The sequence below is a fragment of the Streptomyces sp. NPDC013157 genome (genome assembly GCF_042899865.1).
Taxonomy (GTDB): Bacteria; Actinomycetota; Actinomycetes; order Streptomycetales; family Streptomycetaceae; genus Streptomyces.
Map to the genome: position 1 here is coordinate 1 of NZ_JBIBAK010000019.1, position 57116 is coordinate 57116.

Below are 57116 nucleotides of genomic sequence, written 5' to 3' on the forward strand. Positions count from 1 at the left end.
TGAGACTTCGAACACCTCCCCCAACGGCACGGGAGCCTCGTGCGTTGCGGGCATCGACTCCGTCACCCGTTCAGTGGCCCCGCTGAAAGACCTCACTGACACGGGCGAGCGACGTCCGGCGGACAAGAAAAAACTGCAGATTGAATAGAAGATCCACCACCCGGCTGTGAGCCGATTCACTCACGATTTACTGGACGGGCCCGGGTGAAACCCTTAGCGTCCGTAAATATATTGCTTTTCATTATGCGGAGACAGTGGCACCGCGCCTAATCTCTCATGAGAAAGCCAGGCGAACGCCGGGAAGGTGGATCAGTGAGCATGGACGCAGTGTGGGTCCGGGGTGTGACCGGCATCCAGATGCACCACGTGACCGACCTTCAGGACGCCGGCAGGTTTCTTGGCAACGCGGCGATGGCACTGCGGGCCGCGCACGTGAGAACCGGCGCCGACCGGTACTCCGGGATCGCCGCCGAGCTCAAGGCTCTGGTGGAGCGAGTGCGTGAGCTGGAGGACGAGGCACGGTCGAGCATGCACGAGCTGCACGCCACCGACCCCGAACGGTTCGTCCGCTGCCGGGACGGCCACGAGCCGTGGCCCGGCGAGATCCCGGCAGGATTCATCCCGCGCCACACCTGCAAGGACGAGTGCCTTTACCACGACCGCCAGGTCCTCGACGCCATCATGCAGTGCACCTGCGGGCGACCGCCGTGCCGTGCCTGCGAGATCGGCGGGAAGCTCTGACGAGCCCCGGCGCTTCCCTGGTGCTTCCCTGACCGAACCGGATCGGGACACGCACCGGGGCCCTAGCCTCCGCGTTTCGCTTGCGGTGGCGTCCGGATTTTGAGCGGAAACGCGAAAGTGCCTTCTGAGCTGGGATGATGAGGCTTGTCTAGGGCTTCTGTCACCACAGCAGGAAGGCACTTTCTGCGTGCACACCACCGGGTCGCGTCCCAAGCTCGTTGTGTCAGCCGACGGTCGCGGGGGGTGGTCAGTCATGCCGGGTCCCGGCTGCTGGCCGATCTCGCCGATGCCACTGGCCTGACCACGGCCTTCACGAGCGCGCTGCGCCATCTGCGACCGCGCGGCACCGGTCGCGCTCCCGGCCGGATCGCCGTAGTCGCTACCAGTCGTGACTGAGCGGCTTCGGACGGCCCAGAGACGGCCCAGCCGAGGGCGCTGCGCGCCCCGACCGAGCTGCCACGGTCATCGTTGCGGTCCACTTACGCGGAGTAGACCGTCCATGGCGATAAGTGTCGCCGCGACGAAGGCGTCGAGGCGATCATTCAGGCGGAAGCGGAACTGGGACCCAAATCGACGGGCGTCTCCCCGCCAGGCCTGTGAGACCCCGGCCGTCCGTTACCAACACATCCCACAGAGGTTTTTCCCCTTTGTTCCGATGGGCACATAGTCAGTGAGACCCCACGGAGGTACCGAGATGAGCGCCGGAGAACGGGCCAGGGCAAAGGCCGAACAGATCGTCGGAAAGACCGTGCGGAAGGCGGCCCACGCGGCGCACAAAGAAACCCTCGCAGCAAAAGGCGCCGCTCTCGAAACACGGGGCAAGATGCGGGGCGCGAAAGAGCAGGCCAGGGGCTCCTTCAAGCGCTGAGCGCGCTACCCGTCCCCGGAACGACCGAAGGCCCAGGGAGAGGAAAACAACCTCTCACCTGGTCCTTCGCCGTTCAGAGCGGGCGGCGGGAATCGAACTCGCGTAGCTAGTTCGGAAGATCGCGTAACCGGATCTGGGCTGACCTGGTGAGACGCTGACCTCGGCGTTCCCGGGTCGTTAGCCGACGTTCCCCGTTGGTCCCCGCCTAGTGCTGCTCGATCGGGCACGTAAGGGGCACGTGGGCCTCTCCCGCCCTTCTAGGGTGAGTCCGACCCGGCGGGGGCCTAGTTGGCGGTCACGCGGCCGTGTGGGACTGCCTCGCTGATGCTGCGCTGACTGCGGAGCCGGAAACGAGGACCGCCGACAGTGCGGTCAAGTTGGTCAGAACGTCTTGGACCTGCGTGGCGGGAAGACAGATGACCACGATGATGACGAGAACAGTGGCCCAGTCGCGAGGGCGGGTGATTGACAGTGGGTTGGTTGGGGTCACACTCATAGCAGTACCTCCTAGGTGCTCGCCTACCGATTGCTGCTCTCGCCGGGAAGCCTGTGCAGCAGTCGGTGGGCTTTTGCGTTAGTCCACTGTGGTGTGGGTCTCCCCGGTGTGACAACGGTCGATAAGCGTGACCTAACCCAAAGCCGGTGCACGGGGGGCGCACGGAACGTGTGGTTCCGGCTGCTGCTTCCCGTGCGGGCGGCGGAGTCTCAATGATCGAGTCAAGCCGACGGGGCGCCGTTCATCGGTTGAGAACGGCGCCCCGTACGGCGCTTGCCTCAGGTTGCCCCTCCCTCCGAACTACGGGCGGGGAGGTCGCTGAGGTCTCCTGGGCCGGTCAGCCGGTTGCGTAGAGCCGGTGGCGGTCGGCCGTGGTCACAGTGGTTGCTGTACTTCGCTGCGGTACAGCCGATGATTCAGCTGACTGGATCTTCAGTTTCGCTGCGTGGATCTTCGCTGGGTTCCGACTGCGGGTTCCAACCAGCACTGTTGATCCTTCTCGTGACCCACTACCGCAGGCGGCGCGACGACCACGGAGACTGGCATCCCGCCGTACAGCGCAACCTTTTCAACCGCATGATCGGCCAGCTCTACCACTGCCTCCAGAACCACACACTGTTCGATGAGAGTACGGCCTTCCCCACCGAACTCCCGGTCGCCGCTTGACCTGCCAATCGCCTGAGGTGTCTATGCGGTCGGAGCACTAGACGAGTGGATAAGGAGATCCTGGTCGTGTTCCTGCCCAAGTGCCCCGACACCCCACCCCGCCGCCCGCACACACCCACGCCCCGACCACCCCGGCCCCCGCCCGGCCCGCGCTCCCGGCTGTCTCCGTCAGTACCGGCGCTGTCGTCGCCGTGCTCACGGGCGGTGTGGTCCTCACCGCGCTGCTGACCGCCGTCGCCGTCTCGGCCGTCTCGGTGGCGATCGCCGCAGTGGTCCTGCGCTCCCTGCTGCGCGAACACAACCGGCGCTGATCCCTCTGCCCCGACCCCTGGGGCGGCCACGACACCGCCAAGCATCCGGCCGCCCCGGGGCCCGTCACTCCTGACCGAGCCAGCCAGAAGGAGCCAGCCATCTTCACCCGCACCACCCCGCCCCCGCTCCGCGAACTCACCAACCTCGCCGCAGGCGGCACCCTGCCCGGTATCCTCCGCCGGCTCTCCGGCCTCGGCGGCTGCACCAACCCCATCCGCCTCGACGGCCACCGCACCGAATACGACCTCGGCACCACGACGGGCGAGATCGGCCCCATCCTCCAGCACCTCGACAAAGGCCCCGGACCATGATCGGTCCGGGGCCTTTTGCCTGGTGCCCCCGGCAGGATTCGAACCTGCGACACCCGCTTTAGGAGTTTCCTCCGGACGGGTCTGTGACCTGCGGAAACACCGACTGCATGCTTCCTGGGCCGGGAAAACGCCCCTCTGCAGCTCGCACGTGTTCACGGTGTTTCCCGGCCTCATACGTGCCGAATACGTTTCTGGCCGGCTGGCTGCCGCGACATGGCGAATCCGGAAAATCGGCGCCCGTTCCACGAGGAGTAGCGTGTAGAGGGCGAGGCGAGTCCCGTGATCGCACCGATTCCCGAAGACGGATGATCCTCAGGACCGGCTCCGTGCACGGCCTGTTCCCCGGCGTCTGCCCAGTGCGGTTCACAAGGCCGTGCGGCCGGGGTGTGCGCTGCTCCGGCTGGAGACCACGGAGTCGCGCGAAGGCGTCCTGGACGGTGCGTGGTGGCCGCGGTCGCGGGACATCGGTGCCGAGCTGCCCGCGCTGCTGAGCGCCCTCACCGGTCATCTCGGCCCCGTCACGCGCGTCGGGCTGGACACCACGGCCTGGGAAGGGCTCCCGACACGGATCGTCGTCAGACGACCGGGTGGTACATGTCGACTCCTTTCCGCTGGGCGACGACACCGTGCTGATCACCCGAGGCGACCAGGACATCTTCTCGCTGCTGGTGGTTCCGCCGGACACAGCACCCGAGGCCGCCCACGCCGCGATGGCCCAGGCCGTCCGGGCCGACAACGTCACCCAGGCGGATCAGATACTCATCGACACCGTGAGCGCGCAGGCGCCGCCGGAGTGAGGTCAGCCGCGCCACTCCACCAGGAGCAGCGTCGCGTCATCCGTGGTCTGTCCGCCCCGCGCGCGCTTGAGCGTGTGGGACAGGGAGCGTGCCACCGCCCGGATGCCGCGGCCGGTTCTCTCCAGCTGGTTCACCCAGCCGATCATCTGCTCCTCCCCGAACTCCTCCTCCCCGGCATCGTGCTCCTCGATCAGTCCGTCGGTGAAGCACAGGAGACGGTCCCCCGGCTCCAGCTTCATCTCGCTCGTCAGCGGCTCCGGACCCCCGAGGCCGACAGGGAGGGTCGTCGGACCGGTCAGCCGCAGTGTGACGCGGTGATCACGGACGAGCATCGGTGACGGGTGCCCGGCGTTGACCCACTGGAGATGTCCCGTCGTGGTGTCCAGCTGCAGCATCTGCGCGGTGACGAAGTGCTCGGGGCCGAACTGGTCCGCCACGGCGCGGTCCATGAAGGCGTAGATCTCCGGCAGTCCGGTGCTGGCGCGGCGGGCGTGGCGGTAGGCGCCGATGGCCACGGTCGCCATCGTGGCCGCGTCCAGTCCGTGCCCCATCGCGTCGATCATGGCCACGTGGAGGACGTCTCCGTTGAGGGCGTAGTCGAAGCTGTCGCCCGCCACGTCATAGGCGGGTTCCAGGATCCCGGCCACGGCGACCCGAGGCATGATCATCGCCAGCGGTGGCAGCAGAGCCCACTGGATCTCGGCGGCGACGCTTATCGGTTCCCTGCGTCGGACACCGAAGAAGAGGTCGGAGTAGCCGTGCTTGGTCACGAGCAGGTCGGCCACTAGGCCGGCGATCCGGTGGAGTATGCGGCGCTCGTCGTCGTCGATGCTGTCCAGCGTCACCGCCATGACCCCGACCTGGTCGCCACCGTCCAGGAGCGGCAGGAAGATTCGCACGCCGTCGTCCTCGGGCACCTCGACGGAGTGAGCGTCGAGAAAACAGCGGCCCGCCTCGGACTCGTCGATCACCTGCGGTTCTCCGTTTGTGAGGCCGTCGCCGGGCAGGGGCACGAGCAGCAGTTGGCCGTAGTCCTGTAGCAGCACCTGCGGTCGGCGACCCCCTAGCCGCTGCACCACGTCGGTGACCAAGGGCCCGATGAGATGGGGCGGCAGTTCATGCGCCCGATCGAGGATCTCTCCCAGCAGAGCTTCCCCGAAGCTCTCGGAGCGGTCCGCAGGCTGTCCGGCCGTCATCCCCTCACCCGCCATGATCCGAGTCGATCGGAGCGGCGGGCTGGGACGGCGCAGGGTCTGCCAGTGTCATCGCTCCGTCGAGGGGTCGTGGGCGCCCCCGGGCGTCGGCCCCGTCACCCGGGCCCGTCCGGATCGGGCCTCTCACCTGAGTCCGGACCCTCCTTCTGACTCCCATGTGTCCTGTCCGTCGAGGCCGCTCTCGGCGAGTGCCAGTAGGTGCGGAGCCAGCAGTGTGTTCCCGGGGTCCGCGGCAGCGGTCAGCAGCCGGGTGGCCGCTCCGGCCGGCTCGTCCGGGGGGATCACCAGCAGTTCCCAGCGCCCCACGGTGCCGCAGTCCACGGTGACGGCATGCGCCTCGGCGGCGAGGTCGGTCAAAACCACCTCGATCACGTGGCCGGGCGCCATCACCTCCTGCGGGGCATCGGGCCAGGCGGCGGTCTCCACGGTCACGCGGGTCACCGTGCCGATGCTCGGATCCAAGGAGCCGACCAGCGCGGGCAGTTCCAGTTCCAGTGCGTCGCAGCGCGGCCACCATGCGCCGTCCAGCGGGCCATGGCTGACGTCCGGCGTGAGGCGCAGCCGGGGCAAGGGCATCCGGTAGGAGTGTCCGGCGCCTGGCGCCGTACCTTCGGCGGGCTTCGTGATGGCGTTCATCATGCGAATCCCATTCCGGGCGGCTTGCGGCTGCCCACGTCTGCCACTCGCCGGGAACGGCGCCGCCGTGATCGTGCGCCCGAGAGTTCTCGGTACCTGTCAGGCTACTCCCGGCCGTGGCAAGCGGCGTGGTGTGCAGCCCTCGCGTGGAGAGGCAGAGAGCCGTCTCGTCGGGACACGTCCGTACGGCGGGCGACGGGTGGCATGACCGCCCCGGCCGGTACGACCGTCGGCTCGTCGCTCCTCTGCCGGATCACCGGCGTGCCGAGGGCTGCCCCTCGACAGACAGGGTCAACACGCAGGGGTTGACGGGGCCGGGCAGCCCGACGACCTCACCCAGGTTCTGCCAGCCCCAGAACGAGAAGGCGGCTTGTCCTGCCTGGTCGGCAGGGTGCAGCAGGGTGACCCCGAGGGAGGAGTGCAGGTCTGTGAGCAGACGCTGTTGCAGGCGGCGGGCGATATCGCGGTGCTGAGCGTGCGGACAGGCCACGACCTGGGTGAGGACGACGAACCGTACGCGGGAGGTGAGCCGCTGGATCATCTCCTGGAGTGTTCCGTCGAACCCCCGGCGGGCCGAGCCGTCGGTACCCACCGGAAAACCGAAGGCGCAACCGACCAGCACCGTCGTCTCGGCGACCAGCAGGGCGAAGCCGGGGCGGTGGGCGGTGACCGCCAAGCGGCGCAGGAAGTCTCCGCGGTCGTGATACGCCTCGCCGGCGGTGCCCGCGACGGACTCCGCAGACAGGTCCGCGATGTCCCCGCGCATGTCCTCTGCCTGCCAGCGGGTCAGCCGGCGAAGCCGGATCCCGTCCCTGAGGACCGGCTGATCCGGCCGACGAGCGGGGTCCCCGGGCGCCCGCGGCGCGGTACTCATGAGGCCGCCGGATGCGGCGGCCGGCACGGGACTCACGGGGGCCGTAAGGAGCAGCGAAGTCGATCCGGTGGTATCGAGGAGCCGGGTGATCTGCGCACACGGATGGTGCAGCCGCAGGCGAGCGTGGACCCGGCTGGCGCGCCGTGATGCCGACAGGAGGACGTCCAAGCCCCTGGCGTCGCAGGAGCCGACCGTGGTCAGGTCGATGTCGATCTCGGTGACACCGTCCAGCAGACACTGCTCCACCGCGGCCCGCAGCAGCGGCGTCGTGGCCGGCCCGATGTCGCCGGCGAGCGTGACGAGCGTCCGCTCTCCTCGGTTCCGCCGATGGATGTCCAGCCGGGAAAAGGCCATCACGCCTCCCCTCGGCGGGGTTGGGGACCTGCCTGGGCGCTCAGCGCGACCCCTGCCCTGATGAGCTCGCGCCGAGTTGCTTCGACCGCGGCGGACATGATCCCGACCCGTCTCCGCGCCGGCGACTGGGGCGGCCCGGATCCACTCGTCTCTCGCCGAGGACGACCCGGCGTGACAGCCGGAGTGCGTGATGCCCTCGGTACTTCAACCGTACGTCGGCCGCAACCGAAGCGGCTGAGCCGGAGGACGCGCGGCACGGTGGGAGCCGCGTCACCCCACGGGCCGTTCTCCGACGTCAGAACGGTGGAAGAGGCACCTCACGGGCCGAGGGCCGACGAGGTAGCGACGGGGACACCACGTCACCCCTGCCCCTGTCGCGGGTTCATACCTGATGCACCGTTCCAGGCACCGCTGCACGCCCATTGGTCCACGGCGAACGGTGCTACCGGATGCGCGCCGCCCCGGACACCACACTGGCCGCCGCGCCGTTCCCCTGAACACGGAGCACAGCGCTGCCGCCCGCCATCGAAGCCGGACGGCAGAGCGGGCGGACGAATTGAATGCCAGCTCACTTCCGAACCCGCACGCGACGCGACCTCCGCTCACCGTGTCGCCGAACCCGTCCGAGCGAACTCGCGGGACTGGTACCGAAGATGCCATTGATGGAGTGGTGTATCGACGGCCACTCGGGGATCTCGTTCCGAGGCTGTGCCGTGAGTTCGGTGGGCAGGATGGACTTGTCGGTTCCCGACTCGATCGGGTGGAGGCGGGCGATGGCCGGCAGGTCGTGCTGGGCGGCGTCCAAGTGGGATGCCGCCTTCGGGAACTTGGCTTCCAGCGCGTCCAGGACGTGCCGCATCTGTGCTTGCACGGCGTCGGCGTCGGGCTGTTCGAAGACGGTCCGCGGCAGGCTGGCCAGCCACGGCTGGGCCGACCTGGGGACAGGGCGGCCCGGTAGTCGCCGCCGAGGAGGCGGATCGCCGCTCGTCGGCGGCGCAGCGCAAGGACCTGCTCGCTCTCGGAGCCGAGGGCGAGGGCCGCGGGTTCGATGACTTCGCCGAGCACCTCGGCGGCCTGCGTGAACCGCTCCTCCTCCGGCAGGCCGTCGGAGTGGGCGTACGCCTCTTCGATGTCCTCGCGCAGCCGGGCGGGGACGGGAACCTGCTGGGCCCCGGGGAGGACGGATGTCGGCGTCGAACCGCCGGCGGCGGGGGCCTGGGCGCGAAAGGGTGACGGAACACGTCTGTCGGGTCGGGCGCGCCGGCCGGCCCGGCATCGGCCGTGCCGGGCTCCTGGCCTGGCGGCGGGAGGAACGGCAGCAGCCGCGCGTACACCTCCTGTGTGTCGACGGGCCGCGCCTCGGGCGCCGTGCGCAGCAGGTGCAGGACCAGCTCCTGCAGCGCCTCGGGGACGTCCGGCCCCAGCCCCGTCCTGTGTCCGTCGGGAGGACGGGGCGCCGACCGCGTCGGTTGCCGGCCTGTCTGTTCGATGCGACGTTCGGACGTGGTTCCGTCCACGACGGGTCGACGGCGGCTTCCCGGATGCATGCTGGAGGGACCGGAGGGAGTCTTCCTCCCGAGGGGAGCCGGAGTGGACAAGGACACGGACGCTACAGAGGGCGCCGGGGACGGGGCGGCGCCCCAGTTCCGGTTGGACGAGCAGCTGCAGGACATGCAGGCCCAGATCACGCGAGTGCGTTCCGCCCGGGAGCGGGTGCACGGACTGCTGGAGGCGGTCCTGGCCGTCGGGACCGATCTGGACCTGGGTACGGTGCTGCGGCAGATCGTGCGGTCCGCAGTCACCCTGGTCGATGCCGAGTACGGGGCGCTGGGCGTACTGGGCGAGGAAGGCGGTCTCGAAGAGTTCGTCACGGACGGGATCGATGAGAAGGCCCTCGCCGCCATCGGGCGCCCCCCGGAGGGCCGGGGCATCCTCGGACTGCTGATCCGTGAACCGCGCCCGCTGCGGCTGGCCGACCTCAACGAGCACCCGGAGGCCGTCGGTTTTCCGGCCGGGCATCCGCCGATGCGGACTTTCCTGGGCGTTCCCCTCCGGGTGCGCGAAGCGGTGTTCGGCAACCTGTACCTGACCGACAAACGCGGTGGGGCCGAGTTCGACGCCGATGACGAGGCGGTGCTGGTGACGCTGGCCGCAGCGGCCGGGGTGGCGATCGACAACGCCCGGCTGTACGAAACGGTGCACCGCCGTGAACGCTGGCTGGCGGCCAGCGGCGAACTGACCCGCAGCCTGCTGTCCGGCACCGCCCCGGCCGAGGTCCTGGACATCTTCACCGCCACCGTCCGGGAGATGGCCGACGCCCATCTGGTCGCCCTCGCCGTGCCCGTCCCCCGCACCGGCGACCTGGTCGTGGAAGCCGCCGCGGCCCCGGACGCCGACCGCGTACGCGGGCTGGTCCTGTCGGCCACCACGTTGGCCGCGAAGGTCTACAGCTCCGGTGAGACGATCACGATCAGCGACTGGAATTCCGACCCTCGGACCGAACACGACACCGCCCTCATGCCGCTGGGGCCGGTCTTCCTGGTCCCGCTCGGCACCCCCGAACACGTGCGGGGCGTCCTGCAGGTCGCCGGTCTCCCCGGTCGTTCCGCCTTCGCCGACGCGACCGTCGCCATGATCGCCGGATTCGCCAACCACGCCGCACTGGCCCTGGAGATCGCCGAGCACCGCCGCGCCGCCGAACAGCTGCTGCTCCTCGGTGACCGTGACCGCATCGCCCGTGACCTGCACGACCTGGCCATCCAGCGCCTGTTCGCCGGAGGACTGGCTCTGCAATCGGTCCTCGCCCAGGTCTCCGACCGCCCGGAGGCCGCAGAGGCCGTCCAACGGGTCGTGGACGACCTCGACGGCACCATCGGGATCATCCGATCGACGATCTACGCCTTGGGGCAGCGTGACAGCACCGGGCACACCCCCCTGCGGGCGCGGCTGGTCGCCGAGATCGGCGAGGCCGCCCCGCCCCTGGGGTTCACTCCCGCCCTGGGCATGACCGGCCTGTTGGACACCCGGGTCGCCGACGACATCGCCGACCAGTTGCTCGCCGTGCTCCGCGCAGCCCTCGCCGACGCCGCCCGGCACATCCACGTCACCGCCATGGACGTCACGGTCGAGGCCACCGCCACGCACCTGAGGCTGCGGGTCTGCGACAACGGCCGCGGCGTCGACCCGGCTCGCGCCCGGCGCAGCGGACTGGCCGCCCTCCGCATCCGCGCCACGGAACTCGGTGGCACCCTCACCGTCGACCGGCACCGGCCCACCGGCACCACCCTCGACTGGACCGTCCCCCTGCCCGCGGACAAGGGCTGACCTCTCGCCTGTGCGGGGGCCGCCACGGTGGGGACCGTTCGGCCCATGCGGTGTGCGTCCACGCCGGGCGATGCTGGACACACGGCCGGTCCCGATGCCCCTACGGCATCGGGCACCCGGTGCCGGTGAATCGCGCTCCTCGCGACGGGACACGAGCACATCAGGAGGTGCTCGCCCCCTGGCGTCACGTGCTCCGCCGACCCGTTTCCCAGGACCTCGCGCGAACGCCGCGGTCCTCGTCCCGAGGAGCCTTGCATGCAAGTCCTGATCGTTCTCATCGTCGTGGTCGGCCTTCTGGCCCTCGTGGCGCTCGCCATGGCCGTGAAGGTTGTCAAGCAGTACGAGAAAGGGGTGCTGTTCCGCTTCGGCCGACTCGTCGGAACACGCTCCCCCGGGCTGCGGTTCATCATCCCGTTCGTCGACGTCCTGCACCGGGTGTCGCTGCGGGTCGTCACGATGCCGATCCAGTCCCAGGGCATCATCACCAAGGACAACGTCAGCGTCGACGTCTCCGCCGTGGCCTACTTCCGCGTGGTCGACGCCGTCAAGTCGGTCATCGCGATCGAGAACGTGAACTCCGCGATCGACCAGATCGCCCAGACCACGCTGCGCAAGGTCGTCGGCCAGCACACCCTGGACGAGACCCTGTCCGAGACCGACCGCATCAACCTGGACATCCGCCAGATCCTCGACATCACCACCGCCGAATGGGGCGTGGAGGTCACCCTGGTCGAACTCAAGGACATCCAGTTGCCCGAGTCCATGAAGCGCGCGATGGCCCGGCAGGCCGAGGCCGAGCGGGAGAAGCGATCCAAGATCATCAACGCCGAGGGAGAATCCCTGGCCGCCGCCGCCCTGGGCGACGCCTCCGACACGATGATGGCCCACCCGCTCGCCCTGCAACTGCGCAACCTGCAGAGCCTGGTCGAGATCGGCGTGGACAAGAACACCACCGTCGTCTTCCCGGCGCCGCTGATGAGCACCATCGGAGAACTCGGCTCCTTCCTCGCCCGTGAAGCGACCGCGGCCGTCGCCGCGGTGCCGCCGTCCCCCGCCACGGTGCCGCCGTCCCCCGCACCCGTACCGGCCCTCGGGACTCCCGCCACGGTGCCGCCGTCCCCCACCGCCGTACCGGCCCTCGGCCTGACCGACTCCGCTCGCGTGCCGGCACCGAGTGGGGCGACCGAGACCAGGTGAGGGCCCCTGTGGCCGCGAGCCTGCGGTGACCCACGGCGCATGTCCGCCTGCCGGGTCACCGCAGGGTGATCCCCTTCCCTGTCCGCGCCCCGCCGTACGCCGCGGGGCCGACCGTCCGCATCACGGCGGGCCGCCGGCCGGCGTGGGGCGGGGCGCGGCAGTGCTGAAGCGGCCGGCACGGCGCCGCAGGTGACGACGGGCGGCGTAGTGCCGGGGAACCGGAGGTGCCACCGCCACGGCCCCGTAGAACAGCCGCTTGCCGATTTCGATGAGGACCAGGTAGGCGAGGACCATGCCGACCAGCGCGGCGAAGAACCCCCCGGGAAGCGGCTGGAAGCCCAGGGCGTGGGCGAGCGGGGTGGCCGGCAGCACCGTGCCGACCAGGACGACGCCGAGCGCGGCGAGAGTCAGCGGCAGGCTGGGGTGGCTGCGGAAGAACGGGACGCGCCGGGTACGGATCGCGAAGATCACCAGGGTCTGGGTGGCCAGCGACTCGACGAACCAGCCGGAGCGGAACTGGGCCGGCCCGGAGTGGAAGACCCAGAGCATGACGCCGAAGGTGAGGAAGTCGAACACCGAGCTGAGCGGCCCGAAGCAGATCATGAACCGGCGGATGAAGGCGATGTCCCAGTGCGAGGGCTTGCGCAGCTGTTCCTCGTCCACGTTGTCGGTGGGGATGGCGAGCTGACCGCTGTCGTAGAGAAGGTTGTTGAGCAGGATCTGTGAGGGGAGCATCGGCAGGAAGGACAGGAACAGCGAGGCGCCCGCGGCGGAGGCCATGTTGCCGAAGTTGCTGGACGTGCCCATCAGTACGTACTTGATGGTGTTGGCGAAGATCCTGCGGCCCTCGGCCACACCGTCCGCGAGGACGTCGAGGTCCTTCTCCAGCAGGATGACGTCGGCCGCGTCCTTGGCGACGTCGGTGGCCGAGTCGACGGAGATGCCCACGTCGGCGGCGTGCAGGGCCAGTGCGTCGTTGACTCCGTCGCCCAGGAACGCCACGCCGCCGCGGCTGAGCCGTTGTGCGTGCACGATGCGGGCCTTGGCCTCGGGACTCACCCGCGCGAAGACGGTGGTCCTGGTGATCGCCTCGGCCAGCTGTGCGTCGTCCAGGGCGTCGACCTCGCTGCCGGTCATCGCGCCCGCGTCGGTGAGCCCCAGGTCGTGGCAGACCTTGGCGGCGACCGCGGCGTTGTCGCCGGTGACGACCTTCACCGCGATTCCGAGGCCGGAGAGTCTGCGCAGCGCCGTGGCCGCGTCCGGCTTGGGCGGGTCGAGGAACACCAGCAGCCCGGCCAGGCTCAGTTCCCGCTCGCCGTCGGGTTCGACGGTCTGCGTTCCGGGGGCGACGGGCCGGGTGGCGACGGCGACCACCCGGTTCCCCGCGGCGAACTCCGCCGCCAGCGCCGCACGGGCTTCGGGCGGAACCTCGACACAGCGGTCCAGGACGGCCTCCGGAGCACCCTTGGTGACCAGGGTCGGACGCCCGTCCCCGTCCCGCACGAGGACCGAGACCATGCGCCGTTCGTGATCGAAGGGCAGTACCGCGACCTGTGTGTACCCGTCCAGGGCGGCCCGCTCGCCCGCGGCGGCCGGAGACCGCCACAGGGCCTGGTCCAACGGGTTCCCGCCGATGTCCTGCGCGTCCCGCGCCGCGTTCTCGGTACTGAGCAGTCCCCACCGCACCACCGCCTCGAAGCCGTGGCCGTCGGCGGGGACGGCGCGCATGTACTCGATGCGGCCCATGGTGAGCGTGCCGGTCTTGTCGGTGAACAGGACATCGACATCGCCCAGGTCCTCGATGCAGACCAGCCGCTTCACCAGCACCTTGCGCCGGCTCATCCGGCGCGACCCGGCGGCCAGGCTGGTCGAGACGACCGCGGGCAGCAGCTGCGGGGTGATACCGACCGCGATGGCGAGCGAGAACAGCAGCGCGTCGATGACCGGCTTGTGCAGGACCACGTTGATCACGAAGATCGAGGTGGTCAGCGCGCCCGCGACGTAGACCAGCAGCAGCGAGAAGCGCCGCAGGCCGACCTGGAACTCGGTGTCGAGCGGGTGGGTGTCGAGCCCGGCGGCGATCTTCCCGAACTCGGTGTGCGCCCCCGTGGCCACCACCACCCCGCGGGCGGAACCGGTCCGGACGACCGTGCCCATGAGAGCGCACCCGGACAACTCGGCCAACGGGGTCCCGGCCGCGACCGCGGCGAGGTTCTTGTCCACCGGCAGCGACTCGCCGGTCAGCACCGACTCGTCGCACGCCAGACCGGTGACCCGCAGCAGCCGCAGGTCCGCCGGAACGATGTCGCCCAGCCGCAGTTCCACCACGTCACCGGGGACCAGTGCCGTGACGTCCACCAGGGTCGCCAGGCCGTCGCGCAGTGCCACGGCCTGGTGGCGGATCTGGGAGTGCAGCGCCTCGGCCGCCTGCTCGGCCCGGTACTCGTTGACGAAGCCCAGTCCGACGGACGCGGTCACGATCAGCCCGATGATCACCGCGTCGTTTCGCTCGCCCACCAGGAAGGACGCGACAGCGGCCGCCATCAGCAGTCCGAGCAGAGGAGAGCGCAGCTGATGCCACAGCACAGGGAACACCCGGGCGTGGTGTGTGGCGACCGCGTTGGGGCCGAACCGCGCCTGCCGTCGTACGACCTCCTCGCCGCCGAGGCCCTCGGCGGCGACGACACCGAGTTCACGCAGGACATCGTCCCCCGACAAGGCCGCCGCCGACATCACCCCGGGCGCGAGCACGGACTCCTGCGCCGGAGCGGAGACGCTCACCCCGCCCCGCCTCCCGGGCAGGGCGCACCCTCCCGCACACCCTGGTACCGGCTGTTCTCACGATCCCGGCACTGCTGCCCGGCCATTACGCATCGCCGCCCTGGGCCGTCACACCCGGTGAGAACGCGGGGCCCGAGGACCCGGCGCGCTCCAGGGTTCCAGCATCGCACGCCCAGCGCGGCCCGACGCCCGGCACGTGGTACATCCGCCGGGTATCACCGAGGAACCCGACCTCGTCCCGGCGCTCGCGGTCTTCCCAGCCGTGGCTGCGGCCGGAGGCGCCGCCCGACGAGCCGTGCGTCAAGCGGATCACGGCCCAGTGCTCCTGCTGCACAAAGCCAGCTTCATCTGCTGGATCGCCGTGATGACCGTGCACGTCCTCGCCTACCTGTGGCGCCTGCCGCGCCTCATCAGCGCCGACCTGCGCCGCCGTCCGGCACGCCACGGGACTGACGCCCCACGTCGCGGTGCACGCTGGTCCCTGCTGGCGGTCGCGCTCGGCGCGGGCCTGGTCGTCGCACTCGCCGGAGTCCACCTGGTCTCCGCCTGGACCGGACAGTGCCGCCACGTCGGTGAACTGACACGTGGAGGTTGTCTCAACTGGTCGCGACGGACGGTACTTTGCCGAGAGCACGAGGGTGTTGGCGGCGGCCCTCGTCGATACACGGTCCGGTGCCGGCACCTGCGGCCGGGACCGGCTGGACGAGGCGGCCGACGTCCTCGACGCGGACCGTGCTGCCGCTCTGGCCAAGCCGAGGGCGCCGATCTCCTCGCCCAGGGCGCCGAACTGAGGTGTACAGAATGTCTCCTGGCCCCCGGGTCGCCTTGGGTTCTGGTGGTCGTTGCAACACCCCGGTTCAAGGGGTGCGATGGACTTCAAGATCCGCAAGGACCGTATGACAGGGGGGCAGGAAGCTGACCGCTGAGCGGGCCGCGTACCTCCAGCTCGTGGAGCAGGGCTACAGCACCCGGGAAGCGGCCCGGATTGTCGGGATCAACCTCCGCACGGGCAAGCGATGGCGCCGTGGACGCGCCGCCTCGGGCAAGGACAAGGCGGCAGCACCGGTCAACGCGGTCGTGTCGCTGCCTGTTGGGGTGACGCCCTTTGTGCCCTCGCGATACCTGGCCGAGGCAGAGCGCGTCCACATCGCCGGCCGGCTGCGTGAGAAGGCGTCCATCCGGCAGATCGCCGCCGAGCCGGGCCGCAGCAAGGGGGCTTCGAAGAGCGCCAGTTCGCCATTGGTGACGTTGAGGCAACGGCGGACGAGACCACGAGGGCTTGGGCAGTCGCTGAAAGCAGCCGCCGACTCCTGGCTGTGACGAGAGCCGGAGACTGCCGCTGAGGTGGCTTCAGGCTGAGCGTCCAGGCGCGCCTCGGCGCTGCGCCCCTGCACGGTAGGGCCGTGACCCGGTGGGGGATTATCTGCTCAGTCATCGCCTGCCCATGAGGGGTCGTTATGCGTTCCGTCCGCCGTCTCGTGCCGCCCGTCGTTTTCGCCTGTCTGCTGCTGGCCGGATGTAAGTCCACCTCGCTTGGTACGTCGACGCCGTCCGGGAGTGGGAATCCCGGTGCGGGAGCGCCGGGTACGGCCGGCTCGGGGCGGGCAATCGCGGTGGGGGCGGGCCCGCAGAAGCACTACACCGTTCAGCAGCAACCGGCGGCGGGCACATGCCACTACCGCTACGAGCACGGGGAGCCGCTGGAGGACCCGAAGTGCACCCCCGGCGCGATCTCCCCAGCCGTCACGCAGGCGAACCTGAAGTCGACGATATGCCGCAAGGGCGGATATACCTCCAGGGTGCGCCCCTCCGCGTACGTCACCGGCAAGGAGAAGAAGCTCAACGCCGCTTCCTACGACTACACCGGCAGCATGTCGGAGGGCGAGTACGACCACCTCATCAGCCTTCAACTCGGAGGCGATCCCAACGACTACCGCAACTTGTGGGTCGAACCGGCCGACCCCGGCCACAAGGCAAGCCAAGGGATCAACAACAAGAAGGACCCGGTGGAGACCAAACTGCACACCGCGGTCTGCTCCGGCCGAGTCAGCCTCGCCGCCGCACAGCGCGCGATCGTCATCGACTGGACCACCGCCCTCAGCCGCCTCCACCTCCAGTGATCCGGGTACGGCGCTCCTACCGCTACCTGCACGAAGGGCTGACGGTGCTCGCCGACCACGCGCCCGATCCGTCCACCGCGCTCGAGAGGGCGGCGGCAGCCGGTTACACCCATCTCAACCTGGACGGCACGGTGATCCGCACCGACCGCGGGGCCGCCGCCGGCCCCAACGGCGCGGACCTGCGGTGGTCGGGCAAGCACAAGCACCACGGAGGAAACGTGCAGGTCATCGCCGCCCGATGGCCAACACCGCCCTCAGCCGCACCGAACGCGCCCGTCGCCGCTGCGACGTAGACGACCTCGTCGCCCTCGCCACCTGCCGCTCCCGTCGGTGCCCGGTGATGACCGGAGGGGGTGCTAGTTGGCGCGGGTCTGGATTGAGGACCGCATAGGGCACGCGGCGTATGTACGGGCCGTGGCGGATGCCAAGAGTGCGGGGCGTACGCCACCGGGGCGCTACCGCGTGCGCTGGTACGACCCCGACGGCAAGCCGAAGGCGAAGACCTTTGCCCGCAAGGTCGACGCCGAGGCGGAGCGGACGAGGATGGAGTCGCGTCTCAACGACGGCTCCTACCGCGATCCCGCAGCCGAGGGGGTGAAGTTCGCCGAGGTGGCGGAGTCCTGGCTGGCGGCGCAGCTCCACCTCAAGCGCTCAACCCGGGCTCGGTACCGCGGTGTTCTCGACGTCCACGTGATCCCCAAGTGGGGCACCACCCCGCTGGACCGCATCCCCTTCGAGGACATCGCGGAGTGGCTCGCGGATCTGCTGTCCGGTGAGGCGACCGGCGGTAGGAAGCTCAGCCCCCTGTCGGTCCGCAAGGCGTACGTCGTCCTCAGTCGCGTTCTGGGCTACGCGGTCAAGGCTCGTCGTCTGGCGGTCAACCCGGCTGTCGGCGTGCCCCTGCCGAAGGCGATGCCGGCGGATCACGTGTACCTCGACGACATGCAGGTCGACGCCCTGGCCAACGCGTCAGGCGCCTACCGGGTGTTCATCTTGCTGCTGGCCTACACCGGCCTGCGCTGGGGCGAGGCGTCCGCGCTGAGGGTGGGTCGGGTCGACCTGGCCGCCTGCCGGGCTCACATCGTGGAGGCGTACGCCGAGGACAACGGCAAGCTCTACCTCGACACCCCTATGAACCACGAGCGCCGGTCCGTACCGATCCCGCGGTTCCTGGCCGACGAGCTGAAGCCCCACGTCCAGGGGCGGAGGGATGACGACTTGCTCTTCACTGCCCCGCAGGGTGGGCCGCTGCGAGCCCGCAACTTCCGCCAGCGATTCTTCGCGCCGGCGGTCGTGAAGGCCGGGCTGGGGCACCTCAAGGTCACCCCGCACAAGCTGAGGCACACGGCAGCCTCACTCGCCATCGCCAGCGGGGCAGACGTCAACGTCGTACAGACGATGCTGGGCCACAAGTCCGCGACGCTGACCTTGGACACGTACGGGCATCTCTTCCCGGACCGCCTGGATGAGGTCTCGAAGAAGATGCACAAGCGCCGCGCCAAGCAGTTGGCCAAGGCGAAGGCCAAGCTGGAGAAGGCGGCGAGGAAGGCTCGCGAGGCCGCCGAAATGGTGGCGGCTCTGGAGGAAGATTCCGCGTGATGTGTGCCTGATCCGTGCCGGGGAGCCGTAGCAGAAAGGGCCACCCCGCCGCGCTGAGCGGTGGAGTGGCCCCTTGCGTCTCTGCCTTGGATCAGGTCGGTCGCGGCCGGCGGCTTTCCTCCCAGAACCGGTCCATCGCAGCAGCGGCCGCATCCCCAGCCAACCGCTCGATCCTCTCGGGCACCTCACGCTCGTCGAGCACGAAGAGCCTCCCGCCGACGAGGTGCGTGGTCGTCTTCCAGCCGAGACGCCGTCCCGCCTCCCTGGCGGCACGCCGGACGTCCTTGAGTTCGCCCATCTCTGCAAGATCGTCCGCGCCGAGGATCAGCTGTCCGTAGTAGCCCTCGTACTCGGGCTTCAGAGCGCCCAGCATCAGCGACTCAAGCCGCTCAACCAGCTTCTCGTACCGGCGCCGGGCCAGCTCGTCCTTCGCGGGCATCTCGCACAGCTCCCCACCTCTGCCCGCAGCGACATGTGTGCCATATGTGTGCTGCGAGGAAGAAGGCCCTCCCGCCCGTCGGACGGAAGGGCCCCTGACCAGGTGTTTCTCTGTGCCCCCGGCAGGATTCGAACCTGCGACACCCGCTTTAGGAGAGCGGTGCTCTATCCCCTGAGCTACGAAGGCGGGGTGTGACCGTCATCGACGGCGGTCCATGACAGCCTAGCGGATCAGCGAACCGCGGTGGGGTGAGCCGGGTGCTCGCCTCATGTGGGCAGGCGGGATGAGTTGTCCTCTGTTGTTGTGTTCTGCGTGGTGTCGGCGGCGTGGAACGTGACCGATGTGCCCGAGAAGTGGGCGGTGAGGCCGTTCTCCGTGGCGGTGACGGAGCGCAGGTGCAGGCCGTCGGGGATGTTCTGGAGCTGGATCGGCTGGTCGAAGGCCTTGTCAAGGATGGTTTCCGCGGCCCCGGACGGGAGGCCGCCTGTGAGCTTGAAGTTTTTGAAGGCGATGCGGTTGTCAGAGGTTGCGGAGAAGGTGGTCGTCGTGGTGACGCTGTTGCCGAGGGGGAGGGCGATGGTCGCCTTGAGCTGGTCGGGTCGGCTGCCCTGGGAGATCTCCAGGCCGAGGGCGTGGGAGATGTCCGTGTAGGTGAGGTGGGCGGTCGCCCGGGCCGAGCGGGCCTGGGCCTGTCGGTCGTCGTCGGACTTCGTCAATCCCGCGAGGTGCAGGGAGAGTTCGCTGACCGGCAGGAGGCTGGTCGTGTCGTCGGCGGGGATGTCGTGGGCGGTGATGTCCACGTCCCGCAGGGTGCCGGCCGCGATCTGGGTCAGGACCGGGAAGCCGTGCACGTGGACCTCTGGCGGCAGGGGTGTGTGCATGCCCTGCTGGAAGGCCTTGGCCGCGCGTGACTCCACCTGTACGGCCATGAAGCGGTCGATGGCGACCGGGACCAGGACGAGGAGGAGCAGGGCGGCGGCGACGGCGATGACAACCGGGCGTCCTCGGTTCTTGTCGCGGGGGGTGGCGGGCGGCTCGTACGCGGTGCGCATCTTGTAGGGCTCATACGGCTCATACGGCTCATACGGCTCATAGGGCTGGTACGGCTCGTACGGCTGGTACGGCTGGTACGGCTCGTACGGGTGGGGCTGTTGCATCGCGGTTCCTTCAGTGGGGGAGCGGGTCCCGGTTCAGGTCGTTGTGTGCAGGCGGCGGACCGTGCTGGTGGCGCGGGCGTTGGTGACGCCGGCGGCGATCAGGGCGGTGGTGGCGGCGGTGGGGCCGTCGTCGGTCCAGGTGTTCGGGTTGGCGGCCTCCAGGAGGGACAGCAGGTAGGCCTCCAGGGCCCGGCTGAGCGGGCCGGGTGGGACGGTGGTGTGGAAGACGCCCTGTTGCTGGCCCTGGGCGAGGGTCCCGGCGACCGCGGTGCGGGCCGGTGCGAGTACCTCGGCGACGCGGTGGGCGCCCAGGTCCTGGCGGGCGAGGTTCACGAGCGCGCGGTAGCGGTCGGCCGCAGGCCACAGCGTGAGGACGAAGCGGGCCAGGGCGGTCGCCGCGTCGGGGGACGGGGCGCGGGTGGCCTCGCTCGCGAGCCGGACCGCCTCGGCGGCGTCCGCGGCGAGCCCCTCGACGAGTGCGGCCCGGCCCGTGAAGTGGACGTAGACGGTCCGCCGGGCCACCCCCGCGGCCTCGGCGATGTCGGCGAGGGTGCAGTCGGGGTCGCGGCCCAGTTCGCGCCGGGCCGCTTCCAGGATGCGGGCGCGGGTGTGGGTACGGGGGCGAGTTCGGATGCGCGTGGGAGTGGTCACGTCGGTCGGTACCTCGGAGCCGGGCGGGCAGGCGGCAGGCTCTCGATAGTTGCACACCAACGAGCAATAAACTAGCGTGCACATCGATGGGCAATTAAGTGGGCCCTCGCACCCCCACGTCCCCTGGGAGACTCCCGTGCCGTTTCTTGCCAACAGCCCCGTCGAGAAGATGAGCGAGCCGTATCCACGGCGCTGGTGGGCCCTGATCGTGCTGTGTCTGAGCCTGCTGATCGTCGTCATGGCGAACACGTCGCTGATCGTGGCGGCGCCGGACATGACCACGGACCTGGGCCTGAGCAGCAGCGATCTGCAGTGGGTGATCGACGGGTACACCGTCCCCTACGCCGCACTGATGCTCGTGCTCGGCTCGACCGGCGACAAGTACAGCCGCCGCGGCGCCCTGATCCTGGGCCTGCTGGTCTTCGCCGGCGGGTCGGTCATGGGCAGCCAGGTGCACCACACCGACCTGGTCGTCACCGCCCGCGCGATCATGGGCGTGGGGGCGGCTGTCGTCATGCCGGCCACGTTGTCGCTGCTCGTCGCGATCTTCCCGAGGCGTGAGCGGGCCAGGGCCATCACCGCGTGGACCGCGACGTCGGGGCTGGCCATCGCGGTCGGGCCGCTGGTCGCCGGGTGGCTGCTGGAGGACCACGCCTGGGGATCGACGTTCCTGATCAACGTTCCGATCGCCGTCGTCGCCGTCTTCGGCGCGCTCGCGCTCGTGCCGCCGTCCAGGGCGGAGAAGCTCGGCCGGATCGACTACGTCGGCGGGCTGCTGTCGATCGTGTCGGTGGGCAGTCTGGTCTACGCGACCATCGAGGGCCCGCACTTCGGCTGGGGGAAGGGCCCGGTCGCCGCGGCCGTCGTCGCCGGCCTGGGCCTGGTGGCGTTCGTGGGCTGGGAGATGCGGCATCCGCACCCGATGCTGAACGTGCGGAAGTTCGGCCGGCGCCCGTTCTCCGGGTCGATGCTCGCGGTGCTGTTCTTCTTCTTCGGCACGTTCGGCGCGATCTACTACGCCACCCAGTTCCTGCAGTTCGTCCTCGGCTACACCGCGCTGGAGACCGGCGTACGGCTGCTGCCGCTGGCCGGGGCCGTCTTCGCCGGCGCCGCGATCACCGGGCGGCTCACGCCGAAGGTGGGCATGAAGCCGATGGTGGTGGCAGGGATGGTGATCGGCACGGTCGCCGTCTTCCTGCTCACGCGGGTCGACAAGGGCTCCGTCTACACCGACTTCCTGCCGACGATGATGATGCTCGGCTTCGCGATCGGCCTCAGCGTCTCCCCGGCGACCGACACCATCATGGGCTCCTTCCCCGAGTCGGAGCTGGGGGTGGGCGGCGGCGCCAACGACACCGCCCTCGAACTCGGCGGTTCGCTCGGCATCGCGATCCTGGGCTCGCTGCTCGGCACCGCCTACTGGGACAAGCTGACCGGCCTGGTCGGCGGCCACCTCCCGGCCACCGCGCTGGACACCGCCAAGGACTCGGTCGGCGGCGGGATCGCGGTGGCCCGGCAGGTGGCGCAGAACCCGACCGCCGGCGGACCCCAGCAGGCCCAGGCCCTGCTCGACGCCGTGCACGAGGCCTTCGCCCACGGCGTCGCCCGGACCAGTCTGATCGGCGGGATCATCATGGCCGCCGGGACGATGATCGTCCTCGCCGTACTGCCCGGAATCCGGGGCGAGGCCAGGCCCGAGCGGAACGCCGAACCGCAGGAGAAGGAGCGGGCGGGCGTCGCCTGAGCCGCGTACACCCGCGCGTCGCCTGAGCCGCGCACCCCGGGGCGTCGCCTGAGCCGCGCACCCCGGGCTGAGGCGGTTCAGGCCGGCGGGACGTGCGTGAAGCGGGACGCGATGTGCAGGTCGTCCTGGACCTGGGCCGCCGTGGCGTGCAGGGCGGGCAGTACCTCGCTCACGCATTCCGCCAGGGTGCGGCGGGCCGCATGGGTGGCCACGTTCACGGCGGCGACCGGGCGGCCCGCCCGGTCCCGTACCGGTACCGCGATCGAGCGCAGGCCCGACTCCAGCTCCTCGTCCGCCAGGGCGTAGCCGCCCGGCTCGGCGAGGCCGAGCAGGGCCCGGCCGAGCGCCGTACGGCTCGCCGGCAGGCGGGTGCCCACGGTGATGTCCACCGTCAGGACCCGGCGGGCGGCCGCCACCGCGGTGTACTGGATCTCCGCCGGATCGGTCCCCGGGACCAGGACCGCCAGCGCCGTCGGCTCGTCGAGCCGGTCCGCGAGGGCGCGCAGCCGGGGGGCCGCGAGGCGGGAGAGGGTGGTGCGGGACAGCGGGGGGTAGCCCAGGGACAGCACCCGGGGGGTGAGGGCGAACTCGCGGCCGTCCGCGGTCACCAGGCCCAGGTGCTCGTACGTGATCAGGGCCCGCCGGGCCGTCGCCCGGGCCAGGCCCGTCGCCTTCGCCACGTCCGTCAGGGTCAGCGCCGAGCGGCCCTCGCCGAAGGCGGTGAGGACCGTCAGGCCCCGGGCCAGTGATTCCACGAAGTCGCGGCCGAGTTCGTGCTTCGAGGCGGTGGTCCAGACGGCGAGGCCGGAGGGCGGCGGGCCCGGCTCCGCGGGCCGGCCCCCGGCCTCGCGAAGCTCCGCCTCCATCGCCGTGACCGCCGTACGCAGCCGGGGGAGCAGGGTCTCGCGCAGGTCCGCCGCCGTGTGGCGGCTGGTGTGGCTGACGACGCTCGCCACGCACGCGATCCGCCCGGCGCCCGGCTCGCGCACCGGGACGGACACCGCGACCAGGCCCGGTTCGACCAGCTGGTCGTCCAGAGCCCAGCCGCTGTGCCGGGTCTCCTCGGTCCGCGCCTCGAAGTCGTCGGCGGCGGCCGGGTTCCGGGGCGGTACGGCGGGGAAGCCCGCGTCGGTCGGGTCCGCGGCGCGCCTCGCCCGCCAGTCCGCCCACTCCCGCTCCGTCCACTCGGCTGCGAACAGCGCGCCGGGGGCGGTGCGTTCGGCCGGCAGCAGGTCGCCGATGCGGAAGCTGACGGACATCGCGCGGCGCCGGGTCGCCTGGTGGATGAACCGGATGCCGTCCCGGTCGGCGACCGCCAGGGACACCGACTCGTCCAGTTCGTCGGCGACCGCGTCGGCGTGCCCGTCCAGCAGCGCGGGCAGGCGCAGGGCGGCCAGGTAGGCGTTGCCCAGCTCCATCACGCGGGGGGTGAGCACCGCGTCCCGGCCGTCCGGGCGGACGTACCCCATGCGGGAGAGGGTCGCGGTGATCCGGTCCACCGTGGAACGGGCGAGGCCGGTACGCCGTTCCAGCGCGCTCGCGCTCAGCGTCCCGCCCGCCTCGGTCAGCGCCGCCAGCACCGCCACCCCCCGGATCAACGGTGTCACCGCCTCGGCAGGCGGCTGCTCCGCCACGGACGACGAGGACAAGGGGGCGGTCATCGACTCTCCGGTTCCGATACGACGGGTTCCGCGATCTGTGTGATCTCCGCGATCTCTGCGATCTCCGGTACGGCACGACCTTCGCACGGCGATCAGCGCGATCTCAGTGATCCGAGCAGCGCACGCCTACCGTAAACCGTGGCCCGCTACCCCCACTTCCCCCTTACCCCCGAGTCACCCGCACCCGGTAGTTCCCCTCCCCGTCCACCCCCGTCACCAGCACCTCGATCCCGTGCGCGGGATCCTTGAAGCTCTCGCCCGGGCCGAACGGGGCGTCGGAGAGTTCCGCCTGGACGTTGGGGCTGCGGGTGCAGCCGCCGGTGTCGCGGTGGGCGTCGTACACCTTGATCGGTCCGCGGCCGGTGTCGACGTTCGCGTCGACCTTGTAGATGAGGACGCCGGCGCGGCAGACCTCCTCGTCGTTGCCGCCCGTGGTGCGGACCTCGAGGGCGTAGCCGGTGCGGGCGTCGGCGGGGACGAAGACCAGTTTCCGGCCCCCGGGGCGGGAGAGGGGGGTCAGCGTGTACTCGGTGCCGCCGCGGGCCGCCGCGCAGCTGACCTGGTCGGGGTCCAGCCAGCCCAGCTTCCACTTGTGCCAGGCGAGGAGGTCGTTGTCGGCGCCCCAGTCCTCGCTCATGATGTCCCAGTGCCCGACCGCACCCCCGCCCTCCTGGGTGTAGAGGTCGGGCAGGCCGAAGACGTGGCCGTTCTCGTGGGGGAGGACCCGGTAGCCGGTGCGGGCGTACGAGCCGGAGCCGTCGTCCTGGCGGGAGTAGACGAAGGAGGCGTTGGCGACCGGCGTGCCGTCGGCGACCGGGGCGTCGCCGTTGCCGGCGAACGTCACCGACAGCACGGTGTCCAGGGCGGAGGGGCCGGCGTTCGGGGTGACCAGGACGTTGAGGAGGTCGTACGACCGGAAGTCCACGTCCGGGTCGGCGGCGGCCACGATGTCCTGGACCAGCTGCCGGTAGCCGGGGTCGAAGGGCGCGCCGCGCTCTATGCCGTACGCGCTGAACGGCTTCGGCATCCGCAGCCAGTGGTCGATCGGGGCCTCGGGCCGGTAGTCGAGCTTGCCGTAGGAGGCGGTGCGGAACCAGTCCTGGGTCTGCGGGAAGAACTCGTGGTAGCGGTCGAGCGCGCTGCCCTGGCCGGGCGCGTCGGGGAAGTCGACCATCAGGGTGAGGGCGTGCACGGTGCCGGTGGAGCGGGAGTAGCCGCCCGGGGTGGGGACGCCCTCGGTCATCTGGACGTCGCGGCCGCCGCTGATCATGCAGGGGCCGTAGACGGAGGAGCGGGCCAGCGCGATCGGACCGGCGCCGGCCGGTGCGGTGCCCGCCGTGAGGTGCCCGGTGCCCGCCGAGGTGCCGACCGCGAGGATCAGCGCGGCCACGGCGGCGAGGCAGATCGCACGGCGGGGGCGTATGCGGCGGCCCGGCGGTATCCCGCGACCGCGGGTCGGGGCCGAACGGCGGGACGACGGCGTACGACGCCGCGGCGAGGCGCGGCGGTGCGGGCGGTCCGTGAGGTCTGTGAGGTCCGTGAGGTCCGTGAGGCTCGCGGGCTTGCGAAGTCGAGCGGGTATACGAAGGCGAGCGGCTGTACGAAGGCGAGCGGGTATACGGCGGCTGGGCTGCGGCTGCATGCACGGACCTTTCGCGCCACGGCAGCCGCCGGTCTCCGACTGCACCCTTTGGATCACCCTGTGTCGGCGGGGCGGCGGGCGCGCGCTGGAGGGGCCGATCGTGGGATCCGCCGGAGCGGGAGAGTGTGACTCAGGTCACGTGAAATTCGGAGAAGGCGTGGAAATAACCGGGGACCGTCTCCCCGTTTAGACCTGTGTCCGCGCGAAACGGGGAGCGCCTCCCCGGATCGCGGAAGCCAACAGACCAGGAGTACGCCGTGCAGACCGCGACCGCCCTCCCCGCCGTGCGCAAGGCACCCCGGCCCCGCGCCGACGCCCTGCGCAACCGGGAGCGGATCGTCACCGCCGCCCGCGAGATGTTCACCGAGTACGGCCCCGACGTGCCGCTCGACGACATCGCCCGCCGGGCCGGCGTCGGCAACGCCACGGTGTACCGCAACTTCCCCGACCGCGACGCGCTCGTCCGTGAGGTCGTCTGCTCCGTGATGGACCGGACGTCGGAGGCGGCTGAGCTGGCGCTCGCGGAGACCGGGGACGCCTTCGAGGCACTGGAGCGCTTCGTGCACACCGCCGCCGACGAGCGGGTGAGCGCCCTGTGCCCGATGGTCTCCAGCACCTTCGACCAGAACCACTCCGACCTCGAAGCGGCGCGTGAGCGGTGCGAGCAGCTCATCGGGCAGCTCATGGACCGTGCCAAGGCGGCCGGACAGCTCCGTCCGGACGTGGGCGTCGGCGATGTGATGATCGTCGTTGCCCAGCTCAGCCGGCCCCCGTTCGGCACCGACTGCCTGGTCAGTGACCGCTTCGTCCACCGTCATCTGCAGCTGTTCCTGGACGGGCTGCGGGCCCCGGCCCGCTCCGCCCTGCCGGGCACGGCCGTGACCATGGAGGACCTGCGCCAGGCCTGAACGACCGAGAGCGACAGCACAGTCCCGTAGGGGCCGATCAGTTCCGGACCGAGTACCGGTCTGACTTCACACGGCCCCTGTTCCGCACCGAACACGCGGTCCTTGTCCCGCGCTGATCACGCGGCGCTGGATCCGCACCGATCACGCGGTCCTTGTTCTCCGCGCCGACCACACCGCCTGCGCTTCACCGATCCGTTTTTCCGTCACGAACCATCGACTTTCCGTCACGAAGTCACGAAGTGGGTACCCCCATGTCTGAAACAGCCGCCAAGGCTCCCGGCGCACCGGCACAGTCCGGTGATGCCAACCGCTGGAAAGCGCTCGTCTTCATCGCGCTCGCCCAGCTGATGGTCGTCCTCGACGCCACCATCGTGAACATCGCGCTGCCCTCCGCCCAGTCCGACCTGGGCATCTCCGACGGCAACCGGCAGTGGGTCGTCACGGCCTACGCCCTCGCCTTCGGCGGTCTCCTCCTCTTCGGCGGCCGTATCGCCGACCTGTGGGGCCGCAAGCGGGCCTTCGTCATAGGCCTGACCGGCTTCGCCGCGGCCTCCGCGCTCGGCGGCGCCGCGACCAGCGGTGCGATGATGTTCGGCGCCCGTGCCCTCCAGGGCGTCTTCGGCGCCATGCTGGCCCCGGCCGCGCTCTCCCTGCTCGCCGTGATGTTCACGGACGCCAAGGAGCGCGCCAAGGCGTTCGGCATCTACGGTGCGATCGCCGGTGGCGGCGGCGCCGTCGGCTTCATCCTCGGCGGCGTGCTCACCGAGTACCTGGACTGGCGCTGGACGTTCTTCGTGAACATCCCGTTCGCCATCGTCGCCGCGCTCGGCGCGTACTTCGTCATCCGTGAGCCGGAGGGCGGCCGCAACCGCAACCCGCTCGACATCCCCGGCGTCCTCCTGTCCACCCTGGGCCTGGTCTCACTGGTGTACGGCTTCACCCGCGCCGAGTCCGACGGCTGGGGCGACGCCACCACCGTGGGCCTGTTCGTAGCCTCCGCGGTGCTGCTGATCGCGTTCGTCGTCACCGAGACCCGGGTCAAGGCCCCGCTGCTGCCGCTGCGCGTGGTCCTCGACCGCAACCGCGGCGGTATCTACCTCTCCCTCGGCGTCGCGATCATCGCGATGTTCGGCACCTTCCTCTTCCTGACCTACTACCTCCAGGTCATCAAGGGCTTCTCGCCGATCAAGACCGGCTTCGCCTTCCTGCCGATGATCGCGGGCATGATGGTCGGCTCGACCCAGATCGGCACCCGGCTGATGACCCGGGTTCCGGCCCGGGCGCTGATGGGCCCCGGCTTCCTGGTCGCCGCGGCCGGCATGCTGGTCATGACCCAGATCGAGATCGGTTCCTCGTACGCCTCGACGATCCTGCCCGCGATGGTGCTGCTCGGTCTCGGCATGGGCACGGCGTTCATGCCGGCCATGTCCCTGGCCACGCTCGGCGTCGAGCCCCGGGACGCCGGTGTCGCCTCCGCGATGGTCAACACCTCGCAGCAGGTGGGCGGCGCCATCGGTACGGCCCTGCTGAACACGATCGCCGCGTCCGCGACGACGTCGTACATCAAGGACCACATCGCGACCGCGACCTCCAAGTCCCAGCAGCAGCTGGTCCAGATGCAGGGCGCGGTGCACGGCTACGCCAACGCGATCTGGGTCGCCGTCGGCATGCTGGTGCTGGCCTCGGTGATCGTGGTCAGCCTCGTCAACGCCGGCAAGCCGGAAGCCACGCCGGTGGCCTCCGGAGACGGCGCCGAGGACGAGGTGGCGGTCCCGGTGATCGCCCACTGAGCCTCTGAGCGACCGACCGTAGGGGTACCCGCACGCGGACCTGTCCCTGAGCTCCTCAGCGGAGCCAGGGCAGGTCCGCGCCCGCTTCGTTGGGCTGCAGGCCCTCGGCGACGATCTCCATGATCTCGCCGAGGGCCTGCTGCTGTTCCGGCGTCAGCCGCTCGAACAGCGCCTGCCGCACGGCGGCCACGTGGCCGGGCGCGGTGCGCCGCAGCACCTCGGTGCCCTCGGCGGTCAGGACGGCGAACTGGCCCCGCTTGTCGGAGGGACAGTCCTCCCGCCGTACCCAGCCGTTCTTCTCCAGGCGGGCGATGGCGTGCGAGAGCCGGGACCTGGTGATCTTCGCCTGCATCGCCAGCTCGGTCATCCGCAGCCGCCCCCCGGGTGCCTCGGCGAGCCCGACGAGCAGGCCGTAGTAGATGTGCGGCATCCCCGCGTCACGCTGGAGCTGACGGTCCAGATGGTCCTCCAGCAGGGTCGTGGCGTGCAGGTACGAGCGCCAGACGCGCTGTTCGTGGTCGGTGAGCCAGCGGCTCTGCGTGGTGGCGGATCCGGATGCCGTATTCATGTGTCCCACTGTACGAGGCCTCTCCTTGAAACTTAAACAAGTGGGGCGTAAGCTCATCCCTGAAAGCTTGAGAGTTAAAACAGTCGTAGCGTGGAGAGTCGAAGGATGGGGGCCGGGAAGGCAGCCCGGCACCCGGAGGGAGCCGCCGCCATGTCCGCCGCCGCACCGGAGCGCATGCCCGCCCTCTATCTGAGTCACGGCGCGCCGCCGCTCGCCGACGACCCCGTCTGGCCCGGCGAACTCGCCGACTGGAGCGCCGGCCTCCCCCGTCCCAAGGCGATCCTGATGGTCTCCGCCCACTGGGAGGAGGCCCCCCTCGCCCTCGGTGCCGTACAGACCGTCCCCCTCGTCTACGACTTCTGGGGCTTCCCGGAGCACTACTACCAGGTGAGGTACCCGGCCCCCGGCGCGCCCGAGCTGGCCGAGTCCGTGCGCAAGCTGCTGCGCGCCCCCGGCACCCCCGTGCAGGACATCCCGGACCGCGGTCTCGACCACGGCGCCTACGTGCCCCTGGTGGAGATGTTCCCGGCCGCGGACATCCCTGTCCTGCAGATCTCCATGCCCACCCTCGACCCGGTCCGCCTGATGGAGATCGGCCGCCGGCTCGCCCCGCTGCGCGACGAGGGTGTGCTGATCGTCGGCTCCGGCTTCTTCACCCACAACCTGGCCGCGCTGCGCCACGCCGGAGGCGGGGTGCCCACCTGGTCCTCCGAGTTCGACGACTGGGGGCACCGCGCCCTGGAGAACCGCGACTGGGACGCCCTCCTCGACTTCCTCGACAAGGCTCCGGCCGGCCGCTACGCCCACCCGCGCACCGAGCACTTCGCCCCGCTCTTCGTCACCATGGGCGCGGCGGAGGCGGGCGGCGAACTGGACGCGCAGAAGTCGGTGATCGACGGGTTCTGGATGGGAATGGCGAAGCGGTCCGTGCAGTTCGGGTGAACGGGGCGGAAGGGCCCGGTCAGAGGCCCTTCTCGTACCAGGCCACGTCCCAGTAGCGGCCGAACTTGCGGCCCACTTCGCGGTACGTGCCGACGTACCGGAAGCCGAAGCGTTCGTGCAGCCGGGTGGACGCCTCGTTCGGCTGCGCGATGCCCGCGTAGGCGCGGTGCACGTCCTCGCCCGCGAGTGCCTCGAAGAGGGCCTTGTAGAGGAGCGTGCCGACACCGCGGCGCCCCGCGTCCGGGGTGACGTACACCGTGGTCTCCACGGAGGTCGCGTAGGCCGGTTTCGCTCGGTAGGGGCTGGATGTGGCGTACCCGAGAATCTCCTGTGAGTCCGCTGACGTGGCAACCATCAGGCGGTACGGGCCGTCTTCCGGGTGGGAGAGCAGCCACGGACGACGCTCTTCCGGCGTGAAGGCCATCGTGTCGAATGTGATGGACGTCTCACGAACGTAGTGATTGTAGATCTCCGTGAGGGTTACGAGGTCCCCCTCGGCTCCCGGTCTGACCTGCACCTCTTTACGTTCCGACGGCACCGCTCCTCCTCGCGTGGTCGCACAGGGTACTGCATGATCAGAAAAATCGGGGGGCAGCATGGGAATTCTGTCCGGATTCCAGTCGTTGTTTCCATCAGATGCCGGGCACTCGACGACAGTCCGAGGAGTTCCAGAAGTGGAGTTCCGGAGCGCTGCAGTCCGAGCGCCGAGCATTCGCTGAAGGACCGAGAAGAACCGACAGGACCACCCCGCCCGCCCACCATCGCAAGGGAGCACGCATGGCAACCCGTGCCGTCGCCCGTCGTCAGTCCGCCGCCACCGGCGAGACGGCCGACTCGGCAAGCAGTGTTCGCGCCCATGGCGTTCGCGGCCATGGCGGCGAGATCGCCGACCGCGATCTGGTCGGCATGTACCTCGACGAGATCGCGCGCACACCGCTCCTCGACGCCGCCAAGGAAGTCGAGCTGTCCCAGACCATAGAGGCGGGTGTGTTCGCGCAGCAGGTCCTCGACGGCGAGGAGGAGTCCGCGTCCGACGCCACCCGCGAGGAGCTGGAGGCGCTCGTCGCCGCCGGTGAGCGGGCGAAGGACGTCTTCATCCGCTCCAACCTCCGCCTGGTCGTGGCCGTCGCCCGGCGCTACCCGCGCAGCGGCCTGCCCCTCCTCGACCTGATCCAGGAGGGCAACGCCGGCCTGGTGCGTGCCGTCGAGAAGTTCGACTACCGCAAGGGCTTCAAGTTCTCGACGTACGCCACCTGGTGGATCCGCCAGGCGATCACCCGCTCCATCGCCGACCAGTCCCGGACCATCCGGCTCCCCGTCCACCTGGTGGAGGAGCTCGGCCGGATCCGCCGCGTCCAGCGCGAGTTCAACCGGGAGAACGGCCGCGACCCGGAGCCCGCGGAGATCGCCGCCGAGCTCGGCTCCACGCCGGAGCGTGTGGTCGACGTGCTGGACTGGGCCCGTGACCCGGTCTCGCTGAACATGTCGGTGGACGACGAGGGCGAGACCCAGTTCGGCGACCTCCTGGAGGACACGTCGGCGGTCAGCCCCGAGCAGTCCGTCCTGACCCTCCTGCGCAGCGAGGAACTGGACGACCTGATCGGCCGTCTGGACCAGCGCACGGCCTCGATCATCAAGATGCGGTACGGCATCGAGGACGGCCGCGAGCGCACGCTGACCGAGGTCGGCAAGGAGCACGGCCTGACCCGTGAGCGCATCCGCCAGATCGAGAAGCACGCGCTGCTCGAGCTGAAGAAGCTGGCCCGCTCGACCGGGTTCGAGCCGGCGGCGTAAGGGGGTTGCGCGGGGGCAGGGGGTTCGCAGGAGTGGGGCTCGCGTGACCAGTGCGCGCGAGACTCCACTCACGCCGGGACGCGTGCGCCGGGTGGCGCAAGACGGCGCAAACATGGCGCGGTACCGCCGCTTCGGAGCTTCGCCTGTAGGGAACAACCATCCAGGGCCGGGGAGTCGAGGTCCAGGGCGGACCAATTCCCGCGGGGCCGACGACTCCTGACGGGGCGGCAGGCGCCGAGGGGCCACGACAACCCCGACGTCCGTCTCCACCCTGACGCCCGCCTCGTCCACAAGCCACGTCCCGACGCACCATCCCCCCGGCGCCGGGACTCTCCCAGAGCCGGGCTCCGGCGCCCATCCCCCCCGGGTGCCGGAGCCCGGCTCCACCTCTGTTCGGGGCTTCCCGCAGGGGTTCTCCGCAGGGGCTCTCCGCGGGGGCTCGTTGCGGGGGCTCTCCGCCGGGCGGCGGGCCCGCGTTTGCCCTGACTTGGCGCTGCCGGGCATGCTGAAACGGCGGTTCACCCCGTACCTGAACCACGGGGTGAACCACCGGATGGCAGATTCTGTCACATGGGCATAGCCTGCCGAGGTGAGCACCCCCAGCACCGCCGGCAGCACCCCCACGCAGGACCCCGCCCACCTCTCCCTCATGGAACGGCGCAAGGCGGAGACCCGCATGGAGATCGCCCGGGCGGCCGCGGGCCTCTTCGTACGGCGGGGCCTGCGGGCCACGCGCGCCGAGGACATCGCACATGCCGCGGGCATCGCGCCCCGCACGTTCTACCGCTACTTCGCCACGAAGGAGGAGGCGGTGGCCCCGCTCTACGCGGCGGGTGCGCGCCGCTGGGCGGAGGCGGTACGGGCGGCCCCCGCCTCCCTCTCCGTCCCCGAGGCCCTCGAACACGCCGTCCAGCACACCCTGATCCCCGGCGCAGGGGTCTCCGCGGCCTCCTGGGAATGGGTCCGCACCCTGATCCACCTGGCCGACACGAGCCCGGCCCTGCGCAAGGTGTGGGCCGAGGTGTGCCAGTCCTCGGACCAGCTCCTGACGTCGATCCTGGCGGAACGCACGTCCACCTCCCTCGACAACGTTGCCCCGCCCGCTCATCTCCGCTTCGCCGCGGCGGTGGCCGGCGCGGCGGTGAGAGTGGCGGTCGAATCCTGGGCGGCGGGCACGGCCGCCGCCACCGGGCCGGAGGGCCCGGCGGCCCTGGCCATGCAGAACCTGGCGGCGCTGCGGGGGTTCGCGTGGGAGGGGCCGGGCTCGCCCGGCTAGCCGGGGGGCCGGTCGTCGGCCGCGGGCCGGTGGGTGAGGCACCCGGCCGGCGCCGGTAGGCGCCCCCCGCCCCCGCCCCCACCCGCCCGCACCCCCTCACGCACCCCCGGCCCGGCTCAACCGGCCCCCCAACTCCCGCACGCACTGCACCAGTTCCGCAGGCTCCCGCACCACGAACTCGCACCCCACCATCGCCAACCGCACCGCCAGCCACTCCACCGGATCCCCGGTGTCCCCCCGCACCACACACCAGCCGCCGCCCCCTTCCTCCTCCACCGGCGTCCCCAGCCACCCCGGCAGCCGGGCCCCCACCTCCGCCGCCGACCCGGCGAACGCGACGGCGAACCCGTACGTCTCCTGCCGCCGTTGGATGGACCGCCGCAGGTATTCCGCCGCACTCCCCGTCGGCATCTCCCGCGGAGCGAACCGCGCGCCGGTGGCGAACGTCTCGCTCACCCGGTCGACCCGGAAGGTCCGCCAGTCGTCGCGATCGAGGTCGTACGCCACGAGGTACCACCGCCGCCCCGTGGACACCAGCCGGTACGGCTCCGCCTGCCGCCGGGTCTCGCTCCCGTCCGCCGCCCGGTACGCGAACCGCAACCGCTCCCGCCCCGCGACCGCCGACGCCATCACGGTCAGTGTCTCGGGCGCGATACTCGCCCCGTCCCCGCTGGTCAGCAGCGTGGTCGCGGCCTGGAGCGTGGTCACCCGGTGCCGCAGCCGGGCCGGCAGCACCTGCTCCAGCTTCGCCAGCGCCCGCACCGACGCCTCGTCCACCCCCGCCACGGCATGCCCCGCACCGGCCCGCAGCCCGACCGCGATGGCGACGGCCTCCTCGTCGTCGAGCAGCAGCGGCGGCATCGCCTTCCCGGCGACCAGCCGGTACCCCCCGTCGGCCCCCTTGCTGGCCTCGACGGGGTACCCCAGCTCCCGCAGCCGGTCGATGTCGCGCCGCACGGTACGCCGCGACACCCCGAGCCGGTCGGCGAGCTCACCGCCGGGCCATTCGCGGGGCGTCTGGAGCAGAGACAGCAACTGGAGCAGCCGGGCCGGAGTGTCCGTCGTCATGCAGACGAGGATGCCGTACAACTAGGCCAGGATCTGACCTAGTGCGGCCCTACGGTACGAACATGACTTCCACGGCCACAGGCGCCCCGAAGGGGCGCGGGGAACTGCGCGATCAGCCACGACGAACCGGCACGGACACCGCCACACCGACCCCGACGGCGCTCGAATCGTCGGCCTCCCCCGGTGCACCGCACCGCTGGCTGGCCCTGGCCATCGTCATGACCGCCGCTTTCATGGACCTCGTCGACGTCACGATCGTCAACATCGCCATCCCCTCCATCCAGCGGGACGCCGGTGCCTCCTTCAGCCAGATCCAGTGGATAACCGCCGGCTACGCACTCGCCTTCGCCGCCGGCCTGATCACCGGCGGCCGTCTCGGCGACATCCACGGCCGCAAACGGCTGTTCCTGATCGGCGTCGCGGGATTCACCCTCGCCTCGGCCCTCTGCGGCTTCGCCGCGAACCCGGAGATGCTGGTCGCCTCCCGCATCCTGCAGGGCGGCATGGCCGCGATGATGGTCCCGCAGGTCCTCTCGATCGTGCACGCCACCTTCCCGGCCCACGAACGCGGCAAGGTCTTCGGCCTGTTCGGCGCGATCGTCGGCCTGGGCGCGGTCTCCGGCCCGCTGCTCGGCGCGCTCCTCACCGAGTGGAACCTCCTCGGCCTCGAATGGCGCCCGATCTTCCTGATCAACCTCCCGGTCGGCGTCGCCGCCCTCCTCCTCGGCCGCCGTTACATCAGCGAATCCAGGGCCCCGCGCGCGCTGCGGCTGGACCTCGTCGGCGTCGCCCTGGTCACCGTCGGCCTGCTGATGCTGCTCTACCCGCTGACCCGCGGCCGCGAGCTGGGCTGGCCGCTGTGGGGGTACGCGTCGATGGCCGGCGCGCTCGTCGTCTTCGCCGTACTGGTCGCGTACGAACGCCGCAAGGCGGCCCGCGACGGCTCTCCGCTCGTCGAACCGTCCCTCTTCGCGGTGAAGAGCTTCGCCGCCGGCATCGCCGTGCAGACCGTCTTCGGTGTCGCGCTCGGCATCTTCTTCCTGGTCTGGACGCTGTACATGCAGGTCGGCCTCGGCTGGAGCCCGCTGCACGCCGGCCTGACCGGGGTGCCGTTCTCGATCTCCGTGTCGGTCGCGGCCGGCCTGTCCGTGCAGAAACTGGTCCCGCGCTTCGGCCGCAAGGTGCTCCAGGCCGGCGCCCTGCTGATGGGCCTCGGGGTCCTGCTCTACGTCTGGGAGTCGCACCGCTACGGCCTCGCCATCGCCTCCTGGCAGATGGCCCTGCCGCTGGTCGTGATGGGCGCGGGCATGGGCCTGATCGTCGCCCCGCTGACGGACGCGGTGCTCTCGGAGGTGCCGCGCGAGCACGCCGGTTCCGCCTCCGGCCTGATCAACACCGTGCAGCAGATGGGCAACGCGCTCGGCCTCGGCCTGGTCTCGGTGGTCTTCTACGGCGTCATCGACGACCGCGTGACCTCCTCCGGGGTCGGCCCGGCCTTCGCGGACGCCTTCCGGCACGCCCTGCTCTGGGTGGCCGCCGTCATGGCCGTGATCTTCCTGCTGATGTCCGCCCTGCCGAAGCGCCCGGTACAGCACCTGGAGGCCGGCGGCGAGGAGGAGGCACTCCCGGCGGCGGAGCGCGAGCTCGTCCACTGACCACCGTCAGGCACAGGGCCCGGCGCCGGAAGGCGCCGGGCCCTTCCGCATGGGCATACGGCCGCTTCTGGGCCGCCCTGAACAGGCCGAAAGCCCGATCATGTCCGTTTGTGGCCCGAACCTGTTTACTTTCCGGAAATCCCGGCGTAGCCTCCTCGTGAAACCACAAGTTCGGGCATGAGTCGGACGCAGTCGGACACGAGTCAGGCGTGAGTCGGACATGAACCGGACGTCGGTGGGACGTATCTCGGAGCGGAGGCGCAGGGCATGTACGCACCGGAGCGGCAGCAGGAGATCCTCCGGCTCGCCCGTGACGGCGGCCGGGTGGACGTCGTGTCGCTCGCCGAGGAGTTCCAGGTCACGCAGGAGACGATCCGCCGCGACCTGAAGGCCCTCGACCGCGCAGGACTCGTCCGCCGGGTGCACGGCGGTGCCATCCCGGCCGGACGCCTCGACTTCGAGCCGGACCTCGCCGAACGCGAGTCCACCTCGGCCGACGAGAAGGACCGCATCGCCAAGGCCGCCGTACCGGAACTGCCCACCGAGGGCACCCTGATCCTCGACGCCGGTTCCACGGTCGCCCGCCTGGCCGCGGCCATCCCGCTGGAGGCGTCCCTCACCGTCGTCACCCACAGCCTCCCGATCGCGGCCCGCCTCGCCGACCACCCCGGCATCCAGCTCCACCTCGTCGGGGGGCGCGTACGGCACCGTACGCGCGCCGCCGTGGACGCCTGGGCGCTGCGCGCGTACGGCGAGATCCGGGCCGACGTCCTCTTCGTCGCCGCCAACGGCTTCTCCGCCGACCAGGGCCTGACCACCCCCGACCTCGCCGAGGCCGCGGTCAAGCGGGCGGCCGTCGCCGCGGCCCGCCGGGTGGTCCTGCTCGCCGACTCCGCCAAGCACGGCCAGGAGCACTTCGCCCGCTTCGGCGACATGGGCGACGTGGACCTGCTGATCACCGACAGCGGACTGAGTCCCGAGGACGCCGCCGCCATCGAGCGCGGCGGCACGGAAGTAGTACGAGCATGAGCACCACGAGCACCACGATCGGTACGGGCATGATCCTCACCGTCACCCCCAACCCTTCCCTCGACCGGACCTACGAGGTCCCCGCCCTGGAGCGCGGCGAGGTCAACCGCGCCTCCGGCGAGCGCATGGACCCCGGCGGCAAGGGCGTCAACGTCTCCCGCGCGGTCGCCGCCGCCGGCCGCCGCACGGTCGCCGTCCTGCCTCTGGGCGGAGCACCGGGCGCCCTGATCGCCGACCTGCTCGACGCCCAGGGCATCGCGGTCGCGCCGGTCCCGGTCGCTGGGGCCACCCGCTCCAACATCGCCCTCGCGGAGTCCGACGGGGTGCTCACCAAGATCAACGCGCCGGGCCCGGAACTCTCGGCCGAGGAGCAGGAACTGCTCCTGGAGACCGTGCGCGAGCAGTCCCGCGACGCCGACTGGATCGCCTGCTGCGGCAGCCTGCCGCGCGGGCTCGCGCCCTCCTGGTACGCCGATGTCGTCGCCCGGGCACACGCCGGGGGCGCACGCATCGCGCTCGACACCTCGGGGCGCGCGCTGCTCGAAGCGCTGCGCGCGCAGCCCGACGTGGTGAAGCCGAACGCGGAGGAGCTCGCGGAGGCCGTCGGGCGCCCCCTGGCGACGGTGGGCGACGCGCTGAAGGCGGCCGAGGAGCTGCGCGGCATGGGTGCCCGCGCCGTCCTCGCCAGCCTGGGCGCCGACGGCCAGCTGCTCGTGGAGGACGAGGGCGCCTGGTTCGCGAGCGCCCGCGTGGACGCCGTCCGCAGCAACGTCGGCGCCGGCGACTCCTCCCTCGCCGGTTTCCTCATCGCCGGCGGCAGCGGCCCCAAGGCCCTCGCCTCCGCCGTCGCGCACGGCGCCGCCGCCGTCCAGCTGCCCGGCAGCGTGATGCCCACCCCGGCCGATCTGGACCCGACGGCGGTCACCGTCACCGACGTCGTCCCCGTCGACCGCGAACTGACGGAGCCGGTGTCATGAAGACCCAGACCCGTACGACCGCTCACCCCGCCGCGCCGCTCCCCGGCGCCGGCCGCCGACAACCGGCCCAGGAGCGGCAAGGCGTCTCGTTACTCGCCACGCCGCCGGGCCGTCGGGGCACCCTGAGCCGCCCCGCCGTCCCCGGGAGGCGGGGCTTCCCCGGCCCCGCCTCCCGACCCGCCCCCCACGGCACCCCCGTCCCCACCCCCGCCCACCCCACACTCCGGGCGATACGCGTGCATAGGAGCCCGCGATGAGCGACATGATCACCGCGGACCTGGTCGATCTCGACCTGTCCGCCGACACGAAGGAAGCGGCGGCGCGCGCCCTCGCCGAGCGCATGGTGGCCCTGGGCCGGGTGACCGACCTGGAGGGCTTCCTCGCCGACGTGGCCGCCCGCGAGGCCCAGATGCCGACCGGCCTCGACGGCGGCATCGGCATCCCGCACTGCCGCAGCGCCCACGTCACCGAGCCGACGCTCGCCTTCGGGCGCAGCGCCGCCGGCATCGACTTCGGCGCCCCCGACGGACCGGCCGACCTGATCTTCCTGATCGCGGCCCCCGCCGGCGCCGACGACGCCCACCTCACGATCCTCTCCTCGCTGGCCCGCCAGCTGATGAACAGCGAGTTCACGGACGCGCTGCGGTCGGCGGGCGACGCGGAGACGGCGGCGGCGCTGATCCGCGGCGACGAGACGCCCGCGGCCACGACGGGCGCCGCAGCGGCTGCGAGCGCCTCTCAGAACACCGCTGCGGCGCCGGTGGCGGCCTCCGCCGGCACCGCAGCGGCCACCAAGGACGCAGACCCGGCGGCCGACGAGCGCCCGTTCCGCATCGTCGCCGTCACCTCCTGCCCCACCGGCATCGCCCACACCTACATGGCGGCCGAGTCGCTGGAGAACGCGGGCCGCGAGGCGGGCGTCGAGCTCGTCGTCGAGACGCAGGGCTCGGCCGGCTTCACCCGGCTCGCCCCCGAGGTCATCGCGGCGGCGGACGGCGTGATCTTCGCGCACGACGTGCCCGTCCGCGACAAGGACCGCTTCGCCGGCAAGCCGACCGTCGACGTCGGCGTGAAGGCGGGCATCAACCGCCCCGCCGACCTGATCGGCGAGGTGCGCGCGAAGGCGGCCCGCGGCGAGGTCACGTCCGGCTCCGCACCGGCCACCCCGGTGGAGCGCGCGGGCGAGGCCGGCGAGGGCTACGGCACCAAGCTGCGCAAGTGGCTGATGTCCGGCGTGAGCTACATGGTCCCGTTCGTCGCGGCCGGCGGTCTGCTGATCGCCCTCGGCTTCGCGATCGGCGGCTACGAGATCAAGTCGGCGCCGTCGGTGCTCAACCACTTCGTGTGGACGCAGACCGACAGCTGGGCCGCCCTGATGTTCCAGATCGGCGCCGTCGCCTTCGGCTTCCTGGTGCCGGTCCTGGCCGGCTACATCGCCTACGGCATGGCGGACCGGCCCGGCCTGGTCCCCGGTTTCGTGGGCGGCATGATCGCCTCCACGATCAACGCCGGCTTCCTCGGCGGCCTTGTCGCCGGTCTGCTGGCCGGTGGCGTGGTGATGGCGATCCAGAAGATCGACATCCCGAAGGCGCTGCGCGGCATCATGCCGGTGGTGGTGATCCCGCTGGTCTCCACGGCGATCGTCGGCTTCCTGATGTTCGTCGTGGTCGGCAAGCCCATCGCCTCCGCCCAGAAGGGCATGACCGACTGGCTGAACGGCCTCTCCGGCTCCAACGCCATCCTGCTCGGCGCCCTGCTCGGCCTGATGATGTGCTTCGACCTCGGCGGCCCCGTCAACAAGGTCGCGTACACCTTCGCCACCGCCGGTATCGCGGTCTCCAACCCCAGTGACTCCGCGATGAAGATCATGGCGGCGGTCATGGCGGCCGGCATGGTCCCGCCGCTGGCGATGGCCCTGGCCACCACCGTGCGCGGCAAGCTCTTCACCGAGACCGAGCGCGAGAACGGCAAGGCCGCCTGGGTCCTGGGCGCCTCCTTCATCTCCGAGGGCGCGATCCCGTTCGCGGCCGCCGACCCGCTGCGCGTCATCCCGTCCTCGATGGTGGGCGGCGCCATCACCGGCGCCCTGTCGATGGCCTTCGGCGCCACCCTGCGCGCTCCGCACGGCGGCATCTTCGTGGTCCCGCTGATCGGCAACCCGTTCCTCTACCTGATCGCCATCGCCGCCGGTGTCTGCGTCACCACGGCCCTGGTCGTCCTCCTCAAGGGCCTGCGCAAGCCGGCCCAGCAGGCCTCGGCGGGCGGCTCCGCCGGGACGGCCGCCACCGCGAAGGAGGCGAAGCAGCCGGTCGCGGCCTGATCCCCGCACCGCGTTGCCGTCTTGTCCCTTTGATTCGCTGTGAGTTGTTCACGGCACCTGCGAGATACGTCACGGTCCGGGACCAAAGTCCCGGACCGTGGTGTGTACTGGGGCCTATGCCCGCGCACGTCTCGACTCTCCAGCTGATCGGCATGGCCGCGCTCACCCTGGCGACCGTCGCCTGGGCGGCCGTCGTGACGCGCCTGCTGCGCCGCAACCGCCGCGAAGCCCTCGCCTGGCACGCCGCGCGCACCCTTCCCGCCTTCCCGCACCAGCACGTGGCCGCCCCGCCCCGCGAGGCCGTCGAACTGACCCCCGCCGAACAGGACGCCTTCGCCGGCCTGGTACGACGCCTCGGCGGCCGCTGAGCCTCCCGGGACGGGGGCGGGCTACCTCTGCCGCGCCGCCCGCCGCTCCATCGCGTCCCTGGCGGCGTCCTCCGACGGGTACACCTCGCACATGTGCCGGCCGTCCGGTGTCGCCGTGTGCTCGACCTCCCACAGGGCTAGCTCCCGGCCGTCCCGCAGCAGGAACGCGTGCTCGTAGAGCGAGAAGGTCAGCCCCGGCCTGCCCGTCCGCCCGGGCCGTCCGAACGCCTGGGTGATCTGGTGCGCGAACGCCGCCGACAGCGCCTCCGCCGTCTCCGCGCCCGGCCGGTCCGGGTTCTCCGCGCGGCGCAGCAGCCGGCGCGCGTGGTCCGCCGAGTCGTCCGGCACGTACACGTGCCGCGGCTCCGGGACCGGCGCCAGCGTCACCAGCACGGGCAGCTCGAAGTCCGGGGCGTCCGCCGGCAACGGCAGCCGCGCGGTCGCGGCCCGCAGCTCCTCCTCGTCGACGTACACCTCGTGCTGCGGGTCGCCGCCCGGCACGGTGTTGTGCACGAGCTCCCACAGCGTGACCGCGGAGCCGTCGGCCAGCAGCCAGGTGTGCCGGTACGTCTCCCGGTGCAGCCCCGCGCTGTGGTGCGCGGAGTGCAGCGAACTGTCGTGCGCCAGCGCGCAGTCCAGCTGCCTTATGGCCTCGTCCGGCAACTCGAAGGAGTTCAGGGCACGGCCGAGGAGCCGCGCGAGGTGCTCCTCCGGAGACTCGGGCGACTCGGCTGGTTCGTACGCTGCCGTCTCGTACGGAACGCTCAAGGTTTCTCCCGGCGTTGCTGCATGTCACCTTGTGGGTGCATACCGTAGCCCCTCGGTCGGACATCATGTCCGGGAACCGAGAAAACGTACGCCGGGAAAACGCGCGGGCCGCGCGAAAAGTTCCCGCGCGGCCCGGCGAACAGTCAAAAGGTGCCGGTCAGACGGCGCTTCCCGCGGTCCACTCGCTCCACGACAGGTTCCACCCGTTGAGGCCGTTGTCCGGCTGCACGGTCTTGTCGGGGGAGTTCTTCACGATCACGACGTCCCCGATGAGCGAGTTGTCGTAGAACCACTTGGCCGTCGTGTCCCCCTGCGCGCCCTGGACGTCCGCGAGCCCCACGCAGCCGTGGCTGGTGCCCTGCTGCCCGAACGGCGGGTTGGACTTGTTGTACCAGTAGTTGCCGTGGATGAACGTCCCCGACGTCGTCAGCCGCATCGCGTGCGGCACGTCCGGGATGTCGTACTCCCCGCCGAGGCCCACCGTCTGGCTGTTCATCCGGGTCTGGGTGAACTTCTCGGAGATCACCATCTGCCCGTTGTACGTCGTGTGCTCGGGGCTGCCCGTGGACACCGGCACCGACTTGAGGACCTTGCCGTCCCGCACCACCGTCATGGTCTGCGTGTTCGCGTCCACCGTGGAGACCTGCGAACGGCCGACGGTGAACGACACCGTCTTCTTCTGCACCCCGTAGACGCCGTTCGCGCCCTCGACGCCGTCCAGGTCGATCTTCATCGTGACCTTGGAGCCGGCCTTCCAGTAGTCCTGCGGCCGGAAGTCCAGCCGCTGCGCCCCGAACCAGTGGCCCACCACCTGCTGGCCGCTGCTGGACGTGACCGTGATGTGCGACTGCACGGCCTTCTTGTCGGTGATGACCTTGTCGAAGTTGAACGACACCGGCATCCCCACGCCGACCGTCGTCCCGTTGTCCGGCGTGTACGTGCCGATGTAGCTGTTCGCCGAGTCGACGGTGGTGAAGATGGAGTTGGCCGCCGCCGTGAGCCCCTTGGAGTCCTTGGCGGTCGCCGATATCTCGTACTTCGTGCCGCGCTCCAGCTGCTCCTTCGGCTTCCAGCTGCCGCCGTCCGCCGAGAGGGTGCCGTCCACGGCCTGCCCCGACCCCGCCACGGTCATCTTGACGTCGGTCAGCTTCCCGTCGCTGACCTGCACGCCGGTCGTGTTGATGGACGCGCCGGTCGAACCGTCCTTCGCCGAGATCACGATCTTCGCGGTCGACGTCTTCGCGGCGGTGTCCTGCCCGCCCTTGGCGCCGTCGCTCTTGTCGTTGGCGTTGGCGTTGCCGCCGCAGGCGGTGAGGGTGAGGGCGCCGACCATCAGGGCGGCACAGGCCCCCAGTGCGCGCCGCGCTGCAATGTCCGGCGATGTCACGGGCTGCTCCAGGTTCATGTGAGTTCTTGTGATGTGCGTGATCCGCTCCAGTGCGTGGAGAAAGAGGCCGGAGGCCCCCCTCGGGGTTCCCTCCGGCGCCCGCGAACGCCATCACGTGACAGAACCAGGACAATCGACAGCTACGCGCAAGGTTCCGGACGCGCCCGTGGCCGTCGTCAGCGCGCCCCGTACAACTCGCTGTACGACGGCCACACCCCGCCCGGCCCGTCCACCGACTCGGCGGCCTTTACCGCCCGCACGATCGCGCGGGTCACCAGGTCCGCGCCGGCCGCGAGGATCTCGTTGAGCGCGAGCGGGTGCTTGTCCAGCGGCCGCCCCCCCGTCGCCAGCGCGAACACCGTGTCCCCGTCATTGAGCAGGTGCACCGGCCGGACGGCGCGCGCGATCCCGTCGTGCGCCGTCCCGGCCAGCTTCTGCGCCTGCGCCTTGGAGAGTCCGGCATCGGTCGCGACCACCGCGAGCGTGGTGTTGAGCGGCGGCAGCCCGTTCCGGGCGGCGGTCTCGGCGAGCCGCCGGCGCGCGTCCTCGTGCACCCGCTCCTCGGGATACTCCACCCGCCCCTCGAACAACTCCCCGTACAACGCCCCCGTTTCCGGATCGAGGACCGCGCCGGCCGCGTTGGCCACCACCAGCGCGGCCACCGTGATCCCCGAGTCCAGCACGGTGCTCGCGCTGCCCACCCCGCCCTTCAGCGCCCCGGCCACGGCGCCCGTACCCGCGCCCACGCACCCCTGTGGCACCCGGGCTCCCGGCTCGCTCGCCGCGGCCGCCTCGACCGCCGCCCGCCCGGTCGCCGCGTCCGGCCGGGCCCGGAAGTCCCCGCCCCGACCCAGATCGAAGACACAGGCGGCGGGCACCACCGGCACCACATGCGCCGGATCCGGCCCCACCCGCATCCCGCGTCCCCGCTCCTCCAGCCAGGCCATCACCCCGGACGCCGCGTCGAGCCCGTACGCGCTGCCGCCCGTGAGCACGATCGCCTCCACCCGCTCCACCAGGTTGCGCGGATCGAGCGCGTCCGTCTCCTTGGTGCCCGGGCCCCCGCCCCGCACGTCCACGGCGGCCACCGCGCCGCCCTCGGGGGCCAGGACGACCGTGGTGCCGGTGAGCAGGCCCTCGCCGGTGCGGGTGGCGTGTCCCACCCGCAGCCCGGGCACGTCCGTCAATGCGTCAACTGTCATGACGGCCAGTCTGGCCCAGCCCGGCCCGCTCCTGGCCCGCTCCTGGTCCGCCCCCGGACCGGTCAGGAGGCGGCCGTGGCGGCCTGCGCGGGGCGCTCGCGGCCGGCCGTGCGCGCCGTCAGCGTCGTGCCGGTCGCCACCGCCAGCGCGGAAACGACGCCCGCCGCCGGCACCGCCCAGTCGCCGAGGAACGTGCAGCAGACCACCAGCAGCGCCGTCACCGGCAGCACCAGCTGCTGGGCGAGACCCACCTTGAAGTGCCGCGAGTGCAGCGCCCACACGGTCAGCAGGTACAGCGCCGTCGGCACGGTCACGGCCGTCGACGCGGCCGTCGTGGAGATGTGCGCCTTGCCGACCGCGTCCTCGACGGCCACCTCGATGCCGGCGCCGATCGAGGCCGCCGACGCGAAGATCAGGTAGTGGCCGTAACCCCACAGGAAGGACTGTCTGTTGGAGCGCAGATGGCCGTGGATCGGCACCACGAAGTAGATCCACCACGCCGAGAAGACGATCAGCAGGCCGCCCGCCGCGATCGGCAGCAGCTCCGCGAGCGCGTCGTGCTCGGCCACGGCCGACTTCACGGCGACCGTCGCCGCCGAGATCGTCTCGCCGAGCACGATGATCGTGAACAGCCCGAAGCGCTCGGCGATGTGGTGCGGGTGCCAGGAGGTGCTGTGCTCCTTCTCGGCGTACACGGGCACGCACAGCTCGGCGATCGCCATCACCAGGAACACCCAGGGGCGCCCGTGCGGCGGCAGCACCACGAGACCGACCCAGCCGACCTGGCACAGCAGCACCCCGCCCGCGTACCGGAGCGCCATGGTCCGCTCCGCCCCCTCGGCCTCCCGCGCGGCCCGCAGCCACTGCGAGGCCAGCGCCAGCCGCATGATCACGTAGCCGATCAGGACCAGTGCGAAGTCGTGGTCCGCGAAGGCCCGCGAGACACCGGCCGCCAGCACCAGCACGCCCGCGATCTGGACCAGGGTGACGACCCGGTAGAGGGCGTCGTCGTTGTCGTAGGCCGAAGCGAACCAGGTGAAGTTCATCCAGGCCCACCAGATGGCGAAGAACAGCATCGCGTAGTTCAGGACGCCCTCGCCCGCGTGGCCTGTGGCGACCGAGTGCACCAGTCCCGCACCCGCCTGGGCGATGGCCACCACGAAGCACAGGTCGAAGAAGAGCTCGAGTGGTGAGGAGACCCGGTGGGACTCCTCGCGCCCGCGCGCGGTGAGGCGGCGCAGCGGCCGGAGGGGCTGGGGCGCGTGCTGTGGGGCGGGAGCCTGAGGGGAACTCGACGTCATGCGTCCAGCACAGCAGAAAAGGGCACCGGCTTGCGAACGGAGCCGCAGGCGGGCGGGCGACCCGGTGGGCGGCAGGACCGCGGGCGGGGCCGCCGGGCGGCCCCGCCCGCCCGGGCGGACCCGAGCCGCGGGCGCCGTAGTCTTGGGACATGACCACCGCCCCCGAGCCCGCGCCGCGCGACCCGAAGCCCGCGCTGATCTTCGACGACCCGCTCGACCGGCAGTCCTCGGACGACACCGACCGCGGCTGGGGCGACCGCCCGGAGGGCGACTCCACGGCCGACCTCAGGCGTTTCCTCGACGAGAAGCCGCCCCACCACCTCTGAGCCCTCCGCGCGACCGTTCGGAGCCTTCGCGGCAGCGCCGCTAACGCTGGATGTGACCGTTTCCGCGCTGCGCCACCAGGGCGTCGCGTATCTCCTTCAGCACCTCCAGCTCGGTCACCTCGACCACCTCGTGCGTGCCCTCCCGCGCCTTCCGGCGGGCCTCCACCCGGGCCAGGTACTTCGCCATCGGCAGGACCATCAGGAAGTACACGACCGCCGCGGTGATCACGAAGGAGAGCGTGGCGCCCAGGACGGAGCCCCACATGATCGGGATACCGCTCTTCACCGTGCCGTCCGCGTTGAGCACGCAGGGGTCCTTCAGGCACGAGCTGTAGCTGTCGAGGTTCTTCGTGCCGATCGCGCCGACCAGCGGGTTGATGAGCCCCTTCACCACCGAGTTGACGATGTTCGTGAAGGCGGCGCCGATGACCACCGCGACTGCCAGATCGACGACGTTGCCGCGCATCAGGAAGGCCTTGAAGCCCTGCCAGATACTCGGTTCCTTCTTCGCGCTCACCTCGGGGACTCTCCTCACATGCACAGGGTGTGGAACAAAACGCTCCGCAACCTACGGCACGGTGCGGCCATCGCGCCCAATCCCGCAGCTCGAACGAGCGACTTGACACAGAGCGTCCCGAAAATCGCCCCAGGCTGTTCAACACAGGGTCACCGCCAGCCGTGCCGTGGCGCTCGCGCCGACCAGTTGTGCGGCGGTGGTCCGCGGGACCGAGAGCACGACCAGCGCCCCGCTCTCCGCGGCCGCGTCGACCGGCTCCGGCAGCTTCGTCACGCGCACCCCGCGTGCGATCACCCGGGCCTCCCCGCCTGCCGCGGGATCCCCGGCCGCGATCACGTCCACCCGGTCGCCGGGGCGCAGCAGCCGGACGGTGGCCGCGTCGGCGATCCGCACCGGTGCCGTCACCATGTCCACGGGCGGGGCGTGCCGTCGTACCGGCTGGGTGACGGCCGGGTGGCCCCGGGGCCGCTCGGCCCGCAGGGGGTCGAGGGCGGTACGCGGTCCCGCCGCGACGAGCGCCGCCGCCGTGACCGCGAGGCCCGCCGCGAGGGCCCGGCCGCGGTGCCGCAGCAGCCGGTCCAGCCGATACCGCCCGCCGCGCACCCGCACCGGTTCGAAGTACGGGACCTCGCAGGTGGCGGGGGCGTCCGTGCCCAGCGGGCGCGGGACGCGGAGGGGAGGGGGGAAGACGGGGGAAGGAGAGGGGGGAACGGACACGGGGATCACCACCTGCGACGAGGAACCGGCTTGCGAGACCACGATGAGGTCTCGTGCCGAAACCCGCCGGAGGCGGTGGGCTACCGACCGGTTGTGGACAACTCGGCCACCCGAACGAGGAGTTCCGCCCGTGTCCGCCCCGCGGAAAGGCCTCGCGTCACGGCCCGCGTCACGACCCGCGTCAGGGCAGCTCGAACCCCGGGTCCATGCCGCCGAGCGCGTTCGTGCACAGGCAGTCCCGTGCCGCGTTCTCCGGCAGGGCCGCCACCGCGTCGAACAGCACGCCGCGCAGCCGGTCCACGTTGGCCGCGAACACCTGCAGCACCTCGTCGTGCGAGACGCCCTCGCCGGTCTCGGCGCCCGCGTCCAGGTCCGTGACCAGCGTCAACGACGCGTAGCAGAGCTCCAGTTCACGGGCGAGCGCCGCCTCGGGATGACCGGTCATGCCCACCACCGACCAGCCCTGCGCCTGGTGCCACAGCGATTCGGCGCGGGTCGAGAAGCGCGGCCCCTCGACCACCACCAGCGTGCCCCCGTCCACCGGCTCCCACTCCCGGCCGTGCGCCGCCTTCAGGGCCGCCGCCCGGCCGGTGGGGCAGTAGGGGTCGGCCAGCGAGACGTGGACCACGTTCGGCACGGCGCCGTCGGGCAGCGGCAGCCCGTCGAAGTACGACTGCGCCCGGGACTTCGTACGGTCCACCAGCTGGTCCGGTACCAGCAGCGTGCCCGGGCCGTACTCGGGGCGCAGACCGCCCACCGCGCACGGGCCGAGCACCTGGCGCACGCCGACGGAGCGCAGCGCCCAGAGGTTGGCCCGGTAGTTGATGCGGTGCGGCGGCAGATGGTGGCCGCGTCCGTGGCGGGGCAGGAAGGCGACCCGGCGGCCGGCGATCTCGCCGAGGAAGAGGGAGTCGCTGGGCGGCCCGTAGGGCGTGTCGACCTGGATCTCGTTCACGTCGTCGAGGAACGAGTAGAAGCCGGAACCGCCGATTACGCCGATCTCTGCGTTCACCATGCGCAGCACACTAGCCGCCCGCCCGAACCGGCCGCCCGGGCACGTGCCGGGGTCCGGGAACGCCTCGGATCCCGCTGTCGCACGACGGCGGGATCCGAGGGGTGAGGTCTCAGGCGGCGGAGCTGCTGGCCGAGCCCGTCGAGGAAGACGTCGAGGACGACGACTTCGAGTCGGAGGTCTTCGAGTCGGACGACTTCGACTCCGACGACGTGCTCGACGACGCCGAGCCCGACTTCGACGCGGGGCTGCTGCTCGACGAGGAGCCGCGGCTGTCGTTGCGGTAGAAGCCCGAGCCCTTGAAGACAATGCCTACCGCGGAGAACACCTTCTTCAGGCGGCCACCGCAGTTGGGGCACTCGGTCAGGGCGTCGTCGGTGAACTTCTGCACCGCCTCGAGGCCCTCGCCGCACTCGGTGCACTGGTACTGGTAGGTCGGCACTGTCTTCCTCCTGGCACTCTCACTCAGTGAGTGCTAACGACGGTCCATAGTGACGTATTCCTGAGGATCAGTCCACCGCCAGCGGTACTCGGTGACCGACGCCACGTGCGACGGTACGGTTCCGGGGACGGGTGATCAGCCGCGAACGCAGCGCCAGGAGGGTCACCAGGGCGAGCAGGGTGCCGGCCATCGGCACCAGGAACCCGGCGCCGCCCCACAGGCGGTCCTCCAGCTGTCCGGCGACCGTGACCGCTGCCGCCTGGCCGAGCGCCACCGCGCCGGTCAGCCACGTGAACGCCTCCGTGCGGGCGCCGGCCGGGACCAGGCCCTCGACCAGCGTGTAGCCGGTGATCAGGGCGGGCGCGATGCACATGCCGACCAGCAGGCCGAGACCGGCCAGGACGAGCACCGAGTGGGACGTCCACAGCGCCGACGCGGTCAGCGCGAGCGCCGCGTAGCCGACCACCAGGCGCCGGTGCGGGGCGGCCTTCCAGGCGAGCGCGCCGCACACGATGCCGGAGAGCATGTTCCCCGCGGCGAAGGTGCCGTACAGGACGCCGTTCAGGCCGGGCTCGCCGATCGACTCGGTGAACGCCGCGAGGGAGACCTGCATGCCGCCGAAGACGGAACCGATGCCGAGGAAGGCGACGACCAGCACGCGTACGCCGGGGACGCGGAGCGCCGAGGCGTGCCGCACGCGCGTGTGGCCGGTGCCGGTCACCTGGGGCTGGGTGCTCTTGCGGGCGGCGAACAGCAGACCGCCGGCCAGGGTGAGCGCGGCTTCCGTGACCAGGCCGGCGGCCGGGGCGACGGTGGTGCACAGGGCGGTCGCGAGCAGCGGGCCGAAGACGAAGGTGAGCTCGTCGGTGACGGACTCGAAGGCGGCCGCGGTGGACATCAGGGGGGAGTCCTGGAGCTTCACGCCCCAGCGGGCTCGCACCATGGGGCCGATCTGCGGCACCGAGGCGCCGGTCGGCACGGCCGCCGCGAACAGTGCCCACAGGGGCGCGTGCGCCAGCGCGAGCGCCGTCAGGACGAGGCCGGACACGGTGTGCACGAGCACGCCGGGGACCAGCACCGCGCGCTGCCCGTAGCGGTCGGCCAGGCGGCCGCTGTAGGGCGCGAACAGCGCCATGGAGACACCGGTGACGGCCGCGGCGGCGCCCGCGGCGCCGTAGGAGCCGGTGGTGTGCTGCACGAGCAGCACGATGGAGATGGTGAGCATCGCGAACGGCTGGCGCGCCGCGAAAGCGGGGAGCAGGAACGTCCAGGCGCCGCGGGTGCGCAGCAGCTGTCCGTATCCCGGGCGGGACGGCGCCGCCGGGTTCTCCGACGGCTCGGTGGTGACCGTGGATGCCACGGCCCGTGCCTTTCTGCCGCCTGGTAGCGCGCCCGTGCGGGGGCGCCGAGAGCTGTCCTCTTGCGCGGAACTGCGGTAGATACCGGCATCCACTGCGAAGAGCGTTCCGGCCGCCGTACGGTCGCGCCAGCTCTGCGTCAGGCAGAGTTGGTTCGATCAAGGTGCTTTCATCGTACAGGGGGGAGGGCGCGGTACACCTGTGAAAATGAGCACCGTGGCCCCCGTTCACCTGGGATTGCCTGAGGTGTGAAGTATCCGAAACACGTCCTTAACGCATGCCCGCCGCCCCGTTCGTGCCCAGCCAGCCCGCCAGCTTGCCCCCGGCGCCGACCGCGCGCAGCCGCCGTTCCGCGGCGTCCCGCACCGGGTCGGTGGCGACCACGAGGAGTTCGTCCCCGCGTCGCAGCACCGTCGCGGGCAGCGGAACAAACGATTTTCCTTCGCGGACGACCAGGGTGACGGCGGCCCCGGCGGGCAGCCGCAGCTCGTTGATCTCCACGCCGTGCATCAGCGATCCCTCGGGGATCGAGACGGACAGCAGGTGCCCGCGCAGCCGCTCCAGGGGCGCGGACTCGATGCCGAGGTCGGCGGCCTCCGGGCCCTCGCCTAGCCGCAGCTTCCGGGCCAGCCAGGGCAGGGTCGGCCCCTGGACGAGGGTGTAGACGACGACCAGGACGAAGACGATGTTGAAGATCCGGTGGCTGGTGTCGACGCCGTTCACCATGGGGATCGTCGCCAGGATGATGGGCACGGCGCCGCGCAGCCCGGCCCAGGACATCAGGGTCTGCTCCGCCCAGGGCACCCGGAACGGCGCGAGGCTGACGATCACGCTCACCGGCCGCGCCACCATGGTGAGCACCAGCCCGATGACGAGGGCGGGCACGATGTCGTCGCCGAGCTCGTGCGGCGTGACCAGCAGGCCGAGCAGGACGAACATGCCGATCTGGGCGATCCAGCCGAGCCCCTCGGCGAATCCGCGGGTGGCCGGCCAGTGCGGCAGCTTGGCGTTGCCGAGCACCATGGAGGCCAGGTAGACCGCGAGGAAGCCGCTGCCGTGCGCCAGTGCGCCGGCCGCGTACGCGGTGACCGCGATGGCCATCACGGCGATCGGGTAGAGGCCGGAGGCGGGCAGCGCGACGTGCCGGAGGCCCCAGGAGCCGAGCCAGCCGACCGCGAGGCCTATGCCCGCGCCGATGGCCAGTTCCATGGCTATCTCGCCCACCAGGACGTACCAGTGCTCGACCGGGCCCGCGGTGGACAGGGCGACGACCAGGATGACCACCGGGGCGTCGTTGAAGCCGGACTCCGCCTCCAGGGTGCCCGTCACGCGCGCGGGCAGCGGAATGCGCCGGAGCACGGAGAACACCGCCGCCGCGTCCGTGGAGGACACCACCGCACCGATGACGAGCGCCTGCCGCCACTCCAGTCCGACCAGGTAGTGCGCGCCCGCGGCGGTGACGCCGACGCTCACCCCGACCCCGACCAGGGCCAGCATGGAGGCGGACGCCAGGACGGGTTCGACCTCCTTCCACTTCGTGCCGAGTCCGCCCTCGGCCAGGATCACGACCAGGGCTGCGTATCCGATGAGCTGGGTCAGTTCGGCGTTGGCGAAGTGGATGCCGCCGATGCCGTCCTGGCCCATGAGGACGCCGATCCCCAGGTACACGAGCAGGCTGGGGAGCCCGCTGCGCGAGGAGATCCGGACGGCCGCGACGGCGACGAGCAGGACCACGGAGCAGACGAGCAGAAGCTGGTTGAGGTGGTGGACAGTCAGCGGCGGTTCCCTTCCTTGGCTCGCGCGCGGGCGACGCGGAAGCTCACGTACACAGGACCGAGAGTGCGGCACTACGCACCCAAGTACTTCGTTACCTTACCTAACTCTTGACGCTTTCTTGACGCTTCCCGAGGCAAGATCGAACGCCCGTGCCCGCCGGATCCCTACTCCGCGTCAAGTGGCGTAGGGCCCTGCGCCTATGGTTGCTCCAGCACTCCAGGACCGCCTGCCGCTCGCGTTAGGACAGCAAGGACAGCGATGCCCCCCAACACCACCGCCACAACGGGTGACAAGCCTGGCAAGTCCGGCAGGAAGAAGGGGCGCAGAGCCCGACTGATCGTGCTCGTGCTCGTCCTTGCCGTCATCGGTGGCGTCTTCTACGGGGCGTACTGGTCGGTCAGCACTGTCCGCGCGTCCTTCCCGCAGACCAAGGGTTCGATCACGCTCGAGGGCCTCTCCGGGCCCGTGACCGTGAAGCGGGACGGCTACGGCATCCCGCAGATATACGCCTCGACCGACGAGGACCTGTTCATGGCGCAGGGCTACGTCCAGGCGCAGGACCGGTTCTACGAGATGGACGTGCGCCGTCACATGACGTCCGGGCGCCTGTCGGAGATGTTCGGCAAGGGCCAGGTGAAGAACGACGAGTTCCTGCGCACCATGGGCTGGGACCGGGTCGCGAAGGAGGAGTACGACACCAAGCTGTCGGCCTCCACGAAGAAGTACCTCCAGGCCTACTCCAAGGGGGTCAACGCCTACCTCCAGGGCAAGAGCGGCAAGAACATCTCCCTGGAGTACGCGGCCCTCGGGTTCGTCAACGACTACACGCCCGAGCAGTGGACCCCCGTCGACTCGGTCTCCTGGCTGAAGGCGATGGCCTGGGACCTGCGCGGCAACATGGACGACGAGATCGACCGCGCCCTGATGACCAGCCGTCTCGGGCCGCAGCAGATCAAGGACCTCTACCCGGACTACCCGTACAGCCGCAACCAGCCGATCGTCCAGCAGGGCCAGTACGACGAGGTCACCAAGACGTTCGAGCAGAGCGACTCCACGAGCGGCTCCGGGACCTCGGCGGGCACGAGCGGCACCACGACCTCGTCGTCCACCGGTTCGGCGCTCACGAGCCAGCTGGAGAGCCTCTACAACGTCCTGGACGACGTCCCCACGGCCGTCGGCGTGAACGGCCAGGGCATCGGGTCCAACTCCTGGGTCGTCGGCGGCCAGTACACCATCACCGGCAAGCCGCTGCTCGCCAACGACCCGCACCTGTCGGCGTCGCTGCCGTCCGTCTGGTACCAGATGGGCCTGCACTGCACCACGGTCTCCAGCAAGTGCCAGTACGACGTCACCGGCTACACCTTCGCCGGCATGCCCGGCGTGATCATCGGCCACAACGCCGACATCGCCTGGGGCATGACCAACTCCGGGGTCGACGTCACCGACCTCTACCTGGAGAAGCTCTCCGGCGACGGCTACCTGTACGACGGCAAGACCAAGCCCTTCACGACCCGCACGGAGACCATCAAGGTCGCCGGGGGCGCGTCCAAGAAGATCGTCGTACGCCAGACCGCCGACGGCATGCCGCTGCTGTCCGACCGCGACGACGAACTCGTCGAGGTCGGCAAGAAGGCCTCCGTGGACACCGCCGCACCCGACCGCGGCGACGGCTACGGCATCGCCCTGAGGTGGACCGCCCTGGACCCGGGCACCACCATGGACGCCGTCTTCGCCCTCGACAAGGCGTCCGACTGGGCCTCCTTCCGGGACGCGGCGGCCCAGTTCGACGTGCCCTCGCAGAACCTGATCTACGCCGACACCAAGAACAACATCGGCTACACCCTGCCGGGCAAGATCCCCACGCGCTCGTCGGCGGACGACGGCTCCATCCCGGCGCCGGGCTGGGACTCCACGTACAAGTGGACCGGCTTCATCAAGCAGGACGAGCTGCCCTACGAGTACGACCCGAAGCGCGGCTACATCGTCACCGCCAACCAGGCCGTGATCGACAAGGACAAGTACCCCTACACGCTCACCACGGACTGGGGATACGGCACCCGCAGTCAGCGCATCACCGACCTGATCGAGTCGAAGATCAAGGACGGCGGCAAGATCTCCACCGACGACATGCGCCAGATGCAGACGGACAACAGCAGCGAGATCGCCAAGCTGCTGGTGCCCAAGCTGCTGAAGATCAACCTCGACGACAAGGACGTCCGCGAGGCGCAGAAGCTCCTCGAGGGCTGGGACTACACCCAGGACGCCGACTCCGCGGCCGCGGCCTACTTCAACGCTGTGTGGCGCAACATCCTCAAGCTCGCCTTCGGCAACAAGCTGCCCAAGGAGCTGCGGGTCAAGGGCCAGTGCCTGTGGGTCGACAAGATCGACAGCACCGGTCCGGTGGACGACGACACCAAGGTGCGCGAGTGCGGCGAGCGTGACGCCGACCAGGCCCAGCCGGACGGCGGCGACCGCTGGTTCGAGGTGGTCCGCAACCTCATGAACAAGCCGGACAGCGACTGGTGGAAGACGCCGGCCGGAGCGGGCGACCGCCCCAAGGCCGACAACATGGACGAGCTCTTCAAGCGCGCCATGATCGACGCCCGCTGGGAGCTGACCGCCAAGCTCGGCAAGGACATCGACACCTGGAGCTGGGGCCGGCTGCACCGCCTGTTCCTGAAGAACCAGACCCTGGGCACCGACGGCCCGGCCGTCGTCCAGTACATCCTCAACCGCGGCCCCTGGAAGCTCAGCGGCGGCGAGGCCACGGTCGACGCGACCGGCTGGAACGCCGCCGGCGGCTACGGCGTCGTCTGGGTGCCCTCCATGCGGATGGTCGTCAACCTCGACGACCTGGACAAATCCAAGTGGATCAACCTCACCGGAGCCTCCGGTCACGCCTTCAGCGCCCACTACACCGACCAGACGGGCAAGTGGGCCGACGGCGAACTGCTCCCGTGGTCGTTCTCGGACAAGGCGGTCGACGACAGCACCAGCGACACCCTCGTCCTCAAGCCCTGAGCCGGAGGGCCTGAGCCCGACGGCCACCGCCACTGAAACGGCCCTCCACGCACGCGTGGAGGGCCGTTTTCGCACCAGCGCGGCTCTCTCAGGGGCTCGCGAACCGGCGCACCCCCGACGGCGTCACCACCACCTGCACCGGCCGGTCGTGCGCCTGGGCGGGTACCCGCTCGACGACCTCCGTGTCGTACAGCAGCACCACGAGCGCCGGGCGCGCGCCCGCGCGCTCCAGACGCGCCAGCACCCGGTCGTACGACCCGCCGCCGCGCCCCAGGCGCATCCCGCGCGCGTCCACCGCGAGCCCCGGCAGCAGCACGACGTCCGCGGCGAGCACGGCGTCCGGCCCCAGGCGTTCACCGGAGGGTTCGAACAGTGCCATCTTCCCGCCGTGTTGGACGCGGGCGAGGGAGCCCTCCCCGGCGTACGCGCCCCAGTCCAGGTCGTGGTCCGGCAGGAGCGCGGGGAGCAGCACGCGCACCCCCCGCGTGACCAGCGCGTCCAGCAGCGTGAGCGTGCCGGGCTCGCTCCCGACCGAGACGTACGCCGCCACCGTGCGCGCATGCGCCAACTCGGGCAGTTCCAGCGCGTGCCCGGCCAGCGCGTCGGCCGCTTCCCTGACGACATCCGTCGTCAACCTGTTCCTCACCCCGAGGAATTCTCGGCGCAACGTTCGCTTGTCACTGTCGGCTTCAGGTCCACCGTGTTCCACAGGTCGTTCCCGCACCCTTCCCTAATCGGCTCATATGAGCACCAATTGTCCGTAGCCTCGGATTCTTCGCAAAGGCACCGGATAAGGTTGCGGACATGACTCAGTCGCACCCCAGGATCAGCAAGGCTGTCATTCCCGCGGCAGGCCTCGGCACCCGGTTCCTGCCGGCCACCAAGGCCACTCCCAAGGAGATGCTGCCGGTCGTCGACAAGCCGGCGATCCAGTACGTGGTCGAGGAGGCCGTGTCGGCGGGGCTCGACGACGTCCTCATGATCACCGGACGCAACAAGCGTCCCCTGGAAGACCACTTCGACCGCAACTACGAGCTGGAATCGGCGCTCCAGAAGAAGGGCGACGCCGGCCGGCTCGCCAAGGTGCAGGAGTCCAGCGACCTGGCCACCATGCACTACGTCCGCCAGGGCGACCCCAAGGGCCTCGGCCACGCCGTGCTGTGCGCCGCCCCGCACGTGGGCCGCGAGCCCTTCGCCGTCCTGCTCGGCGACGACCTGATCGACCCGCGCGACCCCCTGCTCCAGCGCATGATCCAGGTCCAGGAGCAGCACGGCGGCAGCGTGATCGCTCTCATGGAGGTCGACCCCGAGCAGATCCACCTCTACGGCTCCGCGGCCGTGGAGGCCACCGCCGACAGCGACGTCGTCAAGGTGACCGGCCTGGTCGAGAAGCCTGACGCCGCGGACGCCCCGTCCAGCTACGCGGTGATCGGCCGCTACGTCCTCGACCCGCACGTCTTCGACATACTGCGGCGCACCGAGCCGGGTCGCGGCGGCGAGATCCAGCTGACCGACGCCCTCCAGCAGCTCGCGCAGGACGAGAAGGTCGGCGGCCCCGTGCACGGCGTCGTCTTCAAGGGCCGCCGCTATGACACCGGCGACCGCGGCGACTATCTGCGTGCCATTGTCCGGCTCGCGTGCGAACGTGAAGACCTGGGCCCGGACTTCCGGACCTGGCTTCGCAGTTACGTAGCCGAGGAGATGCAGCAGAGTTGAGCAGCACCGCGACCCGCCCCGCCGGCCCGGACCACCTGTGGTCGGTGGACGAGCACCTGGAGGACATCCTCACCGCCGTCCGCCCCCTGGAACCCATCGAGCTGCAACTCCTCGACGCCCAGGGCTGCGTCCTGGTCGACGACGTCACGGTGCCTCTCTCACTGCCGCCGTTCGACAACAGCTCCATGGACGGGTACGCGGTACGGGTCGCGGACGTGGCGGGCGCGAGCGAGGAGTTCCCGGCCGTCCTGGAGGTCGTCGGGGACGTCGCGGCGGGCGCGGCCGAGCTGACCCCGGTCGGCCCCGGCCAGGCGGTCCGCATCATGACCGGCGCCCCGCTGCCGCCCGGCGCCGAGGCCGTCGTCCCCGTGGAGTGGACCGACGGCGGACTCGGCGAGGGACCGGTCGCCGGGATGCGGGCGCGCAGCCTCGCGCCCGAGGGCGCCGAGGGGCACGTGCGCGTGCACCGGCCGGCCGAGGCACGCGCTCACGTACGCGCGCGGGGCAGCGACGTGAAGGCCGGCGACCTCGCCCTGGCGGCCGGCACCGTCCTCGGCCCGCCGCAGATCGCGCTGCTCGCCGCGATCGGCCGCGGCACGGCACGCGTGCGCCCGCGCCCGCGCGTGGTCGTCGTCTCCACCGGCAGCGAACTCGTCCAGCCCGACGAGGCGCTCGGCAGCGGCCAGATCTACGACTCCAACAGCTTCGCCCTCACCGCCGCCGCCCGGGACGCGGGTGCCATCGCCTACCGGGTGGGCGCCGTCGTCGACGACGCCGAGACGCTGCGCGCCACCATCGAGGACCAGCTCGTCCGCGCGGACCTGCTGGTCACCACCGGCGGTGTCAGCGTGGGCGCGTACGACGTCGTCAAGGAGGCCCTCGCGCACGTCGGCGACGAGGACGAGCCGGGCAGCGGCATCGACTTCCGCAAGCTCGCCATGCAGCCCGGCAAGCCCCAGGGCTTCGGCACCATCGGCCCCGACCACACGCCCCTGCTGGCGCTTCCGGGCAACCCCGTGTCGTCGTACGTCTCCTTCGAGCTGTTCGTGCGGCCCGCCATCCGCACGCTGATGGGCCTCGACGACGTCCACCGGCCCCGCACCACGGCGACCCTCAGAGCCGGCAAGGCGCTGGGCTCGCCCAGGGGGCGCAGGCAGTTCCTGCGCGGGGCGTACGCCGACGGCGAGGTGACCGCCGTGGGCGGCGCCGGTTCGCACCTGGTCGCGGCTCTGGCACACGCCGACGCACTGATCGTCGTACCCGAGGACGTGGAGTCCGTCGAGCCCGGCACCGA

At 71.0% G+C, this 57116-nt stretch carries 45 protein-coding genes, 2 tRNA genes and 6 pseudogenes (1 of these 53 running past the window's edge); 27 read left to right on the plus strand and 26 right to left on the minus strand.

Annotated features, from left to right (window positions below; genetic code table 11):
* Positions 1-318 precede the first annotated feature (318 nt).
* The 5 genes and pseudogenes from ACFY6U_RS41360 (at position 319) to ACFY6U_RS41380 (ending at position 3082) form a co-directional block, all read left to right on the plus strand.
* Positions 319-741 (plus strand): hypothetical protein, encoded by a 423-nt coding sequence (locus tag ACFY6U_RS41360; protein ID WP_351484741.1) that lies wholly within the window; start codon positions 319-321, stop codon positions 739-741.
* 157 nt (positions 742-898) lie between these two features.
* Positions 899-1116: pseudogene (locus ACFY6U_RS41365) on the plus strand (IS1380 family transposase); the annotation flags it as partial.
* A 319-nt stretch (positions 1117-1435) separates the two neighbouring features.
* A complete protein-coding gene (locus tag ACFY6U_RS41370; RefSeq protein ID WP_390046796.1) occupies positions 1436-1609 on the plus strand; it encodes a hypothetical protein in 174 nt (57 codons plus the stop codon).
* Between the two features lie 1003 nt (positions 1610-2612).
* Positions 2613-2771: pseudogene (locus ACFY6U_RS41375) on the plus strand (IS110 family transposase); the annotation flags it as partial.
* A gap of 66 nt (positions 2772-2837) precedes the next feature.
* Positions 2838-3082, plus strand: a pseudogene (locus tag ACFY6U_RS41380) (SpdD protein).
* Between the two features lie 332 nt (positions 3083-3414).
* Here ACFY6U_RS41380 and ACFY6U_RS41385 read toward each other — a convergent pair.
* Positions 3415-3494 (minus strand) — tRNA-OTHER (locus ACFY6U_RS41385).
* A gap of 273 nt (positions 3495-3767) precedes the next feature.
* On the opposite strand from ACFY6U_RS41385, the pseudogene ACFY6U_RS41390 reads away from it, so the two are divergent.
* Positions 3768-4191 (plus strand): annotated as a pseudogene (locus ACFY6U_RS41390) (DUF5994 family protein).
* A gap of 2 nt (positions 4192-4193) precedes the next feature.
* Here ACFY6U_RS41390 and ACFY6U_RS41395 read toward each other — a convergent pair.
* The 3 genes from ACFY6U_RS41395 to ACFY6U_RS41405 form a co-directional block, all read right to left on the minus strand.
* Positions 4194-5387 carry a PP2C family protein-serine/threonine phosphatase gene (locus ACFY6U_RS41395; protein WP_390047124.1) on the minus strand — a complete coding sequence of 398 codons (1194 nt, stop codon included), beginning with the start codon at positions 5385-5387 and terminating at the stop codon, positions 4194-4196.
* A gap of 141 nt (positions 5388-5528) precedes the next feature.
* On the minus strand, positions 5529-6044 hold the full coding sequence (locus tag ACFY6U_RS41400; RefSeq protein WP_390046797.1) for a DUF5994 family protein: 516 nt from the start codon (positions 6042-6044) through the stop codon (positions 5529-5531).
* 250 nt (positions 6045-6294) lie between these two features.
* Positions 6295-7269 carry an STAS domain-containing protein gene (locus ACFY6U_RS41405; RefSeq protein ID WP_390046799.1) on the minus strand — a complete coding sequence of 325 codons (975 nt, stop codon included), beginning with the start codon at positions 7267-7269 and terminating at the stop codon, positions 6295-6297.
* A 1671-nt stretch (positions 7270-8940) separates the two neighbouring features.
* Here ACFY6U_RS41405 and ACFY6U_RS41410 point away from each other — a divergent pair.
* Both ACFY6U_RS41410 and ACFY6U_RS41415 read left to right on the plus strand, forming a co-directional pair.
* Positions 8941-10593 (plus strand): GAF domain-containing protein, encoded by a 1653-nt coding sequence (locus ACFY6U_RS41410; RefSeq protein ID WP_390047126.1) that lies wholly within the window; start codon positions 8941-8943, stop codon positions 10591-10593.
* Between the two features lie 255 nt (positions 10594-10848).
* Entirely contained in the window at positions 10849-11790 is a 942-nt protein-coding gene (locus ACFY6U_RS41415; protein WP_390046801.1) for a slipin family protein, read from the plus strand.
* 120 nt (positions 11791-11910) lie between these two features.
* Here ACFY6U_RS41415 and mgtA read toward each other — a convergent pair whose 3' ends face one another.
* Positions 11911-14571: a magnesium-translocating P-type ATPase gene (gene mgtA / locus ACFY6U_RS41420; RefSeq protein ID WP_390046803.1), complete on the minus strand. Its 2661-nt coding sequence runs from the start codon at positions 14569-14571 to the stop codon at positions 11911-11913.
* Positions 14572-14656: 85 nt separating this feature from the next.
* Positions 14657-15106 carry a hypothetical protein gene (locus ACFY6U_RS41425; protein WP_390046805.1) on the minus strand — a complete coding sequence of 150 codons (450 nt, stop codon included), beginning with the start codon at positions 15104-15106 and terminating at the stop codon, positions 14657-14659.
* 334 nt (positions 15107-15440) lie between these two features.
* Between ACFY6U_RS41425 and ACFY6U_RS41430 the strand changes: the two are divergent.
* The 4 genes and pseudogenes from ACFY6U_RS41430 to ACFY6U_RS41445 form a co-directional block, all read left to right on the plus strand.
* Positions 15441-15780 (plus strand): annotated as a pseudogene (locus ACFY6U_RS41430) (helix-turn-helix domain-containing protein); the annotation flags it as partial.
* 248 nt (positions 15781-16028) lie between these two features.
* Positions 16029-16691, plus strand: a complete 663-nt coding sequence (locus ACFY6U_RS41435; RefSeq protein WP_390046807.1) for a hypothetical protein — start codon at positions 16029-16031, stop codon at positions 16689-16691.
* A 2-nt stretch (positions 16692-16693) separates the two neighbouring features.
* Positions 16694-16951 (plus strand): annotated as a pseudogene (locus ACFY6U_RS41440) (IS5/IS1182 family transposase); the annotation flags it as partial.
* 154 nt (positions 16952-17105) lie between these two features.
* A complete protein-coding gene (locus tag ACFY6U_RS41445; RefSeq protein ID WP_390046809.1) occupies positions 17106-18290 on the plus strand; it encodes a tyrosine-type recombinase/integrase in 1185 nt (394 codons plus the stop codon).
* Between the two features lie 91 nt (positions 18291-18381).
* Here ACFY6U_RS41445 and ACFY6U_RS41450 read toward each other — a convergent pair whose 3' ends face one another.
* From ACFY6U_RS41450 to ACFY6U_RS41465, 4 genes are all read right to left on the minus strand, one after another.
* Positions 18382-18729 carry a hypothetical protein gene (locus tag ACFY6U_RS41450; protein WP_390046811.1) on the minus strand — a complete coding sequence of 116 codons (348 nt, stop codon included), beginning with the start codon at positions 18727-18729 and terminating at the stop codon, positions 18382-18384.
* A 113-nt stretch (positions 18730-18842) separates the two neighbouring features.
* A tRNA-Arg gene (locus ACFY6U_RS41455) sits at positions 18843-18915 on the minus strand.
* An 80-nt stretch (positions 18916-18995) separates the two neighbouring features.
* Complete coding sequence (locus tag ACFY6U_RS41460; RefSeq protein WP_390046813.1) at positions 18996-19886, minus strand: DUF2993 domain-containing protein; 891 nt, start codon at positions 19884-19886, stop codon at positions 18996-18998.
* Between the two features lie 33 nt (positions 19887-19919).
* The gene (locus tag ACFY6U_RS41465; RefSeq protein WP_390046815.1) at positions 19920-20537 is read right to left on the minus strand and encodes a TetR/AcrR family transcriptional regulator; all 618 of its coding nucleotides are present in this window, start codon (positions 20535-20537) and stop codon (positions 19920-19922) included.
* Between the two features lie 136 nt (positions 20538-20673).
* Here ACFY6U_RS41465 and ACFY6U_RS41470 point away from each other — a divergent pair, with 136 nt between their 5' ends.
* Positions 20674-22281 carry an MFS transporter gene (locus ACFY6U_RS41470; RefSeq protein WP_390046816.1) on the plus strand — a complete coding sequence of 536 codons (1608 nt, stop codon included), beginning with the start codon at positions 20674-20676 and terminating at the stop codon, positions 22279-22281.
* 77 nt (positions 22282-22358) lie between these two features.
* On the opposite strand, the gene ACFY6U_RS41475 is transcribed toward ACFY6U_RS41470, so the two are convergent.
* Together ACFY6U_RS41475 and ACFY6U_RS41480 are read right to left on the minus strand one after the other, a co-directional pair.
* Positions 22359-23942 carry an IclR family transcriptional regulator C-terminal domain-containing protein gene (locus ACFY6U_RS41475; RefSeq protein WP_390046818.1) on the minus strand — a complete coding sequence of 528 codons (1584 nt, stop codon included), beginning with the start codon at positions 23940-23942 and terminating at the stop codon, positions 22359-22361.
* A gap of 163 nt (positions 23943-24105) precedes the next feature.
* The gene (locus ACFY6U_RS41480) at positions 24106-25332 is read right to left on the minus strand and encodes a M6 family metalloprotease domain-containing protein (protein ID WP_390046820.1); all 1227 of its coding nucleotides are present in this window, start codon (positions 25330-25332) and stop codon (positions 24106-24108) included.
* Between the two features lie 509 nt (positions 25333-25841).
* Here ACFY6U_RS41480 and ACFY6U_RS41485 point away from each other — a divergent pair.
* Positions 25842-26492 carry a TetR/AcrR family transcriptional regulator gene (locus tag ACFY6U_RS41485; protein ID WP_390046822.1) on the plus strand — a complete coding sequence of 217 codons (651 nt, stop codon included), beginning with the start codon at positions 25842-25844 and terminating at the stop codon, positions 26490-26492.
* Positions 26493-26743: 251 nt separating this feature from the next.
* Positions 26744-28282, plus strand: a complete 1539-nt coding sequence (locus ACFY6U_RS41490; protein WP_390046824.1) for an MFS transporter — start codon at positions 26744-26746, stop codon at positions 28280-28282.
* A 55-nt stretch (positions 28283-28337) separates the two neighbouring features.
* Here ACFY6U_RS41490 and ACFY6U_RS41495 read toward each other — a convergent pair whose 3' ends face one another.
* On the minus strand, positions 28338-28850 hold the full coding sequence (locus ACFY6U_RS41495; protein WP_351502629.1) for a MarR family transcriptional regulator: 513 nt from the start codon (positions 28848-28850) through the stop codon (positions 28338-28340).
* Positions 28851-29000: 150 nt separating this feature from the next.
* Here ACFY6U_RS41495 and ACFY6U_RS41500 point away from each other — a divergent pair, with 150 nt between their 5' ends.
* Positions 29001-29792 (plus strand): class III extradiol ring-cleavage dioxygenase, encoded by a 792-nt coding sequence (locus tag ACFY6U_RS41500; RefSeq protein WP_351502627.1) that lies wholly within the window; start codon positions 29001-29003, stop codon positions 29790-29792.
* Between the two features lie 19 nt (positions 29793-29811).
* Here the strand turns inward: ACFY6U_RS41500 and ACFY6U_RS41505 are convergent, their stop codons facing one another.
* The gene (locus ACFY6U_RS41505; protein ID WP_390046827.1) at positions 29812-30330 is read right to left on the minus strand and encodes a GNAT family N-acetyltransferase; all 519 of its coding nucleotides are present in this window, start codon (positions 30328-30330) and stop codon (positions 29812-29814) included.
* A 239-nt stretch (positions 30331-30569) separates the two neighbouring features.
* Here ACFY6U_RS41505 and ACFY6U_RS41510 point away from each other — a divergent pair, with 239 nt between their 5' ends.
* Positions 30570-31586 (plus strand): RNA polymerase sigma factor RpoD/SigA, encoded by a 1017-nt coding sequence (locus ACFY6U_RS41510; RefSeq protein WP_390046829.1) that lies wholly within the window; start codon positions 30570-30572, stop codon positions 31584-31586.
* Positions 31587-32262: 676 nt separating this feature from the next.
* Complete coding sequence (locus ACFY6U_RS41515) at positions 32263-32862, plus strand: TetR/AcrR family transcriptional regulator (protein ID WP_390047128.1); 600 nt, start codon at positions 32263-32265, stop codon at positions 32860-32862.
* A 96-nt stretch (positions 32863-32958) separates the two neighbouring features.
* Here ACFY6U_RS41515 and ACFY6U_RS41520 read toward each other — a convergent pair whose 3' ends face one another.
* Positions 32959-33930, minus strand: coding sequence for a helix-turn-helix transcriptional regulator (locus ACFY6U_RS41520; protein ID WP_390046831.1), 972 nt, complete (start codon positions 33928-33930; stop codon positions 32959-32961).
* 62 nt (positions 33931-33992) lie between these two features.
* On the opposite strand from ACFY6U_RS41520, the gene ACFY6U_RS41525 reads away from it, so the two are divergent.
* The 5 genes from ACFY6U_RS41525 to ACFY6U_RS41545 all read left to right on the plus strand — a co-directional run bounded on the left by ACFY6U_RS41525 (position 33993) and on the right by ACFY6U_RS41545 (position 40279).
* Positions 33993-35585 (plus strand): MFS transporter, encoded by a 1593-nt coding sequence (locus ACFY6U_RS41525; RefSeq protein ID WP_390046833.1) that lies wholly within the window; start codon positions 33993-33995, stop codon positions 35583-35585.
* Positions 35586-35852: 267 nt separating this feature from the next.
* Positions 35853-36614 (plus strand): DeoR/GlpR family DNA-binding transcription regulator, encoded by a 762-nt coding sequence (locus ACFY6U_RS41530; RefSeq protein ID WP_351488291.1) that lies wholly within the window; start codon positions 35853-35855, stop codon positions 36612-36614.
* 29 nt (positions 36615-36643) lie between these two features.
* Positions 36644-37591, plus strand: coding sequence for a 1-phosphofructokinase (pfkB, locus tag ACFY6U_RS41535; protein ID WP_390047130.1), 948 nt, complete (start codon positions 36644-36646; stop codon positions 37589-37591).
* A 253-nt stretch (positions 37592-37844) separates the two neighbouring features.
* Positions 37845-39911 carry a fructose-specific PTS transporter subunit EIIC gene (locus ACFY6U_RS41540; RefSeq protein WP_390046835.1) on the plus strand — a complete coding sequence of 689 codons (2067 nt, stop codon included), beginning with the start codon at positions 37845-37847 and terminating at the stop codon, positions 39909-39911.
* A gap of 116 nt (positions 39912-40027) precedes the next feature.
* On the plus strand, positions 40028-40279 hold the full coding sequence (locus tag ACFY6U_RS41545) for a hypothetical protein (protein WP_390046837.1): 252 nt from the start codon (positions 40028-40030) through the stop codon (positions 40277-40279).
* 21 nt (positions 40280-40300) lie between these two features.
* Here the strand turns inward: ACFY6U_RS41545 and ACFY6U_RS41550 are convergent, their stop codons facing one another.
* The 4 genes from ACFY6U_RS41550 to ACFY6U_RS41565 form a co-directional block, all read right to left on the minus strand.
* Positions 40301-41047 carry a DUF6227 family protein gene (locus tag ACFY6U_RS41550; RefSeq protein ID WP_390046839.1) on the minus strand — a complete coding sequence of 249 codons (747 nt, stop codon included), beginning with the start codon at positions 41045-41047 and terminating at the stop codon, positions 40301-40303.
* A gap of 157 nt (positions 41048-41204) precedes the next feature.
* Entirely contained in the window at positions 41205-42434 is a 1230-nt protein-coding gene (locus ACFY6U_RS41555; RefSeq protein WP_390047132.1) for an Ig-like domain-containing protein, read from the minus strand.
* A gap of 176 nt (positions 42435-42610) precedes the next feature.
* Positions 42611-43636 carry a P1 family peptidase gene (locus ACFY6U_RS41560; RefSeq protein ID WP_390046841.1) on the minus strand — a complete coding sequence of 342 codons (1026 nt, stop codon included), beginning with the start codon at positions 43634-43636 and terminating at the stop codon, positions 42611-42613.
* 62 nt (positions 43637-43698) lie between these two features.
* A complete protein-coding gene (locus tag ACFY6U_RS41565) occupies positions 43699-44937 on the minus strand; it encodes a low temperature requirement protein A (protein ID WP_390046842.1) in 1239 nt (412 codons plus the stop codon).
* Positions 44938-45086: 149 nt separating this feature from the next.
* Between ACFY6U_RS41565 and ACFY6U_RS41570 the strand changes: the two genes are divergently transcribed.
* Positions 45087-45263 carry a hypothetical protein gene (locus tag ACFY6U_RS41570; protein WP_390046844.1) on the plus strand — a complete coding sequence of 59 codons (177 nt, stop codon included), beginning with the start codon at positions 45087-45089 and terminating at the stop codon, positions 45261-45263.
* 40 nt (positions 45264-45303) lie between these two features.
* On the opposite strand, the gene mscL is transcribed toward ACFY6U_RS41570, so the two are convergent.
* The 6 genes from mscL to ACFY6U_RS41600 form a co-directional block, all read right to left on the minus strand.
* Entirely contained in the window at positions 45304-45780 is a 477-nt protein-coding gene (mscL, locus tag ACFY6U_RS41575; protein ID WP_390046846.1) for a large conductance mechanosensitive channel protein MscL, read from the minus strand.
* A gap of 138 nt (positions 45781-45918) precedes the next feature.
* Positions 45919-46497: a hypothetical protein gene (locus tag ACFY6U_RS41580; protein WP_390046848.1), complete on the minus strand. Its 579-nt coding sequence runs from the start codon at positions 46495-46497 to the stop codon at positions 45919-45921.
* 181 nt (positions 46498-46678) lie between these two features.
* Positions 46679-47512, minus strand: a complete 834-nt coding sequence (locus ACFY6U_RS41585; RefSeq protein WP_390046850.1) for an S-methyl-5'-thioadenosine phosphorylase — start codon at positions 47510-47512, stop codon at positions 46679-46681.
* Between the two features lie 109 nt (positions 47513-47621).
* Complete coding sequence (locus ACFY6U_RS41590) at positions 47622-47951, minus strand: FmdB family zinc ribbon protein (RefSeq protein ID WP_351488264.1); 330 nt, start codon at positions 47949-47951, stop codon at positions 47622-47624.
* A 67-nt stretch (positions 47952-48018) separates the two neighbouring features.
* Positions 48019-49311: an MFS transporter gene (locus tag ACFY6U_RS41595; RefSeq protein ID WP_390046852.1), complete on the minus strand. Its 1293-nt coding sequence runs from the start codon at positions 49309-49311 to the stop codon at positions 48019-48021.
* 268 nt (positions 49312-49579) lie between these two features.
* Complete coding sequence (locus tag ACFY6U_RS41600) at positions 49580-51157, minus strand: potassium/proton antiporter (RefSeq protein WP_390046854.1); 1578 nt, start codon at positions 51155-51157, stop codon at positions 49580-49582.
* Positions 51158-51343: 186 nt separating this feature from the next.
* Here ACFY6U_RS41600 and ACFY6U_RS41605 point away from each other — a divergent pair, with 186 nt between their 5' ends.
* Entirely contained in the window at positions 51344-54106 is a 2763-nt protein-coding gene (locus tag ACFY6U_RS41605) for a penicillin acylase family protein (RefSeq protein ID WP_390046856.1), read from the plus strand.
* 88 nt (positions 54107-54194) lie between these two features.
* Here ACFY6U_RS41605 and ACFY6U_RS41610 read toward each other — a convergent pair whose 3' ends face one another.
* Complete coding sequence (locus tag ACFY6U_RS41610; protein WP_390046858.1) at positions 54195-54740, minus strand: 5-formyltetrahydrofolate cyclo-ligase; 546 nt, start codon at positions 54738-54740, stop codon at positions 54195-54197.
* Positions 54741-54910: 170 nt separating this feature from the next.
* Here ACFY6U_RS41610 and galU point away from each other — a divergent pair, with 170 nt between their 5' ends.
* Complete coding sequence (galU, locus tag ACFY6U_RS41615) at positions 54911-55822, plus strand: UTP--glucose-1-phosphate uridylyltransferase GalU (protein WP_351488252.1); 912 nt, start codon at positions 54911-54913, stop codon at positions 55820-55822.
* Positions 55819-57116: the 5' portion of a gephyrin-like molybdotransferase Glp gene (gene glp, locus ACFY6U_RS41620; RefSeq protein ID WP_390046860.1), read on the plus strand. It continues 25 nt past the right edge of the window; the window shows 1298 of its 1323 coding nt (coding positions 1-1298); it begins with the start codon at positions 55819-55821; the stop codon falls past the right edge of the window. Before galU ends, glp begins: the two co-directional genes overlap by 4 nt.

Coding starts and splice junctions, on each gene's coding strand:
- ACFY6U_RS41565 (WP_390046842.1), bottom strand. CDS start 44,937: ATGACGTCGAGTTCCCCTCAGGCTCCCGCCCCACAGCACGCGCCCCAG.
- ACFY6U_RS41540 (WP_390046835.1), top strand. CDS start 37,845: ATGAGCGACATGATCACCGCGGACCTGGTCGATCTCGACCTGTCCGCC.
- ACFY6U_RS41495 (WP_351502629.1), bottom strand. CDS start 28,850: ATGAATACGGCATCCGGATCCGCCACCACGCAGAGCCGCTGGCTCACC.
- ACFY6U_RS41410 (WP_390047126.1), top strand. CDS start 8,941: ATGCAGGCCCAGATCACGCGAGTGCGTTCCGCCCGGGAGCGGGTGCAC.
- ACFY6U_RS41435 (WP_390046807.1), top strand. CDS start 16,029: ATGCGTTCCGTCCGCCGTCTCGTGCCGCCCGTCGTTTTCGCCTGTCTG.
- galU (WP_351488252.1), top strand. CDS start 54,911: ATGACTCAGTCGCACCCCAGGATCAGCAAGGCTGTCATTCCCGCGGCA.
- ACFY6U_RS41570 (WP_390046844.1), top strand. CDS start 45,087: ATGACCACCGCCCCCGAGCCCGCGCCGCGCGACCCGAAGCCCGCGCTG.
- ACFY6U_RS41360 (WP_351484741.1), top strand. CDS start 319: ATGGACGCAGTGTGGGTCCGGGGTGTGACCGGCATCCAGATGCACCAC.
- ACFY6U_RS41415 (WP_390046801.1), top strand. CDS start 10,849: ATGCAAGTCCTGATCGTTCTCATCGTCGTGGTCGGCCTTCTGGCCCTC.
- ACFY6U_RS41460 (WP_390046813.1), bottom strand. CDS start 19,886: ATGCAACAGCCCCACCCGTACGAGCCGTACCAGCCGTACCAGCCGTAC.
- ACFY6U_RS41450 (WP_390046811.1), bottom strand. CDS start 18,729: ATGCCCGCGAAGGACGAGCTGGCCCGGCGCCGGTACGAGAAGCTGGTT.
- ACFY6U_RS41395 (WP_390047124.1), bottom strand. CDS start 5,387: ATGACGGCCGGACAGCCTGCGGACCGCTCCGAGAGCTTCGGGGAAGCT.
- ACFY6U_RS41475 (WP_390046818.1), bottom strand. CDS start 23,942: ATGACCGCCCCCTTGTCCTCGTCGTCCGTGGCGGAGCAGCCGCCTGCC.
- ACFY6U_RS41490 (WP_390046824.1), top strand. CDS start 26,744: ATGTCTGAAACAGCCGCCAAGGCTCCCGGCGCACCGGCACAGTCCGGT.
- ACFY6U_RS41405 (WP_390046799.1), bottom strand. CDS start 7,269: ATGGCCTTTTCCCGGCTGGACATCCATCGGCGGAACCGAGGAGAGCGG.
- ACFY6U_RS41530 (WP_351488291.1), top strand. CDS start 35,853: ATGTACGCACCGGAGCGGCAGCAGGAGATCCTCCGGCTCGCCCGTGAC.
- ACFY6U_RS41605 (WP_390046856.1), top strand. CDS start 51,344: ATGCCCCCCAACACCACCGCCACAACGGGTGACAAGCCTGGCAAGTCC.
- ACFY6U_RS41520 (WP_390046831.1), bottom strand. CDS start 33,930: ATGACGACGGACACTCCGGCCCGGCTGCTCCAGTTGCTGTCTCTGCTC.
- ACFY6U_RS41500 (WP_351502627.1), top strand. CDS start 29,001: ATGTCCGCCGCCGCACCGGAGCGCATGCCCGCCCTCTATCTGAGTCAC.
- ACFY6U_RS41525 (WP_390046833.1), top strand. CDS start 33,993: ATGACTTCCACGGCCACAGGCGCCCCGAAGGGGCGCGGGGAACTGCGC.
- ACFY6U_RS41585 (WP_390046850.1), bottom strand. CDS start 47,512: ATGGTGAACGCAGAGATCGGCGTAATCGGCGGTTCCGGCTTCTACTCG.
- ACFY6U_RS41510 (WP_390046829.1), top strand. CDS start 30,570: ATGGCAACCCGTGCCGTCGCCCGTCGTCAGTCCGCCGCCACCGGCGAG.
- ACFY6U_RS41560 (WP_390046841.1), bottom strand. CDS start 43,636: ATGACAGTTGACGCATTGACGGACGTGCCCGGGCTGCGGGTGGGACAC.
- ACFY6U_RS41400 (WP_390046797.1), bottom strand. CDS start 6,044: ATGATGAACGCCATCACGAAGCCCGCCGAAGGTACGGCGCCAGGCGCC.
- ACFY6U_RS41545 (WP_390046837.1), top strand. CDS start 40,028: ATGCCCGCGCACGTCTCGACTCTCCAGCTGATCGGCATGGCCGCGCTC.
- ACFY6U_RS41515 (WP_390047128.1), top strand. CDS start 32,263: ATGGAGATCGCCCGGGCGGCCGCGGGCCTCTTCGTACGGCGGGGCCTG.
- ACFY6U_RS41370 (WP_390046796.1), top strand. CDS start 1,436: ATGAGCGCCGGAGAACGGGCCAGGGCAAAGGCCGAACAGATCGTCGGA.
- pfkB (WP_390047130.1), top strand. CDS start 36,644: ATGATCCTCACCGTCACCCCCAACCCTTCCCTCGACCGGACCTACGAG.